49 protein-coding genes (2 of these 49 cut by a window edge) are annotated in these 57,671 nt (G+C 64.9%); 20 read left to right on the top strand and 29 right to left on the bottom strand.

The window, feature by feature from the left end; all coding sequences use genetic code 11:
- Positions 1 to 952, bottom strand: partial view of a glycerol-3-phosphate dehydrogenase gene (glpD, locus tag ACEN9F_RS00650; RefSeq protein ID WP_413416797.1) — the 5' portion only. It extends 590 nt beyond the left edge of the window; the window shows 952 of its 1,542 coding nt (coding positions 1-952); it begins with the start codon at positions 950 to 952; its stop codon lies off the left edge, out of view.
- Positions 953 to 1,056: 104 nt separating this feature from the next.
- Between glpD and ACEN9F_RS00645 the strand changes: the two genes are divergently transcribed.
- Positions 1,057 to 3,399, top strand: a complete 2,343-nt coding sequence (locus tag ACEN9F_RS00645; protein ID WP_413416795.1) for a penicillin-binding protein 1A — start codon at positions 1,057 to 1,059, stop codon at positions 3,397 to 3,399.
- Position 3,400: 1 nt separating this feature from the next.
- Here the strand turns inward: ACEN9F_RS00645 and ACEN9F_RS00640 are convergent, their stop codons facing one another.
- Entirely contained in the window at positions 3,401 to 4,081 is a 681-nt protein-coding gene (locus ACEN9F_RS00640; protein ID WP_413416793.1) for a TetR/AcrR family transcriptional regulator, read from the bottom strand.
- Positions 4,082 to 4,252: 171 nt separating this feature from the next.
- On the opposite strand from ACEN9F_RS00640, the gene ACEN9F_RS00635 reads away from it, so the two are divergent.
- Positions 4,253 to 5,167 (top strand): lipase family alpha/beta hydrolase, encoded by a 915-nt coding sequence (locus tag ACEN9F_RS00635; protein WP_413416791.1) that lies wholly within the window; start codon positions 4,253 to 4,255, stop codon positions 5,165 to 5,167.
- A 9-nt stretch (positions 5,168 to 5,176) separates the two neighbouring features.
- Positions 5,177 to 6,112 carry a lipase secretion chaperone gene (locus ACEN9F_RS00630; protein WP_413416789.1) on the top strand — a complete coding sequence of 312 codons (936 nt, stop codon included), beginning with the start codon at positions 5,177 to 5,179 and terminating at the stop codon, positions 6,110 to 6,112.
- Between the two features lie 86 nt (positions 6,113 to 6,198).
- On the opposite strand, the gene ACEN9F_RS00625 is transcribed toward ACEN9F_RS00630, so the two are convergent.
- On the bottom strand, positions 6,199 to 7,950 hold the full coding sequence (locus tag ACEN9F_RS00625; protein WP_413416787.1) for a methyl-accepting chemotaxis protein: 1,752 nt from the start codon (positions 7,948 to 7,950) through the stop codon (positions 6,199 to 6,201).
- A gap of 130 nt (positions 7,951 to 8,080) precedes the next feature.
- A complete protein-coding gene (locus tag ACEN9F_RS00620; protein WP_413416785.1) occupies positions 8,081 to 9,229 on the bottom strand; it encodes a GGDEF domain-containing protein in 1,149 nt (382 codons plus the stop codon).
- 141 nt (positions 9,230 to 9,370) lie between these two features.
- Here ACEN9F_RS00620 and ACEN9F_RS00615 point away from each other — a divergent pair, with 141 nt between their 5' ends.
- From ACEN9F_RS00615 to ACEN9F_RS00600, 4 genes are all read left to right on the top strand, one after another.
- A complete protein-coding gene (locus ACEN9F_RS00615) occupies positions 9,371 to 10,309 on the top strand; it encodes a 5'-nucleotidase (protein ID WP_413416783.1) in 939 nt (312 codons plus the stop codon).
- Between the two features lie 81 nt (positions 10,310 to 10,390).
- Positions 10,391 to 13,843 (top strand): transcription-repair coupling factor, encoded by a 3,453-nt coding sequence (gene mfd, locus ACEN9F_RS00610; RefSeq protein WP_413416781.1) that lies wholly within the window; start codon positions 10,391 to 10,393, stop codon positions 13,841 to 13,843.
- A 62-nt stretch (positions 13,844 to 13,905) separates the two neighbouring features.
- The gene (serB, locus tag ACEN9F_RS00605) at positions 13,906 to 14,748 is read left to right on the top strand and encodes a phosphoserine phosphatase SerB (RefSeq protein ID WP_413416779.1); all 843 of its coding nucleotides are present in this window, start codon (positions 13,906 to 13,908) and stop codon (positions 14,746 to 14,748) included.
- A gap of 156 nt (positions 14,749 to 14,904) precedes the next feature.
- Complete coding sequence (locus tag ACEN9F_RS00600; protein ID WP_413416777.1) at positions 14,905 to 16,533, top strand: S-layer protein; 1,629 nt, start codon at positions 14,905 to 14,907, stop codon at positions 16,531 to 16,533.
- Here ACEN9F_RS00600 and ACEN9F_RS00595 read toward each other — a convergent pair.
- The 7 genes from ACEN9F_RS00595 to ACEN9F_RS00565 form a co-directional block, all read right to left on the bottom strand.
- Positions 16,500 to 16,844, bottom strand: a complete 345-nt coding sequence (locus tag ACEN9F_RS00595; protein ID WP_413416775.1) for a hypothetical protein — start codon at positions 16,842 to 16,844, stop codon at positions 16,500 to 16,502. The genes ACEN9F_RS00600 and ACEN9F_RS00595 overlap by 34 nt on opposite strands.
- Positions 16,845 to 17,000: 156 nt before the next feature.
- Positions 17,001 to 19,142 (bottom strand): hypothetical protein, encoded by a 2,142-nt coding sequence (locus ACEN9F_RS00590; RefSeq protein ID WP_413416773.1) that lies wholly within the window; start codon positions 19,140 to 19,142, stop codon positions 17,001 to 17,003.
- A 98-nt stretch (positions 19,143 to 19,240) separates the two neighbouring features.
- Positions 19,241 to 20,563, bottom strand: a complete 1,323-nt coding sequence (locus ACEN9F_RS00585) for an MFS transporter (RefSeq protein ID WP_413416771.1) — start codon at positions 20,561 to 20,563, stop codon at positions 19,241 to 19,243.
- A 66-nt stretch (positions 20,564 to 20,629) separates the two neighbouring features.
- A complete protein-coding gene (locus ACEN9F_RS00580) occupies positions 20,630 to 21,613 on the bottom strand; it encodes a hydroxymethylglutaryl-CoA lyase (RefSeq protein WP_413416769.1) in 984 nt (327 codons plus the stop codon).
- Positions 21,610 to 22,803 (bottom strand): CaiB/BaiF CoA transferase family protein, encoded by a 1,194-nt coding sequence (locus ACEN9F_RS00575; RefSeq protein WP_413416767.1) that lies wholly within the window; start codon positions 22,801 to 22,803, stop codon positions 21,610 to 21,612. Before ACEN9F_RS00575 ends, ACEN9F_RS00580 begins: the two co-directional genes overlap by 4 nt.
- A gap of 99 nt (positions 22,804 to 22,902) precedes the next feature.
- Positions 22,903 to 23,832, bottom strand: coding sequence for a LysR family transcriptional regulator (locus ACEN9F_RS00570; RefSeq protein WP_413416765.1), 930 nt, complete (start codon positions 23,830 to 23,832; stop codon positions 22,903 to 22,905).
- Positions 23,819 to 24,310, bottom strand: coding sequence for a low molecular weight protein-tyrosine-phosphatase (locus ACEN9F_RS00565; RefSeq protein ID WP_413416763.1), 492 nt, complete (start codon positions 24,308 to 24,310; stop codon positions 23,819 to 23,821). Before ACEN9F_RS00565 ends, ACEN9F_RS00570 begins: the two co-directional genes overlap by 14 nt.
- A gap of 64 nt (positions 24,311 to 24,374) precedes the next feature.
- On the opposite strand from ACEN9F_RS00565, the gene ACEN9F_RS00560 reads away from it, so the two are divergent.
- A complete protein-coding gene (locus tag ACEN9F_RS00560; protein WP_413416761.1) occupies positions 24,375 to 25,247 on the top strand; it encodes an alpha/beta hydrolase family protein in 873 nt (290 codons plus the stop codon).
- Between the two features lie 63 nt (positions 25,248 to 25,310).
- Positions 25,311 to 25,673 carry a DUF4870 family protein gene (locus ACEN9F_RS00555; protein ID WP_413416759.1) on the top strand — a complete coding sequence of 121 codons (363 nt, stop codon included), beginning with the start codon at positions 25,311 to 25,313 and terminating at the stop codon, positions 25,671 to 25,673.
- Between the two features lie 33 nt (positions 25,674 to 25,706).
- On the opposite strand, the gene hisC is transcribed toward ACEN9F_RS00555, so the two are convergent.
- From hisC to rimO, 3 genes are all read right to left on the bottom strand, one after another.
- Complete coding sequence (gene hisC / locus ACEN9F_RS00550) at positions 25,707 to 26,762, bottom strand: histidinol-phosphate transaminase (protein WP_413416757.1); 1,056 nt, start codon at positions 26,760 to 26,762, stop codon at positions 25,707 to 25,709.
- Complete coding sequence (locus ACEN9F_RS00545; protein ID WP_413426926.1) at positions 26,759 to 27,928, bottom strand: cystathionine beta-lyase; 1,170 nt, start codon at positions 27,926 to 27,928, stop codon at positions 26,759 to 26,761. The genes hisC and ACEN9F_RS00545 overlap by 4 nt, the downstream gene beginning before the upstream one ends.
- 63 nt (positions 27,929 to 27,991) lie before the next feature.
- The gene (rimO, locus tag ACEN9F_RS00540; RefSeq protein WP_413416755.1) at positions 27,992 to 29,383 is read right to left on the bottom strand and encodes a 30S ribosomal protein S12 methylthiotransferase RimO; all 1,392 of its coding nucleotides are present in this window, start codon (positions 29,381 to 29,383) and stop codon (positions 27,992 to 27,994) included.
- 150 nt (positions 29,384 to 29,533) lie between these two features.
- On the opposite strand from rimO, the gene ACEN9F_RS00535 reads away from it, so the two are divergent.
- The 5 genes from ACEN9F_RS00535 to ACEN9F_RS00515 all read left to right on the top strand — a co-directional run bounded on the left by ACEN9F_RS00535 (position 29,534) and on the right by ACEN9F_RS00515 (position 33,610).
- Positions 29,534 to 30,538: a LacI family DNA-binding transcriptional regulator gene (locus ACEN9F_RS00535; protein WP_413416752.1), complete on the top strand. Its 1,005-nt coding sequence runs from the start codon at positions 29,534 to 29,536 to the stop codon at positions 30,536 to 30,538.
- 167 nt (positions 30,539 to 30,705) lie between these two features.
- Complete coding sequence (locus tag ACEN9F_RS00530; RefSeq protein WP_413416751.1) at positions 30,706 to 32,043, top strand: hypothetical protein; 1,338 nt, start codon at positions 30,706 to 30,708, stop codon at positions 32,041 to 32,043.
- A gap of 24 nt (positions 32,044 to 32,067) precedes the next feature.
- On the top strand, positions 32,068 to 32,223 hold the full coding sequence (locus ACEN9F_RS00525) for a hypothetical protein (protein ID WP_413416749.1): 156 nt from the start codon (positions 32,068 to 32,070) through the stop codon (positions 32,221 to 32,223).
- Between the two features lie 9 nt (positions 32,224 to 32,232).
- Positions 32,233 to 32,565 carry a hypothetical protein gene (locus tag ACEN9F_RS00520; RefSeq protein WP_413416747.1) on the top strand — a complete coding sequence of 111 codons (333 nt, stop codon included), beginning with the start codon at positions 32,233 to 32,235 and terminating at the stop codon, positions 32,563 to 32,565.
- Between the two features lie 256 nt (positions 32,566 to 32,821).
- Positions 32,822 to 33,610, top strand: a complete 789-nt coding sequence (locus ACEN9F_RS00515) for a hypothetical protein (protein ID WP_413416745.1) — start codon at positions 32,822 to 32,824, stop codon at positions 33,608 to 33,610.
- Between the two features lie 64 nt (positions 33,611 to 33,674).
- Here the strand turns inward: ACEN9F_RS00515 and ACEN9F_RS00510 are convergent, their stop codons facing one another.
- The 8 genes from ACEN9F_RS00510 to phaC form a co-directional block, all read right to left on the bottom strand.
- Positions 33,675 to 36,098: a TonB-dependent receptor gene (locus ACEN9F_RS00510; RefSeq protein WP_413416743.1), complete on the bottom strand. Its 2,424-nt coding sequence runs from the start codon at positions 36,096 to 36,098 to the stop codon at positions 33,675 to 33,677.
- 155 nt (positions 36,099 to 36,253) lie between these two features.
- Entirely contained in the window at positions 36,254 to 37,339 is a 1,086-nt protein-coding gene (locus ACEN9F_RS00505) for an ABC transporter ATP-binding protein (RefSeq protein ID WP_413416741.1), read from the bottom strand.
- Between the two features lie 2 nt (positions 37,340 to 37,341).
- Positions 37,342 to 38,316 (bottom strand): carbohydrate ABC transporter permease, encoded by a 975-nt coding sequence (locus tag ACEN9F_RS00500; protein WP_413416739.1) that lies wholly within the window; start codon positions 38,314 to 38,316, stop codon positions 37,342 to 37,344.
- Positions 38,313 to 39,197 carry a carbohydrate ABC transporter permease gene (locus ACEN9F_RS00495; RefSeq protein WP_413416737.1) on the bottom strand — a complete coding sequence of 295 codons (885 nt, stop codon included), beginning with the start codon at positions 39,195 to 39,197 and terminating at the stop codon, positions 38,313 to 38,315. Before ACEN9F_RS00495 ends, ACEN9F_RS00500 begins: the two co-directional genes overlap by 4 nt.
- A gap of 3 nt (positions 39,198 to 39,200) precedes the next feature.
- Positions 39,201 to 40,439 (bottom strand): ABC transporter substrate-binding protein, encoded by a 1,239-nt coding sequence (locus ACEN9F_RS00490; RefSeq protein WP_413416735.1) that lies wholly within the window; start codon positions 40,437 to 40,439, stop codon positions 39,201 to 39,203.
- 56 nt (positions 40,440 to 40,495) lie between these two features.
- Positions 40,496 to 41,929 carry a GH1 family beta-glucosidase gene (locus ACEN9F_RS00485; protein ID WP_413426924.1) on the bottom strand — a complete coding sequence of 478 codons (1,434 nt, stop codon included), beginning with the start codon at positions 41,927 to 41,929 and terminating at the stop codon, positions 40,496 to 40,498.
- A 188-nt stretch (positions 41,930 to 42,117) separates the two neighbouring features.
- Complete coding sequence (gene phaR, locus ACEN9F_RS00480) at positions 42,118 to 42,687, bottom strand: polyhydroxyalkanoate synthesis repressor PhaR (protein WP_413416733.1); 570 nt, start codon at positions 42,685 to 42,687, stop codon at positions 42,118 to 42,120.
- Between the two features lie 202 nt (positions 42,688 to 42,889).
- The gene (gene phaC, locus ACEN9F_RS00475; protein ID WP_413416731.1) at positions 42,890 to 44,626 is read right to left on the bottom strand and encodes a class I poly(R)-hydroxyalkanoic acid synthase; all 1,737 of its coding nucleotides are present in this window, start codon (positions 44,624 to 44,626) and stop codon (positions 42,890 to 42,892) included.
- Between the two features lie 45 nt (positions 44,627 to 44,671).
- Between phaC and ACEN9F_RS00470 the strand changes: the two genes are divergently transcribed.
- Positions 44,672 to 44,890, top strand: a complete 219-nt coding sequence (locus tag ACEN9F_RS00470; RefSeq protein ID WP_413416729.1) for a hypothetical protein — start codon at positions 44,672 to 44,674, stop codon at positions 44,888 to 44,890.
- A gap of 17 nt (positions 44,891 to 44,907) precedes the next feature.
- Here ACEN9F_RS00470 and pgeF read toward each other — a convergent pair whose 3' ends face one another.
- Positions 44,908 to 45,696, bottom strand: a complete 789-nt coding sequence (gene pgeF / locus ACEN9F_RS00465; protein WP_413416727.1) for a peptidoglycan editing factor PgeF — start codon at positions 45,694 to 45,696, stop codon at positions 44,908 to 44,910.
- Positions 45,696 to 46,742: an RluA family pseudouridine synthase gene (locus ACEN9F_RS00460; RefSeq protein WP_413416725.1), complete on the bottom strand. Its 1,047-nt coding sequence runs from the start codon at positions 46,740 to 46,742 to the stop codon at positions 45,696 to 45,698. Before ACEN9F_RS00460 ends, pgeF begins: the two co-directional genes overlap by 1 nt.
- 63 nt (positions 46,743 to 46,805) lie before the next feature.
- Here ACEN9F_RS00460 and ACEN9F_RS00455 point away from each other — a divergent pair, with 63 nt between their 5' ends.
- Positions 46,806 to 47,606 (top strand): outer membrane protein assembly factor BamD, encoded by an 801-nt coding sequence (locus tag ACEN9F_RS00455; protein ID WP_413416723.1) that lies wholly within the window; start codon positions 46,806 to 46,808, stop codon positions 47,604 to 47,606.
- 47 nt (positions 47,607 to 47,653) lie between these two features.
- On the opposite strand, the gene yaaA is transcribed toward ACEN9F_RS00455, so the two are convergent.
- Complete coding sequence (yaaA, locus tag ACEN9F_RS00450) at positions 47,654 to 48,424, bottom strand: peroxide stress protein YaaA (RefSeq protein ID WP_413416721.1); 771 nt, start codon at positions 48,422 to 48,424, stop codon at positions 47,654 to 47,656.
- A gap of 32 nt (positions 48,425 to 48,456) precedes the next feature.
- Between yaaA and ACEN9F_RS00445 the strand changes: the two genes are divergently transcribed.
- From ACEN9F_RS00445 to ACEN9F_RS00435, 3 genes are all read left to right on the top strand, one after another.
- The gene (locus tag ACEN9F_RS00445; RefSeq protein ID WP_413416719.1) at positions 48,457 to 48,909 is read left to right on the top strand and encodes a putative toxin-antitoxin system toxin component, PIN family; all 453 of its coding nucleotides are present in this window, start codon (positions 48,457 to 48,459) and stop codon (positions 48,907 to 48,909) included.
- A 67-nt stretch (positions 48,910 to 48,976) separates the two neighbouring features.
- On the top strand, positions 48,977 to 50,155 hold the full coding sequence (locus ACEN9F_RS00440; RefSeq protein WP_413416717.1) for a pyridoxal phosphate-dependent aminotransferase: 1,179 nt from the start codon (positions 48,977 to 48,979) through the stop codon (positions 50,153 to 50,155).
- 14 nt (positions 50,156 to 50,169) lie between these two features.
- Complete coding sequence (locus ACEN9F_RS00435; RefSeq protein WP_413416715.1) at positions 50,170 to 51,159, top strand: HD-GYP domain-containing protein; 990 nt, start codon at positions 50,170 to 50,172, stop codon at positions 51,157 to 51,159.
- A 10-nt stretch (positions 51,160 to 51,169) separates the two neighbouring features.
- Here ACEN9F_RS00435 and ACEN9F_RS00430 read toward each other — a convergent pair whose 3' ends face one another.
- On the bottom strand, positions 51,170 to 54,364 hold the full coding sequence (locus tag ACEN9F_RS00430; RefSeq protein WP_413416713.1) for a PEP-CTERM sorting domain-containing protein: 3,195 nt from the start codon (positions 54,362 to 54,364) through the stop codon (positions 51,170 to 51,172).
- A gap of 59 nt (positions 54,365 to 54,423) precedes the next feature.
- Positions 54,424 to 54,903: a hypothetical protein gene (locus tag ACEN9F_RS00425; RefSeq protein ID WP_413416711.1), complete on the bottom strand. Its 480-nt coding sequence runs from the start codon at positions 54,901 to 54,903 to the stop codon at positions 54,424 to 54,426.
- 118 nt (positions 54,904 to 55,021) lie between these two features.
- Between ACEN9F_RS00425 and ACEN9F_RS00420 the strand changes: the two genes are divergently transcribed.
- Positions 55,022 to 55,855, top strand: a complete 834-nt coding sequence (locus ACEN9F_RS00420) for a helix-turn-helix domain-containing protein (RefSeq protein WP_413416709.1) — start codon at positions 55,022 to 55,024, stop codon at positions 55,853 to 55,855.
- Here ACEN9F_RS00420 and ACEN9F_RS00415 read toward each other — a convergent pair.
- A complete protein-coding gene (locus ACEN9F_RS00415) occupies positions 55,852 to 56,904 on the bottom strand; it encodes a tetratricopeptide repeat protein (RefSeq protein WP_413416707.1) in 1,053 nt (350 codons plus the stop codon). The two genes, ACEN9F_RS00420 and ACEN9F_RS00415, sit on opposite strands and share 4 nt — an antisense overlap.
- On the bottom strand, positions 56,901 to 57,671 hold the 3' portion of the coding sequence (locus tag ACEN9F_RS00410; protein WP_413416705.1) for an ExeA family protein. Its footprint extends 123 nt past the window's final position; only the last 771 of its 894 coding nucleotides appear in the window; its start codon lies off the right edge, out of view; the stop codon is at positions 56,901 to 56,903. The genes ACEN9F_RS00415 and ACEN9F_RS00410 overlap by 4 nt, the downstream gene beginning before the upstream one ends.

Below are 57,671 nucleotides of genomic sequence, written 5' to 3'. Positions count from 1 at the left end.
CCACGTCGGCCGGCACGATGGGGTTGACGAAGTATTCGCTGGCCAGCTTGCACAGGTAGGCGATTTCGTCCTCGCTGATGGCGACCTGGTTGGCGTCGCCGTGATAATCGAGATCGGTGGTGCCGATCAGCGTGAAGTCGCGCTCATACGGAATCGCGAACACGATGCGGCCGTCGCGGTGCTGGAAGATGTAGGCGTTGTCGTGTTCGAAGATGCGCTTGACGATGATATGGCTGCCCTTGATCAGGCGCAGGTGGCCGCCGCCCTCCTTCGGCACCGCCTTGTGCAGGAAGTCCGCCGTCCACGGCCCGGCCGCGTTGACGACGTAGCGCGCGTTGACGCGGATATCGCCGCAGCCGGTCTTGTGCAGGTCCGCCTCCCAGCCGCCCGGCTTGCGCACCAGCGCGGTGCACAAGGTCTGGGTCAGGATGGTGGCGCCCTTTTCGCAGGCGTCGATCGCGTTCAGTACCACCAGCCGCGCATCGTCGACCCAGCCGTCCGAATAGATAAAACCGCGCTTGAACTCCGGCTTGAGCGGGCGGCCGGCCGCATGGCAGCGCAGGTTGACGCCGGCCGATGCCGGCAGCAGTTCGCGCTTGGCCAGCAGGTCGTACAGCATCAGCCCCGCGCGGATCAGCAGCGCCGGGCGCTGGCCCGGCGCGTGCGGCATCACGAAGCGCAAGGGCCACATGATGTGCGGCGCGGCGCGCAGCAGCACTTCGCGCTCGATCAGCGCCTTGCGCACCAGGTTGAATTCGTAGTATTCCAGATAACGCAGGCCGCCGTGTATCAGCTTGGTCGACGCCGACGAGGTATGCGACGCCAGGTCGTCCTTCTCGCACAACACCACCGACAGTCCCCGCCCCGCCGCGTCGCGCGCTATCCCGGCGCCGTTGATGCCGCCGCCCACGATCAGGACATCGCAATCGAGTATGTGCTGCGGTTCCGCCATTTGATCCCTTTGGAGCTGTATACCTGTACGTTACGACAAGTGACGGCAAGTAACAATAGGCATGCTCTATAATCGGCGATACTGTTGCAACCGAGAGATGCATTTTGACAACCTCAAGCTTCCCCAGCCTCGCCAAGTGGCTGACCCGCCGTAATCTCATCCGTGCCGCGATCGGCACCGGCGCCGCCGCGCTGGTGGCCGGCGGCCTGCTGCTGGCCTACCTGCTGCTGTACGTGGCGCCCAACCTGCCGGCGCTCGACACCATCACCGACTACCGGCCCAAGATCCCGCTGCGCATCTACACCGCCGACAACGCCCTGATCGGCGAGTTCGGCGAGGAGCACCGCGACTTCATCGCCATCAAGGACATGCCGGAGATGATGAAGAAGTCCGTGCTGGCGATCGAAGACAAGCGCTTTTATGAGCATAATGGCATCGACTGGGTGCGCGCCATGGGCGCCGCGCGCGCCAACCTGGGCGGCGCGATGCGCCAGGGCGGCTCGACCATCACCATGCAGGTGGCGCGCAACTTCTTCCTGACGCGCGAGAAATTCTACGGCCGCAAGATGAATGAAGTCATGCTGGCCATGAAGATCGAGGCGGCGCTGAGCAAGGACCAGATCCTTGAGCTGTACATGAATCAGATCTACCTGGGCCAGCGCTCATACGGCTTCGGCAGCGCCGCGCAGGTCTATTTCGGCAAACAGCTGAAGGACTTGAGCATCGCCGAGATGGCGATGCTGGCCGGCCTGCCGCAGAATCCGGCGCGTCACAATCCGGCGGTCAATCCCAAGCGCGCCAAGCAACGCCAGCGCGTGGTGCTGAAGTCCATGCGCGACCTCGATTACATCACCGAAGACCAGTACCAGAAGGCGCTGAAAGAGACGCTGCACGTCAGCCACAAGGGCCAGGAGTTCGACACCCACGCCGAGTACGTGGCCGAACTGGCGCGCCAGGTGGTGTTCGCGCAGTTCAAGGAAGAGTCGTACACCAAGGGCATCAGCGTCTACACCACCATCCTCAAGGCCGACCAGAACGCGGCCTATGAATCGGTGCGCCGCAATGTGCTGAACTACGATCAGCGCCACGGCTATCGCGGTCCGGAAGCCTTCATCACGCTGCCGGCCGGCGAGGAAGAGCGCGACGACGCCATCGAGGAAGCGCTGCAAAAACGTCCGGGCAGCGACCGCCTGATTCCGGCCGTGGTGCTGGAAGCGGGCCCCAAGGCCGTCAAGGTGCAGGATCCATTCGGCGAAGAGATCACCATCAGCGGCGACGGCCTGCGCCTGGCGGCCAACGCGCTGTCGGACAAGGCCAAGGACAACGTGCGCCTGCGTCCCGGCGCGGTGATCCGCATCATGCAGGGCGACAAGAAAGCCTGGGCCATTTCGCAAGTGCCGCAGGTGGCGGCGGCCTTCGTGTCGATCGACTCGCTGACCGGCGGCTATCACGCGATGGTCGGCGGCTTCGACTACAACCTGCAGAAGTTCAACCACGTCACGCAAGCCTGGCGCCAGCCCGGCTCCTCGATCAAGCCGTTCGTGTATTCGGCGGCGCTGGAAAAAGGCTTCTCGCCGCTGACCATCATCAACGACGTGCCGCTCGACCTGACCGGCGCCGAAACCGGCAACGAAGCCTGGAGCCCGAAAAACGACGACGGCAAGTTCGACGGTCCGATCACCATGCGCACCGCGCTGTCCGAATCGAAGAACGTGGCTTCGGTGCGCATCCTGCGCTCGATCACCGTGCCTTACGCGCACAACTACCTCGGCAAGTTCGGCTTCGACCTGGCCAAGCATCCGAAGAACCTGACCATGGCGCTGGGCACCGGCTCGGTCACGCCGGCGCAGCTGGCCGGCGCGTACTCGGTGTTCGCCAACGGCGGCTATACGGTGGAGCCTTACCTGATCGCCAAGATCGTCGACGGCGATGGCAAGGTCATTTCCGAGGTCAAGCCGCGCACCACGCTGCCGGACGACGCCCGCGTGCTCGATCCGCGCAACGCCTTCGTCACCGACAGCCTGCTGCGCCAGGTGACGCGCACCGGCACCGGCGCCAGCGCCGCGCGCCTGGGCCGCTCGGACATCGCCGGCAAGACCGGCACCTCCAGCGACGCCGTCGACGGCTGGTTCGCCGGCTACGGCGGCGGCATCGTCGCGGTGTCGTGGATGGGTTATGACGATTCGCGCTCGCTGGGCGGCAAGGAGTTCGGCTCCAGCGTGGCGCTGCCGATCTGGATCGACTACATGAAGGTGGCGCTGCAGAGCCGTCCGGCGCGCGATATGCAGGTGCCGGTCGGCCTGACGCAGGTGGACGGCGAATGGCTGTACGATGAATTCACCGGCGATGCCGCGCGCCACTCGCTGGATATGGAAGACACGCCGCCGGGCGCGGAGAACGTGGCGCCGGTGCCGACCGGCGCGCCGCAGCAGCCGCCGGCGCAGTAAATCAGGGCGCCAGGTAGGCGCGCATCATGCGCACGGTGCTGTCGGCGAAGCGATCGGGATCGATCGCCGCCGCGCGGTACTTCCAGCGCTTGACGTACCAGTCCTGGAACATCGCCATGATGTGCGCCGCCATCAGGTCCGGACTGCCGCGCGGGCGCTCCGGCAGTTGCACAATGATCTCCGCGAACAGCGACTGCACATACAACTCCGATTGCTTGGCCGTGTTGCGCTGCTCCGCCTGCAGCACGCGCGAGTCCATGAAGACGAAATAAAACCACGGCTGCAGAATCTCGGAGACGTAGATCGAGGCACGTATCAGCGCTTCCAGCTTGTCGAGCGGATCGCTGACGCCGGCGAACAGGCGCGGCATCTCGTGGGTGGCGTGGCGCACCACGTCCTCGATCATTTCCGCCAACTGGTCCTTGTTGCTGATGTAGCCGTACAAGCCGCCCATCGACAAACCGGTTTCGCCGCACAGGTCGCGCAGGTTCATGGCGCGGAAGCCGACCTCGTTGGCCAGCTTGAAGGTGGCGTTGAAGATCTTCTCCAAATTTTCCAGCGCCGGCTTGCGGCGCTTGACCGTGATGCGTTCGGCATTCCGGTCCAGGAGATAGGTCCAGATATTGACGCCATCGAGCGGCGTCATCTCCTGGAATTGTTGGAAGTTGAATTGCGCCAGCAAGGTCGTCCCTATAGTTAATTTTTGGTTTTGATTATAGCGCAGGACCAACACAAGGATCGCAAGTCATGCAGATTGGCTCGCCAGGTCCAGCGTGCGGACTGCGCGGCCATGGCGTCGGTGCTACATTTTGTTGACCGGGCAGACCCCGGCATCATAATAACGGAGACCACCATGAAAAAACGCTTCTGGAGCTGCCTGTCGTTCTGCCTGATACTCATCACCGCCCTGCCCGCGCCGTCGTGGGCGGCGGGCTACACCCAAACCAAATATCCCATCGTGCTGGTGCACGGCCTGTTCGGCTTCGACAGCGTCGGCCCGGTCGACTACTTCTACGGCATCGCCTCGGCCTTGCGCAGCGGCGGCGCCGACGTCTATGTGACGTCGGTATCGGCGGCCAACAGCACCGAGGTGCGCGGCGAACAGCTGCTGGTGCAGGTCAAGCAGATCCTGGCGGCGACCGGCGCGGCCAAGGTCAACCTGATCGGCCATAGCCACGGCGGCCCGACCTCGCGCTACGTGGCCTCGGTGCGGCCGGACCTGGTGGCGTCGGTCAGCAGCGTCGGCGGCGTCAACAAGGGCTCGAAGGTGGCCGACGTGCTGATCGGCGCGGTGCCGGGCGTGACCTACAGCGTGGCCAACGCGGTATCCGGCTTGATCAGCTTCCTGTCCGGCAGTCCGACCTTGCCGCAGAACGCGCGCGCGGCCGCGACCTCGCTGAGCACCGCCGGCACGCTGGCCTTCAACAGCCGCCATCCACAGGGCGTGCCGACATCCGCTTGCGGCGAAGGCGACTACCAGGTGCGCAGCGTGTACTACTTCTCGTGGAGCGGCGCGCAGCCGTACACCAATCTGCTCGACGCCAGCGACCCGGTGCTGGCGCTGACCGCGCTGGCCTTCGACGGCGCCAAGAACGATGGCCTGGTCAGCAGCTGCTCCAGCCATCTGGGCCGCGTGATCCGCGACGACTACGCGCTCAACCACCTGGACGAAGTCAATCAGCTGATCGGCATCACCAACCTGTTCGAGACCAGCCCGGTCACCATCTTCCGCCAGCAGGCCAATCGCCTGCAGGGCCTGGGCCTGTAAGGAGCACGCATGAACACAAACGCAAAACTGCTGCGGTGCGCCGCGTTGGCAGCGGTCGCCGGCGGCGTCCTGTATCTGACGCTGGCGCGGCAAAACGCGCCGGCGGCGCCGGTGCGGCGCGCCGAACCAAACTATTTTGCGTTTGTGCCGTCGATGGCCGGCACCCGGCCCGACGGCGAGGTCCGCCAAGGCGCCGGCGGCAAGCTGGAGGTCAATGCGGAACTGGCCTACCTGTTCGACTACTACCTGGCAGGCTTGGGCGAGAAGCCGCTGGAGGCGATCCGCACGGAGATCGTCCGCGAGCTGGATCGCCGCTTGAGCGGGCCGCAAGCGGCGGAAGCCAGGCGGCTGCTGGATGCCTACCTCGCCTACAAGCGCGCGCTGGTCGACGCTGAACGCGGCCTGCCGCCGCTTGCCGATCCGGCGCAGGCGGCGCGCCAGCGGCTGGCGGCGATGCAGCTGCTGCGCCGTTCGTATTTCAGCGAGGAGGAAATCGCCGGCCTGTTCAGCGCCAGCGATGCGTACGACCTGGATGCCGTCGCGCGGCTGGAGATCAATGGCGACAAGCGTCTGACGGACGAGCAGCGCAAGCAGCGGCTGGCCGCGCTGGACGCCGGGTTGCCGCAAAAGCTGCGCGATGAACGGGATGCGCCGACCAAGGTGCTGCGGCTGGAAGACGCGGTGGCCAAGGCCCGCGCGCAGGGTGCCGGCGACAACGAGATCTACCGCATGCGCGCCGCCGCGCTCTCGCCTGCAGCCGCCGCCAGGCTGGCCGATGTCGACCGCGAGGAGGCCGACTGGCAGCGCCGCATCGGCGCCTATCAGGCGCAGCGCCAGCAGCTGCTGCAAGCCACGCAGCCCGACGAAGCCGCCCTCCAGCAGTTGCGCGACGCCGGCTTCAGCACCGACGAACAAAAGCGCCTGGGCGCGTATGAGCAGCTCTAAGGCACGCTGCGCCAGATAAAAAAAGGCAGCCGCGAGGGCTGCCTTACTTTACTGCTGCGCCATATAGTGGCTTACTTTATTGTTGGTTAGAACTCTTCCCAATCGTCCGACGAGACCGTCGCCATCTTGCGTGCCGGGGCTTTGGCCGGCGCCGCCTTCAGGGCCGGACGCGGCGCGGCGGCTACCCGTGGCGCCGGCGCGGCCGGGGCGACACGCGTCTGGCGCGCCGCCATCACTGGCGGCCGCGACACCGCCTGGTCCATGCGGAACACGCTGACCACCTCCGCCAGCGTGGCCGCCTGCTCCTGCAGCGACGCCGCCGCAGCGGCGGCCTCCTCCACCAGCGCCGCATTCTGCTGCGTCACCGTATCCATCTGCCCCACCGCCATATTGATCTGGTCGATGCCGGTGCTCTGTTCCTGCGTCGCCATGCTGATCTCGCCCATGATGTCGGTCACGCGCTGCACGCTGCTGACGATCTCGCCCATCGTCGAACCGGCTTCCGCCACCAGCTTGCTGCCGGCGCCGACCTTCTCCACCGAGTCGCCGATCAACTCCTTGATCTCCTTGGCCGCCGCCGCCGAGCGCTGCGCCAGCGTGCGCACCTCGCCCGCCACCACGGCGAAGCCGCGCCCCTGCTCGCCGGCGCGCGCCGCTTCCACCGCCGCGTTCAGCGCCAGGATATTGGTCTGGAACGCGATGCCGTCGATGACCGAAATAATGTCGACGATCTTGGACGACGAGGCGTTGATCGAATCCATGGTCTCGACCACCCGCGCCACCACGTCGCCGCCACGCACCGCCACGCCGGACGCCGATGCCGCCAGCGTGTTGGCCTGGCGCGCGTTGTCCGCATTTTGCCGCACGGTCGATGTCAGTTCCTCCATCGACGACGCCGTCTCCTCCAGCGAGCTGGCCTGCTCCTCGGTACGCGACGACAGGTCCAGGTTGCCGCTGGCGATCTGCGCCGACGCCGTGGCGATGGTGTCGGTACCGCTGCGCACCTGGCCGACGATGCTGATCAAACTGGTGTTCATGTCCTTGAGCGCCTGCAGCAGCTGGCCGGTTTCCTCGGTGGTGTCGACCTCGATGCGGCTGGTCAGGTCGCCCGACGCCACGGTCTGCGCCACGCGCACCGCCTCGTTGATCGGATCGGTGATCGCCGCCGTGATGTAGGCCGCGCAACCGATGGCGATCAGCGCCGCCACCACGGCGGCGATCACCATCTGCCATTCCGCGCTGCCGATCGCCGCCGTGCCGTCCACCACGCTGGTGGCGGAAATATCCTCATTCAGATGCTCGATCTTCATCAGCGTCGCCTCGGCCTTCTGGAACAGCGGGCGCGACTGGTTGTACTGGGCATAGAACTCGACGAACAAATCCTTTTGCTTTTGCTCGTCCTTGTTGCCGGCCAGCGCAGAAATGGTGGCGCCGATCTTGTCGTCGGCCGCCTTCCAGGCCGCCCACTCGCCGGTGAACTGCTTCCACATCACCGCCTCTTCCGGCGTCTGCGGCAGCGGCTCATAGCGTTTCCAGCCGCGGTCGATGTTGGCCCAGGCCTTCTTGCGCATCTCCTGCGCCTCGGCGAATCTTTCCTGCGCCTGGTAGTCGGTGGCGTAGGTGCCGGCAAACAAGGTGCCGGCCGAGACGGCGGTCTGGCCTTCGCTCATCACCAGCAAGCCCTGGATGGACGGCAGGCGCACCACGCCGATTTCGTTGACCGCGTCGCCGACCTTGGCGATACCCTTGTAGCCGGCCGCGCCGACCACCGCCAGCGCGACCATCATGATGGCCACCAGCGTCGCGAGTTTCCACTTGATCAGCAAGTTTTTGAACATCAGATACCCCTGGAAGTGGATTGTATGAGTGAGATTTGGAGAGATTGTTCCTCACCAACTAATATGCGGCCCCATCATTGATGCCGTCAATCATATTCTTGAAGTATGTGGCGCGGCGCGCACAACAATCTCAGCCGCCGACAACGCGGTTGCGTCCGCTGCGCTTGGCCTGGTACATGGCGGCGTCGCCGGCCGAGATCAGCCGGATCAGGTCGTAGTCATGCTCGTCCGAGCACACCACGCCCAGGCTGGCGGTGTAGCGCACCGACAGCTGGTCCAGTTCCACTATTTCCGATTCGATACGGGCGCGCAGGCGTTCGGCCACGTTCAGCGCGGCCTCGCGGTTGACGCCGTCGAGCACCAGCACGAACTCCTCGCCGCCGAAGCGCGCCATCAGGTCGTGCGGGCGCAACTCCATCTTCAGCAGCCGCGCCAGATGGCGCAGCACCTCGTCGCCGACCGGATGGCCATAGGTATCGTTGATGACCTTGAAGTAATCGACGTCGATCATGATCACGGCCAGGCTGCGGCCGCCGCGCAGCGCGCGCAGGCCGACCCGCTTGCCCTGGATCTCCAGCCCGGCGCGGTTCAGCGCGCCGGTCAGCGCATCGAGCGTGGACAGGCGCCGCAGCCGCTCGGCATAGCGCCACATCACCATCAGGATCAGGCCGAAAGCGATACAGATCTGCGCCAGCGGAATCGCCAGCGTGGTCACGCCCATCACCAGCGAACTGGCGCTGTCGGCCGGATCGCCATGCAGCAGCATGTGCACGCCGCGCAGCAGCAGCGCCAGGCCCAGCAGGCTGAAGCCGGCCACGCTGATGCCGACCAGGCGCCAGTGCCCGTGGCGCGCCACCACCAGCGCGCAGATCCAGTTGAGGATGGCAAAATAAAATCCGCTGAAGCACAGCCGCGCCCGCAGGCTGGGGGCGACCAGCGTGAAATACGCCGGGATCAGCAGCGCGATGCAGGTGATGACGGCGATCGCCCGCCACGGCAGGGTTTCGGAACAGTACAGGCGCAGGCCGCGCAACACCAGCGCCAGGCCGAAGCCGATGACGCCGTAGCCCAGGATATTGTTTGCCAGCAGCGGCATGCTGTCGAGGCTGGTCAACGCCAGGCCGATGCAAATCGCCACATTGCCCAGCGCCCACCAGCGCTGCTCGGGCGGGCTGTCGGCGTAGCAGGCGGAAGCGGCCAGCAGCGCCGTGGTCAGCAGCGTGACGCACACTTGTACCAGTAAGAGAGTATCGAGATTGAGCACGCCGGAATCCGTCATCAGGATGTGTCAATGTAGCTCAGCGGCATCGCTCGTGCAAGAAAGAAACAGAAAAAAGCTGCCATGTGACCAACAAGCGGCCCGCCGCGGATGGCCCGTATCGGTTAGAGTGATGCTAATAGCATTCTTTCGACAACCCACATGGCTTACCCTATAGAGCACAAGCTGGTGATCGGCATCGCCTCCAGCGCCCTGTTTGACCTCACCGAATCGCACCGGGTCTATCTGGAAAGCGGCGCCGAGGAGTACCGCAAATACCAGGAACAGCATATCAATGCCATCCTGGACAAGGGCGTGGCCTTCCCCTTCATCCGACGTTTCCTCGGCATCAACAAGCACTACGCCCAGTCGGCGCCGGTGGAGGTGGTGCTGTTTTCCCGCAATTCGCCGGAAACCGGCCTGCGCGTGATGAATTCCATCGCCCACTACGGGCTGGACATCTCGCGCGCCTGCTTCATGACCGGCCAGTCGCCGTACACATACTTGCCCGCATTCAACACATCGCTGTTCCTGAGCGCCAATGAGGAAGATGTGCGCAACGCGCTGGAAGCCAACTACCCGGCCGGCCTGGTGCTGCCGTCGCGCACCGAGGACGACGACGACGACGCCGAGCTGCGGGTGGCCTTCGACTTCGACGGCGTGATCGCCGACGACGAGTCCGAAACCGTCTTCAAGCGCAACAACGACGTGCACGAATTCCACGCCCACGAACGCGAACGGGTCGCCATCCCGCACCAACCCGGCCCGCTGGCCGACCTGTTCCAGAAGCTGTCGCTGATGCAGCGGCTGGAGGAACGGGCCCAGCGCCGCGATCCGGACTACAAGAAGATCTTGCGCATCGCCATCATCACGGCCCGCAGCGCGCCGTCGCATGAGCGGGTGGTGACCACGCTGAAAAGCTGGGGCGTCTCGCCCAACGAGACATTTTTCCTGGGCGGCATGGAGAAAGCCCGCGTGCTGGGCATCTTCCGGCCGCACATCTTCTTCGACGACCAGCTCAGCCACCTCAAATCGGCCGGCGGCAACATCCCGATGGTGCATATCCCCTTCGGCATCGCCAACCGTCCCGCCGCCGTCTAGGACAAGCGACGGCGACGGCGGGCTTCGTCTATAATGTCGGGCAGCGGCGTTGCCACTCTGGCGGTGCCTTGATAACCGTGAATGTGTGTTGTGTCCTCAGCCTTAACTAAATCCATTCCCAAACCCGGCACCCGCTACGCCCTGCCCACGCTGCACGGCTCGTCGGACGCTTATGCGCTGGCGCTGACCGCGCTCGAACTCAAATCCCAGGGCCGCATGCTGGCCGTCATCGTGGCCAATGCCAGCGACGCCCAGCGCCTGCTCGACGAGATCCCATGGTTCGGCGGCGACCAGCTGCGCTGCCACCTGCTGCCGGACTGGGAAACCCTGCCTTACGACGCCTTCTCGCCGCACCAGGACCTGGTGTCCGAGCGCCTGGCCACGCTGCACGAAATCTCCAGCGGCCAGTGCGACGTCATGCTGGTGCCGGCCACCACCGCGCTGGTGCGCATGGCGCCGCCGTCGTTCCTGGCGGCCTACACCTTCTTCTTCAAGAAGAATGAATCGCTGGACGAAGCGCGCCTGAAGTCGCAGCTGACGCTGGCCGGCTACACCCACGTCACGCAAGTGATGTCGCCCGGCGAATACTCGGTGCGCGGCGGCCTGATCGACCTGTTCCCGATGGGATCGGCCCTGCCCTACCGTCTTGACCTGTTCGGCGACACCATCGAAACCATCCGCACCTTCGACGCCGACACCCAGCGCTCGCTGTACCCGGTCAACGAGGTGCGCCTGCTGCCGGGCCGCGAATTCCCGATGGACGAAGTCGCGCGCACCACCTTCCGCAGCCGCTGGCGCGAGCAGTTCGAAGGCGATCCTTCGCGCTCGGTGGTGTACAAGGACATCAGCAGCGGCATCGCCTCGGCCGGTATCGAATACTATCTGCCGCTGTTCTTCGAAGAGACGGCCACGCTGTTCGACTACCTGCCCGACGGCGCCGCGCTGGCCCTGCTGGGCGACATCGACGGCGCCATCAAGCGCTTCTGGACCGACACCGGCTCGCGCTACCGCTTCCTGAAGGCCGACCGCGAGCGCCCTATCCTGGCGCCGGAAGCGCTGTTCCTGTCGGACGAGCAGTTCTTCACGCTGGCCAAGCCCTACGGCCGCCTGACGATTTCAAAGGACACCGACAGCGGCGCCTCCGAGCTGTCGGCGCCGGTGCCCAACATCGCCGTCAACCGCCACACCGACGACCCGCTGACCAACCTGCGCGCCTACCTGCTGCAGGCCGGCCGCCGCGTGATGATCTGCGCCGAATCCAACGGCCGCCGGGAAACGCTGCAGCAGTACTTCAACGAATACGACCTGGCGCTGACGCCGGTCGAAGGTTTTGAAGGCTTCGCAGGTTCCGACGCCAAGCTGATGCTGGGCGTGGCGCCGCTGCACGCCGGCTTCGAACTCTCCGACGGCAAGCAGAACCTGATCTTCATCACCGAGACCGAGCTGTATGCGGGCTCCGGCCGCCGCGTCGGCAAGAAGAAGCAGGAAGCCGTCACGCAGGTCGAATCGATGGTGCGCGACCTGTCGGAGCTGAAGATCGGCGATCCGGTGGTGCACATCAACCACGGCATCGGGCGCTACATGGGCCTGACCAGCATGGACCTGGGCGAAGGCGAAACCGAGTTCCTGCACCTGGAATACGCCAAGGACACCAAGCTGTATGTGCCGGTGTCGCAGCTGCACGTGATCTCGCGCTACTCCGGCGCCTCGCCGGACGACGCGCCGCTGCACACGCTGGGTTCCGGCCAGTGGGAAAAAGCCAAGCGCCGTGCCGCCGAGCAGGTGCGCGACACCGCCGCCGAGCTGTTGAACCTGTACGCCCGCCGCGCGCTGCGCCAGGGCCACTCGTTCGAATATTCGGCGCACGACTACGAACGTTTCGCCGACAGCTTCGGCTTCGACGAAACGCCGGACCAGCAGGAAGCGATCAACAACGTCATCAAGGATATGACCTCGGGCAAGCCGATGGACCGGCTGGTCTGCGGCGACGTCGGCTTCGGCAAGACCGAAGTGGCGCTGCGCGCGGCCTTCATCGCCGTCATGGGCGGCAAGCAGGTCGCGATTCTGGCGCCGACCACGCTGCTGGCCGAACAGCATGCACAAACCTTCGCCGACCGCTTCGCCGACTGGCCGGTGCGCATCGCCGAGATGTCGCGCTTCCGCACCGGGAAGGAGATCGCGCAGGCGATCAAGGGCATGGCCGACGGCACGCTGGACATCATCATCGGCACCCACAAGCTGCTGTCGGACGACGTCAAGTTCACGCGACTGGGCCTGGTCATCATCGACGAGGAACACCGTTTCGGCGTGCGCCAGAAGGAAACCCTGAAATCGCTGCGCGCCGAAGTCGACGTGCTGACGCTGACCGCCACGCCGATCCCGCGCACGCTGGGCATGGCGCTGGAAGGCCTGCGCGACTTTTCCGTCATCGCCACCGCGCCGCAAAAGCGCCTGGCGATCAAGACCTTCGTGCGCGGCGAAAGCGAATCGATCATCCGCGAAGCCTGCCTGCGCGAATTGAAGCGCGGCGGCCAGGTCTACTTCCTGCACAACGAGGTGGAGACCATCCAGAACCGCATGGCGATGCTGACCGAGCTGCTGCCGGAGGCGCGCATCGCCGTCGCCCACGGCCAGATGCACGAGCGCGACCTGGAAAAAGTCATGCGCGATTTCGTCGCGCAGCGCTTCAACATCCTGCTGTGCACCACGATTATCGAAACCGGCATCGACGTGCCGACCGCGAACACCATCATCATGCACCGCGCCGACAAGTTCGGCCTGGCGCAGCTGCACCAGCTGCGCGGGCGCGTCGGCCGTTCGCACCACCAGGCCTACGCCTACCTGCTGGTGCACGACGTGCAGTCGCTGACCAAGCAGGCGCAGCGCCGCCTGGACGCGATCCAGCAGATGGAAGAACTGGGCAGCGGCTTCTATCTGGCGATGCACGACCTGGAAATCCGCGGCGCCGGCGAAGTCCTCGGCGACAGCCAGTCCGGCGAGATGACCGAGATCGGCTTCCAGCTGTACTCCGACATGCTGAACGAGGCGGTGCGCTCGCTCAAGGCCGGCAAGGAGCCGGACCTGGCGGCGCCGCTGGCCACCACCACCGAGATCAACCTGCACGTGCCGGCGCTGCTGCCGGCCGATTTCTGCGGCGATGTGCATGAACGGCTATCGATCTACAAGCGCATGGCCAACTGCAACGTCCAGGACAAGATCGACGACATGCAGGAAGAGATGATCGACCGTTTCGGCAAGCTGCCGGACCCGGTCAAGGCGCTGATCGAAACCCACCGCCTGCGCATCGCCGCCAAGACGGTCGGCATCGTCAAGATCGACGCCCATGGCGAAGCGGCCACGCTGCAGTTCATGGCCAAGCCGCCGATCGACCCGATGCGCATCATCGACCTGATACAAAAAAACCGCCAGATCAAGCTCAATGGCCAGGACAAACTGAAGATCACCGCCGCCATGCCGGACCTGGCAGCGCGCGTGGCGCAGATCAAGGCCGCCATCAAACAGTTGACCGCTTGAGCCATAACACGTAAGTTAAACACTTAGCCCAAAAAACGCTATCCGCATTTATGAAAAACACCATGAATTTAGTTCTACAGGGCCTGGACGATTGCAAGGCCCGACTGGAGCGCATCGCCGCGCTCACCGCCCCCCAGGGCATCACGTGGCTGGGCGACCGCGCCCTGCGCTGCGACGGCATCACCTTCTCGCCGGCGCTGCGCCAGACCATCGAAGTGGCCGCGCAGGCCGCGCAGCTGGACGCCACCTATTCCATCGGCATCCACAAGATGAGCGAATTCAAGCTGGTCGCGATGGACATGGATTCGACCCTGATCACCATCGAGTGCATCGATGAAATCGCCGACATGCAGGGTTTGAAAAAGGAAGTCTCCGAGATCACCGAAGCGGCCATGCGCGGCGAACTGGATTTCTCCGAGAGCCTGAAGCGCCGCGTGGCGCTGCTGGAAGGCCTGGACGCCTCGGCGCTGGAGCGCGTGTATGAAGAGCGCCTGCGCCTGTCGCCAGGCGCCGAAGAGATGCTGAAGGCGGTGCAGCAGGCCGGCCTGAAAACGCTGCTGGTGTCGGGCGGCTTCACCTACTTCACCGCGCGCCTGAAGCAGCGCCTGGGACTGGACTACACCCACGCCAACGAGCTGGAAATCGTCGACGGCCGCCTGACCGGCAAGGTCGTCGGCGGCATCGTCGACGCCGAGGAAAAGAAGCGCACCGTGGAGCGTGTGTGTGCGGAGTTGGGCATCCAGCCGTCGCAGGCCATCGTCATGGGCGACGGCGCCAACGACCTGAAAATGATGAGCATCTCGGGCATGTCGGTGGCGTTCCGCGCCAAGCCGGTGGTGCGCGAGCAGGCCAACGTCGCGCTCAACTTCGTCGGCCTGGATGGCATCCTGCCGCTGCTGACCTGAGATCGGCGCCCGCGCGGCGGCTGTGCGTCAATCCGCATCATGTCAATGCGGTTCCGCACAGCGCCGTCTTTTTCCGCGCACGATAGGCCGTTGTCACCGGGACGTCATTTTCGGTTGATACCTTGCGGACTCTTTTGAGCCACCACAGGGTAAATCATGCAGCACACAACATTCTTGGGCCAGCGCCGCCTGCACATCCTCGCCGCGGCGGTCATCGCCGCATTGGCCGTCGCCTGCGGCGGCGACCAGGCGCCAACGCCAACCGCGCCGCCGGTGCCAAGCGGCCGCTGGATCGCAGGTGACCTGCACACGCATACCACGCAGTCGCCCGACACCGATGTCAGCCAGACGCTGGACAAGGTACTGGCCAAGGCCTTCACCACCTACGGCCTGGACTGGATGGCCATCAGCGACCACCTGCGCTTGTCCGCGCGCGACGAAAAAGGCGCGGCGCTGGCGGCGGCCATCCCGCTGTCGGTCGGCGTGCAGCGCTACCAGATCCCGCACGTCCAGGCCCTGCAGGCCGCAGGCACCTACAGCGACAAGCTGATTTTCTCGGGCTTCGAGTGGGACATGCCGACCCACGACCACATCGGCATCGGCCTGTTCGAAGGCAGCGACAAACTGGCCTCCAGCACCAAGGGCATGAAGGAATTCGAATACCTGTTCACCACCCGCGACGCGGCGCTGTTCGACGCCGCCGACGTCGCCGCGTGGAAGGCCAGGTACGGCGACACGCGCTACAACGCCACGGCCGACGATGCGCTCAAGGCGATCAGCTGGCTCAAGGACAACTACCCGGACACCAGCTACGCCGTGGTCAATCACCCTTCGCGCAACAAGGGCAGCTATACCGTCGATGACTTCCGCCGCTTCAACGACATCGCGCCCAACATCGTGTTCGGCATCGAAGGCATGGTCGGCAACCAGATGGAACCCGACCGCGGCGGCTATACCGCCGCCTACACGGCCGACAACGCGCCACTGCGCGTCTATGGCGGCGTCGACTACGTGGTCGCCAAGGTCGGCGGCGTGTGGGACGCGCTGCTCGGCGAAGGCCGCCGCATCTGGAACCTCACCGATTCCGACACCCACTTCAAGATCGTCGGCAGCAACAGCAGCGGCTATTTCCCGGGCGAGTACGCGAAGAACTACGTCTTCACCGGCGCCCAGGGCACGCCCGGCATCCAGACGCTGCTGCAAGGCCTGCGCTCCGGCAAAATGTTTTCGGTGTATGGCGACTTGATCAACGCGCTGGACTTCAACCTTGCCGCCAAGGACAGCCGCAAGGAGATGGGCGGCGAACTGAAGGTTGCCAGCGGCGACAAGGTGACGATCACGATACGCTTCAAGAGCCCGGCCAAAAACAACTACGAAAAGCCGGTCGACAGCGGCACGGCGGCCAACCTCAAGCCGGTGGTCGATCACGTCGACCTGATCGTCGGCGATGTCGGCGCCAGGGCGGCGCCGGGCACCGCGGCCTATGGCGTCGCGACCAACGCCAGTACCAGGGTGCTGAAGCGCTTCACCAGCGCCGACTGGAAGGTCGACGCCGATGGCTACTACAGCGTCAGCTACGAGGTCACCGCCAGCAAGAACCAGTACTACCGCCTGCGCGGCACCAACCTCGGCACCGACGTCGCCGGCCTGACCCAGGGCGGCGAACCGCTGGCCGACCAGCGCACCGGCACTGCGGATGCGACGGCGCGCTTCAACGACATCAACGACCGCAACTATGGCAGCCTGTGGTTCTACTCCAACCCGGTATTCGTTACGCTGAACTGAGCCGGACGCAGCTCCACCCGCACGCCGACCACGACGCCGTTCGGGTACTGCTCGAACTCAAGCCGCATCCGGCCCGACGGCGCCTCGAACGCGAGGTCGCCGACGGGTGTCACCGCCACCTCCGGCTGTTTGTCCAGCTGGACGTACAGCTGGCGGCTGCGCTGGCTGACGGTCAGCAAGCGGCCGTCGGATAAATCGTATTCGCCGCTGATCGCCTTCAGGTCGTCGTATGAAAAGAAGCGCCTTTCAGCGGCGCCCGCCGTGCCGGCAATGCAGCAGCCCAGCATGACTGCCAAGATATAAGTTCGCATGATATTTTCCCCATCGAGTAAGTATCGCCATCGCTCACAATGTGGATGGCAATGAACTCACTCTAGACAAAAGCGCCATCATTTGCGCGCCCGATCCGACCAACGCGGGCCGGATGGCGATGAACGGCGCTTTCCCGGGGGCGAACGGGAACGGCCTCAGAGGTCGCTCAAACGCATGACGCGGCTGTTCACGCCATGAAAAGTGAGTGCGATCAACCGCCCCCGGTCGATCACCAGGCGCTCAATGCGACGCTCGTCCAGGTGAATAAAGTCCCGGATGTAGCGCCTGAGCCGATGCTGCGCGAGGTCGTATATCAGCAGGTCCCTGCCGTAACCGACATAGAGGGTCTGCTCATGCAGGAGGGGCACGGGCGCGCCCAACGGTGTCACAGGCAAACCGAACAGCGTTTGCATGTCGCCCGCTGGGCTGACGAGCTTGATCAGTTGCCGATCCACCCCTTGCGTCCCGTCGACGGTCACCGTGGTTGCATTGCCCTTGTCCTTTTCCGCGCACGTCTCGTCGGATTTGGTCCGCTCGCGCCTGATGACTTCGAGCGTCTGACGATCGACGACGAAAAAATTCGGGCGTCCTTGCTGTTGCCCTTGCTGTTCGTAGCGGTACCTCACGCATGCGTAGATGCGGCGGTCATCGGCGCTGATCGATGCAATGGCGTCCTGGTATTCCTGGTTGTCGGGCGCGATCTGTACGGACGCGAGCTCGTCGAGTGTATCGCGGTCGAAAACGCCCAGGCTTGCGCCGCCATCGCAACGCCCGTTCCCGCATCCGTAGCGTCCGACATACAGCCTGTCGCCAGAGAACAGGAAAAGATCCGAAAAGGCGCCGAACTCGATGCGCTTGACGGTCGTCCTTGCCGGCGGCGCCCCGATCTCGAACACTTTCCCGAAGCCGGTTTGCCGCTCCTCCCGGGTGAGTTCCCCGGCCCCCTCGCGGCCGACCACCCTCGCCTTGAGGCGGGATTCAGCCAGCGCAAGCGCCACCTCCGGATCCGGTTGCGCAGCCTGCACCTTTTCCAGCACCCTCACCGCCTCGGCCCCCTGGTCCAGGGTCTGGCTCAGCCAGATTCCATACCGCCTGAGCGCCGGCAGCACGGCCGCAGGAATGGCCGCGCCCTGCGCATATCCGTCCACGCCGGCTTGCTTGCACAAGGCGATTGCGCGATACAGGTCCCTGGTATCCGCCAGTTGCGCCCCGGTTTGCCGGCACTGCTGCGCGACCCTCGCCTCCCGCCACACACCCTTGCGCATCGCGCCGGTGTTGAGCCGATAGGTTTCCATTTGCCATTTGGCGTCCGTGCCGGTGGAATCCGGCGCGGCCGCAGCCAGCAGGATATTGCCCTTGATGGCGATGGTCGCGGCGGGTATCGGCAACCGCGCGGTTTCGCTCCCCGTTTCCATGTCGAAGACGACGACGCCGTCATTCACGCCAACGGGCTGGTCGATTGCGCGGGTAAATATCAAGCCGTCATGCAGCGCCATGGAATAAAAGAACGCGTACCGGCGGATGCTGTGCTCGACCGAGAACGACTTCAGGTTCAGGACATGCATCTCACCGCAATTCGCAATCAGCACGGCCCGGTCGTTTTCGCTTTGCTCGATAGCGGGTTGGCAGCTGGCGTTGATCTGGTCCATCGGCGGCGGAATCTGGATACGCCCCAGCGCCCTGAACTGGCGGTCGAAGACCATCAGCTCGTCTTTTCCACTTGCCGGGAATGCCGTATAGATGCGGCCATCGCGGATCCCGACCAGGCGGGCGCCGGGCAGCGTGGTTTCCTGGATGAGCTTGAGCGACGGAAGCTCGAAGATGGCAAGCGCTTGCTGAAAACCGTAGGCGCTCGCCGGCCCCTGGAACAGCACCAGCCTGTCGCCCTCGATGAAGGCATCCGCAACGGGATTGGAGAGACGCAGCCGCGCCCGCACCGTACCGGTTTTCCGGTCGATCACCTCGACCGGAAAGGATGCCGAATGCGGCGTGTGATACACGATGTAGCGGGCATCCTGGGCAATCAATTCCGGGTCGGTCTTCCCGGATATCAGCTTGGCCCAGCGTCCGTTGGCGAAATCGAACTGGACGATGCTTTTGGTGTTGCCGTTGTCGTCGTAGTGCGAATAGACCAGGTCGCCATCGATCGATGGAAGTATCGTTGGAAAACCCTTGCCTACCGGCGCTGGATGGGCGGCCAGGATGCCGGTACGGACGAACGGCGCATCGTCGGCATGCGCGGCGGCGGAACCCGCCGCCATGAACAACAGCAACAGCAATTTACGAACATCGAACATGGGATTTTCCTGTTGAAGACCGCGCAAAAATTAACCATAGGCAACATGATGCTGCCAGAGGATTGATTTTTAAGCAAGCGCTTACAGGATACCGCGCTCTAGCCTTTCTGCCTGAGCTGCTGCGGCAAGCCGTACATGACGATCAGGGCGCACAGCAGCGTGGCGCCGCCGATCACGTACAGCGCCGGCGTGGTGCTGCCGGTCAGGTCGCGCACCCGGCCCACCATCACCGGGCTGACGATGCCGCCCAGCTGGCCCAGCGTGTTGATCAGCGCGATGCCGCCGGCCGCGCCGGCGCCCGTCACCAGCTTGGGCGGCAGCGCCCAGAAGGCGGGAATCGACGCCACCACGCCGGCGCCCAGCACGCCCAGCGACACGATCAGCAGGCCGGTCTGCTTGTCGAAGACGCCGGCGCTGAAGAAGCCCAGCGACGCCAGTATCAGCAGGCCGGTGACGTACTTGCGGCGCTCGCCGCTGGCGTCGGACAAACGGCCCACCACCACCATGCTGATCGCGCCGCAGATGTAGGGCACGGCCGTCAGCAGGCCGATGATGGTCGGGTTCTGCGTGCCGGCGCTGCGGATCAGGTGCGGCGCCCAGAAATTCAGTCCGTACGAGGCCACCTGGATCAGGAAGTAGACCAGGCCCAGCGTGAGGAAACCCGGCGTCTTGATGGCGCCCAGCAGCGAATGGCCACCGGTTTTCGGCGCGCCGTCGGCGATGCGGCTGCGCAGCAGCGCCTTCTCTTCCGCCGACAGCCAGCCCGCATCCTCGACGCGGTCCTTCAACTGCTTCAGTACCACCAGTCCCAGCGCCACGCACGGCAGGCCGCCCAGCACAAACAGCCAGTGCCAGCCGCGTACGCCCATCACGCCGTCCATCTGGCCGAGTATCAGCCCCGACACCGGCGCGCCGAACAGGCCGGCGAAGGCCGACGCCAGGAACAGCATCGAGGTGACGCGGCCGCGGAAGGTGGCCGGGAACCACAGCGTCAGGTAATACAGCACGCCGGGCGCGAAGCCCGCCTCCATCGCGCCGATCAGGAAGCGCAGGCCGTAGAACTGCCACTCGCTGGAGACGAACACCATCGCCGTCGTCGCCAGCCCCCACGAAATCATGATGCGGGCGATCCAGCGCCGCGCGCCGACCTTGTACAGGAACATATTGCTGGGTACTTCAAACAGCACGTAGCCGACCACGAACAGGCTGGCGCCCAGGCCGTAGGCGGTGTCGCTCAGGCCCAGGTCGCCCTGCAGCTGGAATTTGGCGAAGCTGATGTTGATGCGGTCGAAGAAGGCGAACAGGTAGCAGATCATAATCAGCGGCATGATGCGCCATGCGACTTTGCGGACTACGGCGGCTTCGTCGCTGATTGCGGTAGCCGCGACGGAACCGGCGGCCAGTGTGGTGTGGTTTTGCATGGTAAGTCTCCTTGCCCGGCGCTGCGTGGCGCCGGCTATTTGTATTGAGGATGAGGGTACTACGGTTCAGACGGGGGCCGCCTCCCTGGGGCGCGGCGCCGGATGCAGATCGCTGTTGCGGCCCGCCTTGGCGACCTGCCCCGCCGTGTCATGGCCCAGCAGCTGCGGCAGGCGGCGCGACATGGCGATCAGCAGCGGCAGGTCGATGCCGGTCGGGATGTCCATCTCTTCGCACATATTCACCAGATCCTCGGTGCAGATATTACCCGAAGCGCCGGGCGCGAATGGACAACCGCCCAAGCCGCCGAGCGCGGCGTCGAAGCGGCGCGCGCCGGCATCGTAGGCCGCCAGCACGTTGGCCAGTCCCAGCCCGCGCGTATTGTGGAAGTGCAGCGTCAAGCCCTGGGCCGGCACGCGGGCCAGCACGCGCCGCACCAGCCGCGCGACCTGGCGCGGATTGGCCATGCCGGTGGTGTCGGCCAGCGTGATGCCGCCCATGCCCAGTTCAAGATAGCGGTCGACCAGCGCCACCACGCGGTCCTCGGCGATCGGGCCTTCAAACGGACAGCCGAAGGCGGTGGCCACGGTACCGTTCAGCCTCACGGCGGCGCGGAAGCCGTTGACGCTGTATGCGCGCGCGGCATCCCCGTTCACGGCCCGCACCAGTGCCACGACGTCGGCAAACGCGGCCATCGATGCATCGCTGCTCATGCCCATGTTGGCGCGGTTGTGCGTCTGGCTGGCGGACAGCACCAGGTTCAATTCATCGGCGCCGGCTTCCAGCGCGCGCTGCGCTCCCTTCAGGTTCGGGATCAGCGCGACATAGATCACACCGGGCTGCCGGCGGATGCGGCCGAACACCTCGGCGCCGTCGCGCAGCGCCGGTATGGCCTTGGGCGATACAAACGATCCGGCCTCGATGCGCGAGAAGCCGGCGCCGGACAAACGGTTGATCAGGTCGATCTTGTCCTCGGTCGCCACCCAGACAGGCTCTATCTGCAGGCCGTCGCGTGGCGCCACTTCCTGGACGATCAGGCGGTCGGCGCTCATTGCACGACTCCTTCCTGCCGCAGGCGCGCGATCTGCTGCGCGCTCAAGCCAAGCTCTCCGAGCACCGCCGAGGTATGCTGCCCCAGCGAGGGGCCCTGCCAATGGATTTCGCCCGGCGTCTCCGACAGCTTGGGCACGATGCCCGGCATCTTGACCTGCACGCCGCCCGGCAATTCAGCCTGCAGCACCATGTCGCGCGCCAGGTAGTGCGGATCGGCGACGATGTCGGCCGCCGAATAGATGCGGCCCGCCGGCACGCCGGCCTGCTCCAGCTGCGCCAGCGCCTCGGCGATCGGCAGCGAGGAGGTCCAGCCGGCGATGGCCGCATCGAGCAGCGCGACACGCGCCACGCGGCCGTCGTTGTGCGCGAACTCCGGATCGTCGGCCAGGTCGGCGCGGCCGATGGCCTGCATCAGGCGGCGGAAGATCGGATTGCTGTTGCCGGCGATGACGATGTAGGCGCCGTCGCGCGTCGGATAGGTATTCGACGGCGCGATGCCGGGCAAGGCGCCGCCGCTGCGCTCGCGCACATGGCCCAGCAGGTCGTACTCTGGCACCAGGCTCTCCATCAGGTTGAAGACGCTTTCGACCAGCGACACATCCACCACCTGGCCCTCGCCCTGTCCGCTCTTGACGCGCAACAGCGACATCAGCGCGCCCATCACCGCATGCAGCGAGGCCAGCGAATCGCCCAGGCTGATGCCGGCGCGGGCCGGCGCGCCATCCGGTTCGCCGGTGGTGTAGCGGATGCCGCCCATCGCTTCGCCGATGGCGCCGAAGCCCGGCCGCTCCTTGTACGGGCCGGTCTGGCCGTAGCCGGAAATGCGCACCATGGTCAGCTTGGGATTGAGCTGGTGCAGCACGTCCCAGCCCAGGCCCAGCTTTTCCATCGCGCCCGGCTTCAGGTTCTCGATCAGCACATCGGCGTTGCAGGCCAGCTGGCGGATGATGTCGATGCCCGCTTCCGACTTGAGGTTGACGGCGATCGATTTCTTGTTGCGCGACTGCAGATACCACCACAGCGAGGTGCCCTCGTGCAGCTTGCGCCATTTGCGTATCGGGTCGCCATCGCCCGGCGCTTCGATCTTGATGACTTCAGCGCCGAATTCGGCCATCAGCCGCGCGGCGAACGGCGCGGCGATCAGGGTGCCGATTTCAATGACGCGAATTCCTGTGAGCGGTCCACTCATGACTGTCTCCTGTCGTTATCGTATGAGCGACAGGATAAGAAAGCGGCGGCCGGACGTCCAACCGCAAATCCGCAAGCAGCGTTCGCGAAACGCGAACGCTCAGGATCCGGCGGCGGCGCGGGCCTCGGCGCCGCGCAGGTGCTGGAACAAGGCCTGCGTCGCCGGCGACAGGCCGGCCGGGTCGCGCACCACGATTTTCAGCTCGCGGTTGGCCCACTCGTCGCTCAGCGGCACGGCCGCCAGGCCAAGAGGCCGGCCGATGGCGGTGAACACGTCATGCGGTATCAGTCCCAGCCCCATGCCCACCTGCGCCATGCGGCAGACGGCGTCGAAGCCCGGCACGTGGATGCGCATCTTCAGCGCCTTGCCGGCGGCGCGCGAGGCCAGATGGGTGCGCGCGTTGATCGAGCTGTCGGTATGCAGGCCGACGTGGTCGAAGTCCAGGGTGTCGGCGAAGGACGCCGTGCCGCGCGCGGCCAGCGGATGATCGCCGCGCATCACCAGCACCAGTCGGTCGCGGCGATACAGCGCGGTGTGCAGGTCGCGGGTGTCGACGTCGCCGGAGCAGATGCCGATATCGGCCCAGCTGTCCTCCACGCCCTTGACGACGTTGCCGCTGGGCCGCTCCTCCAGATCGAGCTTGACCTGATCATGCAGATGCAGGAAGGCGCGCAAGTCTTCCGGCAGGAATTCGACGATGGCCGACAGGTTGGCCACCATGCGCACGTAGCCGCGCACGCCCTGCGCATGCTCGGCCAGCTCCAGGCCGATTTTTTCAACGCTGAGCAGCATGCGGCGCGCGTGCGTCAGCAGGGTTTCGCCGGCCGGGGTCAAGTCCATGCCGCGCGCCTTGCGCACGAACAGCGCCACGCCGATGGCCTGTTCCAGCTCCAGCAGCCGCTTGCTGGCGGCCGAGACGGCGATCGCCTCGCGCTCGGCGGCCTTGGTCAGCGTACCCTCCTCGTGGATCGCGAGGAACAGCTGCAAGGTCGTCAGGTCCAGCCGCCGCAGCAGGTTATTCAGCGCCATGCCGCTTCGCCTTCAATGCCGCGATCAGGCCGTCGGAGGCGTCCTCGATATAGTCGAGCACCAGGTCGAAGCCCTTGCCGCCGCCGTAGTACGGATCGGGCACCACGTCCGATCCGCTGTTGCCGGCGTGCGCCATGAACAACCCCAGCTTGTGCCGGTGCTGCGGCGGACAGGCCGATTCCAGCAGGCGGAAATTATCGTGATCCATCGCCAGCACATGGTCGAATTTTTCAAAATCGCTGGCCGCGACCTTGCGCGAACGCTGTGCCGACAAATCGTAGCCGCGCTTGGCCGCATACTCCATCGAGCGCGCATCGGGCGGCTCGCCGACGTGGTAGCCGTGCGTGCCCGCCGAGTCGATCAGCACCGCGTCGCCCAGGCCCGCCGCCGCCGCGCGATGACGAAATACGCCCTCCGCCGTCGGCGAGCGGCAGATGTTCCCCATGCAGACGAACAGTACCGAAACTTGCTTACCCATGGTCGATGCTCCTTCGCCGGTGCTTATATATAATCTGCGTGATTGTATCTTAGAGGTTAAATCCATGAATCCAAGTTGCGGCTGCCGCCTGCTGGAAGTCCACGACGCCGTCCAGGGCGCGATCATTCCGCTGGCCCTGCTCTATCCCGCGCTGGGCACGGAAAGCACGGCGCATTTCGGGCCGTACTCGCTGGACGTGGCGAAGGACGCGCCGCCTGCCGGGGGCACATGGCCGCTGGTCGTCATCTCGCACGGTAACTCCGGCACGCCGTGGGCCTACCGGGACATGGCCAGGCACCTGGTGCAAGCCGGCTTCGTGGTCGCGCTGCCCGCGCACACCGGCAACACGCGGCACGACAACAGCCTGGCCGGCACGACGGCCAACCTGGCCAACCGCCCGCGCCACATCTCCTTGAGCATAGACGCCGCACTTGCCGATCCGGTGCTGGGCGCGCACGTCGCGACAAGCGGCGTGGCGGTCATCGGCCACTCCATCGGCGGCTACACGGCGCTGGCGGCGGCGGGCGGCCAGCCATGGTCCGGTCCGCGCGAAAAGCCCGCCGGGCCGCCACGGCCGGTAGCGGTGCAGGCCGACGCGCGGGTACGCGCGCTGGTGCTGCTCAATCCCGCCACGTTCTGGTTTATTCCGGAATCGCTGCGCGCGGTCCGCGTCCCCATATTGATGCGCACCGGCGAAAAAGACGAGCTCACGCCGGCCGAACATGCGCGCGCCGTCATCGCCGGCGTGGCCGACACGGCGCTGGTGGAGCACAAGGAAATCGCCGGTGCCGGCCATTTCGCCTTCATGAGCAAATTCCCGCCCGAGCTGGCACGGCCGAACTTTCCGCCGTCGCAAGACCCGCCGGGCTTCGACCGCCTGGAGGTCCAGCCTGCCCTGTTTGCTGACCTGGCGGAATTCTTACAGCGCACCATATAGTGCGCCCCGGCACGCGCCGCATTGCTATAATCTGATCAAATCCACAACAATCGAGGAAACGCCATGTCTCAGGAACTGGTTTTGGACGCCCGCCTGGAATCGGGCAAGACCACCGCGTGGTGGCTCTACATCATCCATGCCGTGAGCTTTGTCTTCTCGCTCGGCCTGTTTTCGGTCATCCCGCTGGTGCTCAACTACGTGCAGCGCCCGACCACCGAGGGCACCTTCGTCCACAGCCACCACACGTGGATGATCCGCTCGTTCTGGTGGTACGTGGTGTGGGTCGTGGTCGGCGCGGTGCTGTTCGCAACCTTCATCCTGATTCCGGTCGCGTGGCTGGTCTGGCTGGGCGCGTGGCTGTGGAAAGCCTACCGCCTGATCACCGGCATCGTGCGCCTGAACCGCAACGAGGCCGCGGCGATCTAGCCGTCCGGCGGATCCAGCGCCTGCCGCCGGCCGTCAGAGAATTTCGCGCAGCGCTTCCACGAGACGCGCGCATTCGTCGTCGGTGCCGATGGAGATGCGCAGGAACTGGTCGATGCGCGCCGCCTTGAAGTGGCGCACGAGGATGGAACGCTCGCGCAGCCCCGCCGCCAGCGCCGCGCCGTCGTGCCGCGGGTGGCGCGTGAAGATGAAGTTGGCGTGCGACGGCAGCACCTCGAAGCCCAGCGCCTGCATCTGCGCCGTCAGCCACGCGCGCGTGGCGATGATGGCCTGCGAAGTCTGCTCCATGTAGGCCACGTCGTCGATCGCGGCGACCGCGCCGGCCTGGGCGACCTGTCCCAGCGGGTAGCAGTTGAAGCTGTTCTTGACCCGTTCCAGCCCCGCGATCAGGTCCGGATGGCCGACCGCGAAGCCGACCCGCAATCCCGCCAGCGAGCGCGATTTGGACAGCGTCTGGATCACCAGCAGATTGTCATGGCGGCCCAGCAGCGCGATGGCGCTGTCGGCGCCGAAATCCACGTAGGCCTCGTCGACCACCACCACCTGGTCAGGATGCGCGGCCAGCAGCGCCTCGATATCGCTGAGCGGCAGCGCGATGCCGGTCGGCGCGTTCGGGTTGGCGATGATGATGGCGCCGCACGGCTGGCTATAATCCTTGACGTCGATCTCGAAGCGCGCATTCAGCGGCACCTGCACCGCCTCGATGCCGTACAGGCTGCAATAGGTCGGATAGAAGCTGTAGCTGATGTCCGGGGTGAGCAGCGGCAGCGCGTGCTTGAGCAGCGCGTGGAAGGTATGCGCCAGCACTTCGTCCGAGCTGTTGCCGACAAAGACCTGCTCGCGCGCCAGGCCGAAGCGGCGCGCGACGGCGTCCTTGACGACCGTGCCGTTCGGGTCCGAGTACTTGCGCAGCGAATCGCCCACCGCCTCCCGCATGGCCGCCAGCGCTTTCGGCGACGGGCCGTAGGGATTCTCGTTGGTGTTCAGCTTGACCAGGTTAGGCATCTGCACCTGCTCGCCCGGCGTATAAGGCGTCAGGCCGTGCACCACATCGCTCCAGAACTTACTCACTGCATTTCTCCCATCGCGCGCTCGATGTCGGCGATCAAATCGTTGACGTCTTCCAGGCCGACGTTGAAGCGCACCAGGATGCCCTTGTCCTTCCAATCCTTGCGCATGTGCTGTATCCGGTACGGCATGACCAGGCTGTTGGCGCCGCCCCAGCTGTAGCCGATCTTGAAGAACTTGAGCGAATCGACAAAGCGGTCGGTCTGCGCTTCGGTAAAGCGCTCGTCGAACAGCACGGAGAACAAGCCCCCTGCGCCGCTGAAGTCGCGCTTCCAGATCTCATGGCCGGGGCAATCGGTAAACGCCGGATGCAGCACCTTGGTGATCTCGGGCCGCGCCTGCAGCCAGGCGGCCAGCTTGCGCGCCGCCGCGTCGTGCGCGTCGAAGCGCAAACGCATGGTCGGCAGGCCGCGCGACACCAGGTAGGCGTCGTCCGCGCCGACGCCCATGCCCAGCCGCATATGCGACAGGCTGATACGGTCGTGCAGTTCGCGGTCGCGCGTGATGACGGCGCCCATCAGCACATCCGAGCCGCCAGACTGGTACTTGGTCAGCGCCTGCATGATGATGTCGACGCCGAGGTCGAAGGCGCGCAGCGCCAGGCCGGCCGACCAGGTATTGTCCAGCGCGACCAGCACGCCGCGCTCGTGCGCCGCCTTGCAGATGGCCGGCAGGTCCGGCACTTCCATCGACACCGAACCCGGCGCCTCGGTCCAGATCAACTTGGTGTTCGGCTGGATCAGCTCAGCGATGCCGGCGCCGACCAGCGGATCGTAGTAGCGCGCGGTGATGCCGAAGTCGGCCGACAGCCAGCGTCCCAGCTCGCGGTTGGGGTTGTAAACGTTATCGGGCAGCAGCACATCGTCGCCGCTTTTCAGCAGCGCGAAATCGACCATCGCGATCGCCGCCAGGCCGCTCGGCGCCAGCAGGCAGTACTTGCCGTCTTCGATTTCCGCCAGGCGCGCTTCCAGCGTGAAGGTGGTCGGCGTGCCGTGCAGGCCGTAGGTATAGGCGTTCTTCTCTTTCCACTCGCCCGAGCGCATGGCCGCGACGTTCTTGAACAGCACCGTGGACGCATGATGGATCGCGCTCGGGAAGGCGGCGAAGCCTTCCGGCGCTTGATAGTCGGTGTGTATCAGTGCGGTCTGCGGGGTTTTTTTGATGGTCATCATGGTTTGCTTCGGACGAAAATTCAGGCGAAAAAAAAGGCGGACATGCAGTCCGCCTTCATTTTACAGTGCCTCGCCCCACAAGTCATGGGCGTCGGACGTCGTGATCTTGACGTCGAAGAACTGGCCGACCGCCAGCTTCTTGTGCGGCTCGTACGGCGGCTTGACGTAGACCACGCCGTCGATTTCCGGCGCGTCCGCGCTGGAGCGGCCGACGCCGCCGCTGCGGTTGACTTCATCGATCAGCACGCGCACGGTCTTGCCGACCTTGGCTTTCAGGCGCGCCTTCGAAATCTCTTCCTGCAGCAGCATCACGCGGCCGCGACGCTCTTCGCGCACCTCTTCCGGTACCGGATTGGCGATCTCGTTGGCGGTCGCGCCCTCCACCGGCGAGTAGGCGAAGCAGCCCAGGCGGTCGATCTGCGCTTCCTTCAGGAAGTCCAGCAGGTATTCGAATTCGGCCTCGGTCTCGCCAGGGAAGCCGGCGATGAAGGTCGAACGGATCGTCAGGTCCGGATTCATCTTGCGCCAGGCCTGGATGCGGTCCAGGTTTTTCTCGCCGCTGGCCGGACGCTTCATGCGCTTCAGCACGTCGGGGTGCGCGTGCTGCATCGGGATGTCCAGGTAAGGCAGGATGTGCTCGCCCATCATCGGAATCACCTGGTCGACGTGCGGGTAGGGATACACGTAGTGCATGCGCACCCAGGCGCCATAGGACTTGGCCAGCTCGCCCAACGCTTCCATCAACTGGGTCATATGGGTCTTGATCGGACGGCCGTTCCAGAAACCGGTGCGGAACTTGACGTCGACGCCGTAGGCCGAGGTGTCCTGCGAGATCACCAGCAGTTCCTTGACGCCGGACTTGAACAGGTTTTCCGCTTCCAGCATCAGCTCACCGATCGGGCGCGAGACCAGGTCGCCGCGCATCGACGGGATGATGCAGAACGAGCAGCGGTGGTTGCAGCCTTCGGAGATCTTCAGGTAGGCGTAGTGCTTGGGTGTCAGCTTGACGCCCTGCGCCGGGATCAGGTCCAGGAACGGCTCGTGCGGTTTCGGCAGGTGCAGGTGGACCGAGTCCATCACCTCGGCCAGCGCGTGCGGGCCGGTCACGGCCAGCACCTTCGGGTGCACCTTCATGATGATGTCGTCGCCGGCGGCGTCTTTTTTCGCGCCCAGGCAGCCGGTCACGATCACCCTGCCGTTTTCGGCCAGCGCTTCGCCGATGGCGTCCAGCGATTCCTGCACGGCGGCGTCGATGAAGCCGCAGGTATTGACGATCACCAGATCGGCGCCATCGTAGGACTTGGCGGTCTCGTAACCTTCAGCGCGCAGCTGGGTCAGGATCTGTTCGGAGTCGACCAGCGCTTTGGGGCAGCCGAGCGAGACGAAGCCCACTTTGGGTGCTGGCGCGCCTGCGGCTGGCTTGGGGAGTCGTGAGAGTGGTTGCGATTGCATGATTGGTTGCTTAATACGCCATGAAAATTACGAGCAATCGAGCATTATACCCCATTCTCCATAGGGAGAACATGATAGGATAGAGGTCAACCCAGTGGCACGCCGCAGATGCTTGTTGCGCCGGCCATCCCATTCAGTTCAGGAGATTTTGTGGCAACACTGAAAGACGTCGCAATGCTAGCCGGTGTAGGCATGTCGACAGCATCGCGCGCCATTTCAGGCGCCGGCCCGGTATCGGCCGAAGCGATGAAAAAGGTCCAGGCCGCAATCGAACAACTCAACTTCCGCCCCTCCTCCATCGGCCGCTCGCTGTCGGCGCAGTCGCTGGGGATGATCGGCATCTTCGCGCCGTCGTTCTTCGGCGCCTACTACGGCACCATCCTCAAGCAGACCGACATCGAGCTGCGCGCCATGCGCCGCCACGTGGTGGTGGCCACCGGCTGCGGCGACGGCACGCCGCGCGACGAGGCGATCGAAGCGGTCAAGTTCTTGATCGGCCGCGATTGCGACGGCATCGTCGTGCTGGGGCACGATCTGTATGACGAAGACTTGATCATGCTGCAGAAGATGCATCCGAAGATGGCCTTCCTGAACCGCCGCAGCGCGCAACTGGAGCTGGCCTCGTTCTGCCCCGACCACTATCACGGCGGCGAGCTGGCGGCGCAGACCTTGCTGGAAGCGGGCCATCGCGAGCTGGCGGTGATCTCGGGGCCGTCCGGCACCTCGGACAACAAGGAGCGCGTGGACGGTTTCTTCGACGAACTGGCCAGGCATGGCATCGCGCGCGAATCGGTCAAGCTGATTGAATCGGACTTCTCGCGCGAAGGCGGCTTCGGCGCGGCGCAGCGGCTGGTCAATGAGGGCCGCGGCTTCACCGGCTTGTTCTGCGCGAACGATGAAATGGCGATCGGCGCGATGTCGTGCTTCCACCGCGCCGGCATCCGCGTGCCGGACGACGTCTCCATCGTTGGCTACGACGACGACTACTCGGCCGAATTCTCGTCGCCGGGACTGACCTCGGTGCACATCCCGATGCAGCAGCTGACGCAGAACGCCGTGCGCTGGCTGCTCAACCTGTGCTACGGCACCCAGCACGAAATCATGCGCGAGTTCCCGGTCACCGTCACCAAACGCGGCTCCGTCGCCCTGCGCTGAGCCCCGCCCCCCTTCCACCCGCACGGCTGCCTGAGGCAGCCGTTGTTGTATCCGGCGCCGAAAAACGCGCGCTGTGACAATCCGCGTACATTCGCGACCATTTCCTATTGTAAATTTCTTATCTGAAAATATTATTTCGACAACCAAACTTCTGACGGGGAATTCCCATGCAAGCGCATCGCCTGGTTTTGTTGTGCACCCTCCTGCTCTGCGCCTGCAGCACCTTGCCGGACACGGACGTCCGGCGCCGCTTGGCGCCGGCCGAAAAGACGCTGGATACCGACGGCGCGATCACCAGCCTGTTTCATTCCGTCCTCTACTATCCCGAGGAACTCAGCCTGCAATACGACGGCTACATCGTCGGCGTGGAGAAAAGCCCGCGCGAGCGCATCACCCGCGTCGGCGACGTGCAGTTCAAGGACACGCCGGAAGCGGGATTGAGCATCGCCAAGGCGCGCGACAAATTCAACGACGGCAAGCTGCTGTACGTCACCCATATCGTCCAAAGCAGCCCGGCGGCGCGCAGCAACTGCACGCTCTACAACCTGTACACGATCCTGGACACGCCGCAGCTGGCCCACGGCTGCGCCGACGCCGCGCCAGCCACGGCGGACACCAGCACCGCTTTCAGCGACAGCTGGCGCGCGCTCGACAAACTCAAGGAGGCGCTGGCGAAAAAGGTCGACAGCAAGAAATACACCGACCTGGTGATCATCACGATGGGCTGGAACACCGCCCAGGAAGAGGCGGTGCGCAACTTCAACGGCATCGTCAACAGCATGAAACAGGCGGCGGGATCGCGCCGCTTCGAGCCGCTGGTGATCGGCGTGACCTGGCCCAGCATGTGGGCCAGCGCCTGGATCGATCCCGTGTTCAAAGGGGTCAGCTTCCCGTACAAGGCGCACGACGCCGACGAACTTGGCCTGAGCTGGCTGGCGGTGCTCCTGCACGATACGGTCGAACCGGCGCGCGGCAAGCTGCCCATCATCGCCATCGGCCACAGTTTCGGCAGCCGCGCAGTCAGCGCCGCGGCCTGCGTCGGCCCGATCATCATCGACAGCCGGCATCCACCGGTGCGCGCGCCGGTCGACCATGTGATCAACCTGCAGGGAGCCTTCCTGTCCGAGCGGCTGTTTGGCAAGGACGACGACGGCATCCATTATCCGGAAGGCTGCACCAACGTCCACAACATGGTGCTGACTTCTTCGGTCAACGACACCGCGATGAACAAACCCTTCTGGGGCCTGTACGCCGGCGACGACCGCAGCTACGACCAGCAGTGCGAGCGCCAGGACCGCCATCTGCGATGCGCGAAGGCGGCCCCGGACGGCGCGTACGCGTGGGATGGTCTTAATCCTGAAAGCAACATCATCTACGTCAACGCCAACGCCTTGATCCGGGAAAACGCTTATCGCACCGGCGGCGGCGCCCACAGCGACATCTATCGGCACGAGATGGGGAAGCTGATCTACGACCTGACCCGCGCCCGCGCGACGCAACCCTGACAACCCGCGAACATGGAACTATTCATGAAAATACTGGAGATGGTCCCCGTGACGATACTGGCGCTGCTGCTGGCCGGCGCGGTCTGGGGCAAGCTGGCCTCGCGCGACGATCGCGAACCGGAGTTGCCGAAGGTCGACGTCCAGCGCGACGCCGGCACGGGCAGCAACATCGACACCTGATACCTGCTGGTGCCGGGACCCGATTCGCAGGCCGCGGCGCAGCAGGAATCGCTGCGGCGGGTGCGCACGCTGCGGCGCCAGTCCGGCGACGTCGCCACCATCGGCTATCCGTCGCACTACCTGTCCAATGCCAATCCGATCGCCATCGCGGACCTCATCAGCAAGCACGCGCAGGCCGAATGGGACAGGAAGAAGTACGCCCGCCTGGTCGTCGTCTGCAACAGCATGGGGGCGCTGCTGGCGCGCAAGGCGATGCTGCTGTCGGCCGGCCGGGGCGCCGGAGACGACCACTACACGCCCGCCCCGGCGCAGGCGGAAGCGCCATGGCACAAGCAGGTCTAGCGCATGATACTGCTCGCGGGGATGAACCGCGGCTGGGACGTATCAGGCCAGAAGCCGGCGGACATGCGCTGGTACACCTATGCCACGCTGGGCGGCCTGGCATGGTTCGGCAATCTCACGCACAACGGGCAGCTGGTGCTCGGGGTGCAAAGCGGCTCGCCCTTTGTCGCCGATCTGCGCCTGGGGTGGATGCGCTGGATGCTGGACCGGGAGAAGAACAATCCCGGCTATAGCGGCGTGGAGACCGTAAGGGCAGATGGCAAAAAGAGCGGCGCCCGGGGACAAGCTCGCCATCGCGTCGGTCCGCTACGGCTACTTCGGCATGGGGCAGTTCCTGCTGCGGCGCGACCGCCAGAAATACGTGAACTGGTTCATGGATCAGTACACCGAAACGCTGGCCCGCTACCCTCAAGTCCAGGAGATCCACTTCATCGGCCATAGCAACGGCACCTATCTGCTTGCCGGCGCGTTGGAGAAGTACCGCTCGATGAAGATAAAACGGCTGGTGCTCGGCGGCAGCGTGGTCCCGCAAGACTATCAATGGAAGAAGATTTTTGATCGCGGCCAGGTGGAGCAGGTCGACAACTACGTGGCGGAGGACGACTGGGTGGTGGCGCTGTTGCCGCACTTCTTTGAGATGCGGCCCATCGTCCTGTTGGGGAACGATATCGGCAGCGCCGGCTTCAACGGCTTCACCGCCGGCGATCCGGGCCCCGACCGGCAGCCGGTCAGGAATATCAAGTACATCACCGGCGGCCATGACGCCTTCCTGGAAAAAACCGCGGATATCGTGGAGTTCCTGATACCGGCGGCGCAGGCCGGCCAGCAATCGCCACCGGTGCCACAGGCCGAAGTCCCCGTGCCGGACCGCAAATGGTGGCCGCTGAAGTTCTTCTCCGACTACCTGACCTGGACGGTGTGGGCGGCGCTGGTATTTATCGTGGTCTGGCTGGGCTCCCGCACCTCCGGCGCTGCGGGAAACTTCGGCGGCATCGCGCTGGTCCTCTACTTCATCGTCGTGCTGCAGGTGCTGCGCTGGGTGTAGCGCCGGCGCATAAAAAAAGGCTGGCATTGCTGCCAGCCCAAGGACCACTACCCCTCTACGACAATCAGAACTTCATCGACACGCGCGCGCCGAAGGTGCGCGGGTTGTTGTAGTACGCCGCCCAGATCTGCTGCGTCGGCTGGCATGGCGCACCGACCTGCGTGCAGACTTCGATCGCGTCGTACTTCACTTCCTTGTCGGTGGCGTTGTTGACGAACAGCTCGGCCGTGTAGGCCTTGCCGCGCGGCTCGTAGCGCACGCTCAGGTCCAGCGTGGTGTAGGCCTGCTGCTGCTTGACGCCGGCATGGCCCGGCACATCGGTGTTGAACGCGCCCGAACCGACGAACGATTCGGTCTCGTAGTGCGCCGATATCCGTGGCGTGAAGCGGCCCTTGCCGGTGTCGAAATCATGCTCGTACATCAGCGTGGTGGCGAACGTCGGCGCGTGCTTCAGCGTGCTGCCGCCCACGTTGACGGTCGGCGCGGTGGTGCCGCAGGACTGGCCGTTGGCGCGCGCGGCGTCGACGTCGCACGACAGGAAGTCGTCGTAGCGCGCTTTCAGCCAAGTGGCGTTGCCGGTGAAGCGGTCGGCACTGGTAGGACGATAGCTCCATTCGGCTTCGATACCCTTGACCGAGGCGCCGGCGGCGTTGAAGTTCTGCAGCGTGTTGTTGACCACTTGCGACTCCAGCTTGTCCTTGTACTTCATCCAGAACGCATCCAGGTTCAGGGACAGCGTGCGGTCGAACAGGTCCGACTTGAAGCCGATCTCGTAGCTGGTCAGCTTTTCAGGCTTGGTGGTGGCGCCGCCGTCGCCGATGGCCGGCGAGTGGAAGCCGGTCGTCACCGAGGCGAAAGTCAGGATGTCCTTGGTCGGCTTGTACTCGACGCGGCCCAGCCAGGTCGCCTGGCCGTAGGCCAGATCGGCCGTGTTGTCGCCGTAGGTATTGCCGCAGGTGGACTGGTTCACGACGCCGCCAGGTCCGATGTTGTGCGTGTTGATGGTGCCGGTGCCCGGCGTGACCAGCTGGGCGATCTGGTTGGGCGTCAGCGTGGCGCCGCGCGGCGCGTTGTCGGGCCAGTTCGGGCAGGCCCAGTTCTGGCCGCCGATGTCGAACTTGTGGTCCTTGGTGTAGCGCGCGCCGGCGGTGAGCTTCCACACCGGGTCGATCTCGTAGCTGGCTTGGGCAAAGGCGGCTTTCGAATGCAGCTCGCGGTCGCCCTGGATGAAGGACATGGCCGAGGCATACTGGCCCACGGTCGGCTGCACGAAGATCACGCTGCCGCTGGCGATATCCTGCGCCAGCATCGCTTCCGAAATCTGGCTGCGGTCGATGTCGAAGCGGATCTTGTTTTTCTCGCGGAAGAAGAACAGGCCGCCCACCCATTGCAGCGCCGCTTCCGAGTCCGAGCGCAATTGCAGCTCGTTGGAGACGCTGTCGAACTGGCCCCATTCGGTGCGGTTCTCGGCCTTGAAGCCAGGGTAGAAACCGGCGTCCGCGTCGCTGGCGTTGCTGCGTTTCAGGCGGCTCCAGGACCCCAGGTACTGCGCTTCGATGCCGTCGACCGGACGCCATTGCACCTTGGATTTGGCGGTGATGATCGATTGATCCAGCGTGCCCGGCGTGTCGATCAGCGCCGAACGCAGGTCCTGCCCGGCCTTCGGTTCGGCCGACAGGTAGATATTCCCCGCGCCGGTATCGCTGTAGTAGTCGGCGATGAAGGTCGCCTTCAGGTCCGGCGTGAACTTCCACAGCAGCGAGGCGCGCGCGCCCTGCTGGTTGCCGGCGCCGTATTTCTGCGCGCCCGACGGCACGTTGGAGCCCTTGAGGAAGTTGACGTAGCCGTCGTGCTGGTCCTTGATCGCGGCGATGCGCAGCGCGATGTCGTCGCTCAGCGGGATGTTCATCATCGCCTGCGTCTGGATGTGGTGGTAGTCGCCGATGGTGACGCTGGCCGAGCCGAAGACCTTGGCGGTGCTTGGCGCGCCGGACACCAGGTTGACCGCGCCGGCGGTCGAATTGCGGCCGTTCAAGGTGCCCTGCGGACCGCGCGCCACCTCGACGTGGTTGAGGTCATACATCAGCGCGGTCGCGCCCTGCGGACGCGCCACGTAGACGCCGTCCACATAGAACGCCACCGCCGGATCGCCCAGCTCCGTGTGGTTGGCCGAGCCGACGCCGCGCATGTAGACGTGCACGCCGCCCGAATCGCTGTGCGGCTCGACCACCAGGCTAGGCACCATCGCCGTCATCGTCGCCAGGTCCTTGACCTGGTTGTTGGCCAGCGTGTCCTGGGTGTAGGCGGTGATCGCCAGCGGCGTGTCCTGCACCAGGGTGTCGCGGCGGGTCGCCGTGACGATGATCTTCTCGATGTTGTCGTTGGCCGCGGGGGCCTCGGGCGCGGCCTGCTGCGCATACGCCGCGCCGGCGGTGAACGCACACTGCACAATCTGCGCAATGCTGAGAGCTAAAATCGTTTTCTTCATTTGTCTATCCTCGCTTCTTCCATCAGTTAAGTTTGCGTGCATCGCTCTATGGCGAGATGCGCACGAGTGGAACCGGTTCCACCACAGGACGCACCGGTCCTGCGGGCCATACCGTGGCGGGCCCGGATACTACTAACTACAACAGGCTTGCAATGTCAAAGCCGCTGTTCGCTGGCTCCGTCAAACAGGGAAATACGCTTGGTACGGATCGAGAAGCTGATGTCTTTCTCGGTTTCGATCTGCTGCTGGTCCTGCACGATGCCCGCTACCTGGGTACCGTGGAAGTCCAGCCACAACACACGGTGCGCACCCATCGCCTCGACCAGCGAGACCGATGCGCACACCACGTTATCGGCGCCGTCGCAATTGCCGACGTCGATGTCCTCCGGCCGCACGCCCAGCACGCATGCGTGCCCGCCGGTGTGCGGCTGCTTGAACGGATAGCCGGTCACGTCGACCGACATATGCCCGTTGCTGAAAATAGTACGGCCGCCCTGCTGCTCCAGCGTGCCCTTGAACAGGTTCATGCCCGGCGAGCCGAGGAAGGTGGCGACGAACAGGTTTGCCGGTTCGTTGTAGATATTGGCCGGCGTGTCGAACTGCTGCACCACGCCGCCCTTCATCACGGCCATGCGCTGCGCCAGCGTCATCGCCTCGACCTGGTCGTGGGTCACATAGATCATGGTCGCCCCCAGCTGCTTGTGCAGCTGCTTCAGCTCGCGGCGCAGCTCGGTGCGCAGCTTGGCGTCCAGGTTGGACAAGGGCTCATCGAACAGCATCACGTCGGCCTCGCGCACGATGGCGCGGCCGATCGCCACGCGCTGGCGCTGTCCGCCCGACAGGTTGGCCGGCTTGCGCTTCAACAGCGGCCCCAGTTGCAGCATGTCCGAGGCGCGCGAGACGCGGCGGGCGATTTCCGCCTTCGGCGTGCCGTTGATGCGCAGGCCGAAGGACATATTCGCCTCCACGTTCATGGTCGGGTACAGCGCATACGACTGGAACACCAGCGCGATGCCGCGGTCCTTGGGGTCGGCCCAGGTCATGTCCTTGCCGCCGATTTCAATCTGGCCGGAGGTGGTGTCGATTAGGCCCGCGATACTGTGCAGCAGCGTCGATTTGCCGCAGCCCGATGGGCCGAGCAGCACCACGAACTCCCCCGCCTTGACGTCGAGGTTCAGCGACTCGATGACCTTGTTGCCGCCCAGCTGGATCTGCAGATTACGAATAGCTACGTTAGACATGTTTAACCCTTCACAGCGCCAGAGGCGATGCCGCGCACGAACCAGCGGCCGGAGATGAAATAGAGAGCCAGCGGCACCAGCGACGTCAGGATGGTCGCAGCCATGTTGACGTTGTACAGGCGTTCGCCGGTGGTGGTGTTGATGATGTTGTTCAGCTGGACCGTCATCGGCAGATGCTCGGAGCCGGCGAACACCAGGCCAAGCAGGAAGTCGTTCCAGATGCCCGTCACCTGCATGATGACCGCGACCACGATCACCGGCGTCGACATCGGCAGCATCAGCTGCAGGAAGATGCGCCAGAAACCGCCGCCGTCGATGCGCGCCGCCTTGAACAGCTCCATCGGCAGCGCCGCGTAGTAGTTGCGGAACAGGAGCGTCATCACCGGCATGCCGAAGATGGTGTGGATCAGCACAATGCCGGGCAAGGAGCTGAACAGGTTGACCGAGGCCAGCACGCGCACCAGCGGATAGACCATCACCTGCACCGGAATGAAGGCGCCCATCATCAGGATCGCGAACAGCACGCCGGCGCCGCGCGGACGCCAGAACGACAGCGCATAGCCGTTGACGGCGCCGATGGCGATCGACAGGATGGTGCTCGGCACGACAATGTAGACCGAGTTCCAGAAGCCGCCCCGGATGCCGTTGCATTCCAGGCCGGTACAGGCCGACGACCAGGCTTGCAGCCATGGCTCCAGCGTCGCCTTGACCGGCAGCGCGAACAGCGTGCCGAGGCGGATCTCTTCCATCGGCTTGACGGAGGTAATCAGCATCACGTACAGCGGCAGCAGGAAGAACAGCGCGGCGATGACCAGGAAACCGTAGACGCCGATGCGGGCCGGCGTCCACGCCAGCTTGCGGCGCCGCGCCGGCGTTGCGATGGTGCTGTCGTTGGCGGCCGCGATATGCGCCGCCGCTTGGTCCAATGCTGCCTTGTCCATTCCTGCCTTATCGAGTTTGACGACTTGTCCCATCATGCCCCCTTGGCCACGCGGCGGTTGCGCACGAAGTACAGCGGCGCGACGATGGCCAGCACGGTGGACAGCAGCACGATCGATGCGGCGGAAGCCAGGCCGATATTCGCGCGGCCGAACAGGTAGTCCATGATGAACTTGGCCGGCACTTCGCTGGCCGTGCCGGGGCCGCCCTGGGTCATCGCCACCACCGAGTCGAACACCTTGACCACCATCACGAACAGCAGCACGAAGGCGGTCGACACCGATGCGCCCAGCATGGGCAGCACGATGCTCAGGTAGACCCGCCAGCGCGGGATGCCGTCGATGCGGGCGGCCTTCCAGATTTCCTCGTCCACGCCGCGCAGGCCGGACAGCATCAGCGCCATCACCAGGCCGGAAGCCTGCCACACGGTGGCGATGACGATGGTGTAGATGGCCATGTCCTGGTCGACGATCCAGTCGAACTTGGCCTCGGTGAATCCCATCTGGTGCAGCACTTCCTGGATACCCAGCTCCGGGTTCAGGATCCATTGCCAGATCAGGCCAGTGGCCACGAACGACATCGCATACGGATACAGGAAGATGGTGCGCAGCGCGCCTTCGGCCATCACCTTCTGGTCGATGAAGACCGCCAGCAGGAAGCCGATGATCAGGCAGGCGGCGATGAACAGCACGCCGTAGACGGCGACGTTTTGCAGCGACAGCAGCCAGCGGTCGTTGTTAAACAGCCGGATGTACTGCGACGCGCCGACAAAATCGCTGGCCGGGAAAGTGCGCGAGCTGCTGACCGACACGCGGGCCGTCCACAGCATCGTGCCCAGGTAGGCCAGCAGCACCGTCAGCGCCATCGGGATGATGGCGATGTAGGCGGCGATGGAAACGCTTTGACGCTTCTTGGTCATCGCTTATTCACCTTTCAGCGCGCGGGCAAAGGCTTTCTGCGCATCGTCCGGCGACTGGTTCTTGTTCCAGTAGCTGGTCAGCACGTCCTGCAGCGCGCCGGTGGTGTCCGGCGACGCCAGCATCTCGGTGTTCGGCAGCTGGCGCGACTTGTCCTTCATGATGGCCAGGCCCTGGCGCGCGCAAATGTCCAGCTGCGATTCATCGACGTCGCCACGGATCGGGATCGCGCCCTTGCGCGCGGCGAAGGCCACTTGCGCGGCCGGCGAAGTCACGGTGGTGGCCAGCAGCTTCTGCGCCTTGATGGTGGTGGCGTTGGTGGTCTTCGGGAAGACGAAGGCGTCGCCCGCCACGATGTACGGCGACTTGGGACCGAAGCCCGGGAAGCAGCCGAAGTCCTTGCCGGCGACCTGCCTGGCCGCCGCGAACTCGCCCTTGGCCCAGTCGCCCATGATCTGCACGCCGGCCTTGCCGCTGACGACCATCGCGGTCGCGTCGTTCCAGTTGCGGCCCGGCGAACCGGCGTCGACGAAGCCTTTCAGCTTTTTAAAATCGACCAGCACCTGCTTGAAGGCCGGCGACATCACGGCCTTCTGGTCGCGGTCGCGGTAGACCTTCAGATACAGGTCGGCGCCGCCGACCATCGCGAAGATGGCGTCGAAAGTGATCTTCTCCTGCCAGACCTGGCCGCCGAAGGCCAGCGGCACCACGCCTGCGGCCTTCAGCTTGGCCAGCTGCGCCAGGAATTCGTCCCAGGTCTGCGGCTCGTTGGCGATGCCGGCCTTTTTATACGCGGCCTTCGAATAGAAGAACCAGGCCGGCATATGGATGTTCACCGGCGCGGCGTAGAAATGGCCGTCGATCTTGATCGCCTGCAGGATGGAAGGCGGCATGATCTGGTCCCACTTGCCGGCGATGGCCACGTCGTCGACGTTGTTCAGCAAGCCCTGGTCGACGAAGTCGCGGAACTGCTTGGAGGTGTTGAACTGCGCGGCGGTCGGCGCATTGCCGCCGACGATGCGGTTGATGGTGGTGGCGCGCGATTGGTCGGCGCCCGCCACGGCCTGGTCGATCCACTGGCCGCCGGCCTTGTTATATGCCTCCGCAAACTGCTTGACCGCCTGCGACTCGCCGCCCGATGTCCACCAGTGGATCACGGTCGCTTTCAGCGGCGCCTGCGCATGGGCTGCGCAGGCTGCCAGGGCCAGCGCGACGGCGCTGCCCAGTTTTGTGGCCTTGTACATTCTGTCTCCCTGTGGGCGTCGAGCGCCCATTTTATTCGGATAACTTTGCCGGATGTTTAACTTTTTGCGGATCTTTCGGCCAAAAATTGCGTCACCAGTTTGGCGCTGCGTTTCAGCGTACGCTTCTGCGTGGCGTAGTCGACATGGATGATACCGAAACGGCGTTCATAACCAAAGGCCCACTCGAAATTGTCCATCAGCGACCAGATAAAGTAGCCGCGCACATCGACGCCGGCCTTCACCGCCTGGTCCACCGCCGCCAGGTGGCGGTTCAGGAACGAGATGCGCTGGCGGTCGTAGACGTCGTTGTCGACCACTTCATCATCGGTGGCCATGCCGTTCTCGGTGATGTAGATCGGCGGCAGGTTCGGATAATCGCGATGGAAGCCGACCAGCAGGTGGCGCAGGCCGTCCGGATACACTTCCCAGCCCATTTGCGTGCGCTCCACGCCTTCCAGGTCGACTTCGAGGTAGCCATGCTTGCCGTCGCTGACGACATTGGTGCGGAAGTAGTAGTTAATTCCCAGGAAATCGAGCGGCGCGCCGATGATGTCCATGTCGCCCTTGAGGATGGTCGGCTCGGCGCCCGGCCACAGTTCCCACAGCGCCGACGGATAGGACTTCTTCAGCAGCGGATCGAGGATCCAGTTATTGTGCTGCAGCTCGAACAGCCATGCGGCGCGCTGGCCGGCATCGCTGCCATCGGTGCTGGTGCCGCGGCCGACGTTGGCGACGATGCCCACCTGCGCCGCGGGATCGTTGGCGCGCAGGTGCCGGACCGCCAGGCCGTGGCCCAGCAGCAGGTGGTGCATGGCCTGCGTGGCGTAGACCACGTCCTGCTTGCCCGGCGCGTGGTGGCCGGTGCCGTAGCCGTGCATCGCCGAGCACCAGGGCTCGTTCAGCGTGGCCCAGGAATCGACCAGGCCGGCCAGCTGCTTGCTGATCATGTCGGCGTAGTCGGCGAAGCGGTAGGCGGTGTCGCGGTTGACCCAGCCGCCCTTGTCTTCCAGGTGCTGCGGCAGGTCCCAGTGGTACAGCGTGACGAAGGTCTTCAGTCCCTTGGCGCGCAGCGCCTTCAGCAGGTTGCGGTAGAAGGCGATGCCCTTTTCATTCGGCTTGCCGTCCTGCGTCATCACGCGCGGCCAGGAGATCGACAGGCGGTAGGCGCCGACGTTCAGGCTGGCCAGCAGCTCGACGTCGCCCTGCCAGCGGTGATAGTGGTCGCAGGCCACGGCACCGGTGTCGCCGGCCAGGGTCTTGCCGGGCGTCGCCGAGAAGGTATCCCAGATCGACGGGATACGGCCGTCTTCGGCGATCGCGCCTTCGATTTGATATGCCGCGGTCGCGGCGCCCATCAGGAAATCCTTGTGCCACAGGACCGAATCGGCCGGTGGCGAGAACGTCTCTTCCAGTGCAACTGATGCCTCTAGTACCACAACAACTCCTTCGCTTTCGATCACATTCGATTGGCTGTGGAAGCGCTTCCACATCATGTTGTCGATAGTACTACTGAAGAAATTCAAGTGTCAACGGAAATGTCGGTTTTTTGTAGCTTCACTACAAAAACTCCGGGGTCAGGTCCAGAATCCGGACACGACCTCAACCGTATTGCAGGACTACGGTTGAGGTCGTGTCCGCGTTCTGGACCTGACCCCGGAGTTAAGCGAGCGTAGCGAAATTACTTTTTGTCCGTCGGCGGAACGCCTGGGACGAAGGGGAAGGTGCCGAAGATGTTCTTGCTCTGGTTTTGCATCTGCTCTTGCATCTGCACGAACAGGCTCTTGCTCTGGTCGATGTAGTTGTTCATCATGCCCTGCATCATCGGGCCCTGCACGTTCATGAACTGGGTCCACATTTCGGGACTGAACGGCTTGCCTTCGAGGCCGCCGCCGCCCACGGCGGTGCCGGTGAACTTGCGCTGGATGTCGGTGAACGCCTGGACGTTCTTTTCCAGGTAGGAGCCCATCATGCCCTGCATCGCGTGGCCGTAGAAGCGGATGATCTGCGCCAGCACGTCGCTGGAGAACATCGGCGCGCCGCTGGCTTCCTCTTCCAGGATGATCTGCAGCAGGATGCTGCGGCTCAGGTCTTCATTGGTCTTGGCGTCGACAACGGTGAACTCCTCGTTGTCCAGCACCAACTGCTTGACGTCCGTCAGCGTGATATAGGAACTGGTCTGCGTGTCATACAGACGGCGATTCGGGTATTTTTTGATCAGGCGGTCAGCATTTTTTTTCGCACTACTCATCACAAGTCCGTTTATTGCGCCGCAGCGCGTGCTCTAACAATTCGAAAAAAAAGCGAACTTCGGTCCGCTTTCCCACGTGCCTACTCTACCTATTATAGAGGGGAAAAAGCATATCTTGCACAATCTGATATAACTTTTGGGATTTATTGCAACGCAACCAATTTTACAGTTGGACAATGATCCTTTTTCCCCACGGCATTAATTAATCAGCCCTCACCTTAACATAGCGGCCCGGCGCCGGCTCAATCGCTTTGTAACGTGCGTTGCCCGGCTTGGCTTTCGGCTTGACCTCCTTGCCGCCGTGCTCGGCCAGGAAGCTGGCCCACTCCGGCCACCAGCTGCCCGGATTCTCGGTCGCGCCGGCGAACCAGGCATCGGCGTCGGCCGGCTTGGCCGTGCCCCGCCCCGCCGGCTTGTCGTTGGTCCAGTAGCTGCGCTTGTTCTTGACCGGCGAGTTGATCACGCCGGCGATGTGGCCCGACGCGCCCAGCACGAAGCGGTTGGCCTTGGGCTTGCCCGGATTGAGGATGTTCAGCGAGTCGAACGCCGACGGCCACGGCACGATGTGGTCTTCGCGCGAGCCGTAGATGAAGGCCGGCGCGTCGATGCTGGTGAGGTCGATGCGCTCGCCCGCCACCTTCAACTGGCCGGTCTTGAGCTTGTTTTCCAGGTAGGTGTTGCGCAGGTACCAGCAGAACATCGGCCCCGGCAGGTTGGTGCTGTCCGAGTTCCAATACAGCAGGTCGAACGGCGGCGGTTCGTTACCCTTGAGATAGTTGGACTGCACATAGTTCCACACCAGGTCGTTCGGGCGCAGGCTGGAAAAGGTGCTGGCCAGGTCGCGGCCCGGCATCAGGCCGCCGCCCTTGAGTTGCTGCTCGCGCATCGAGACCTGCGCCTCGTCGACAAACACGTCCAGCACGCCGGTGTCGCTGAAGTCGAGGAAGGTGGTCAGCAAGGTCAGGCTGGAGGCCGGGTGCTCGCCGCGCGCCGCCAGCGCCGCCAGCGCGGTCGAGACGATGGTGCCGCCGACGCAGAAGCCGAACATATTCATCTTGTCCTGGCCGCTGATGTCCTGCACCACGCGGATGGCGTTGATGACGCCCTTTTCCACGTAATCGTCCCAGGTGGTGCCGGCCAGCGATTTATCCGGATTGCTCCACGAGATCATGAACACGGTGTTGCCCTGCTCCACCGCGTAGCGCACCAGCGAGTTTTCCGGCTGCAGGTCGAGGATGTAGAACTTGTTGATGCACGGCGGCACCATCAGCAGCGGGCGCTGGTGCACGGTGGCCGTCACCGGCGTGTACTGGATCAGCTGGAACAGCGGGCATTCGTACACCACCGTGCCGGGGGTCGTGGCCAGGTTGCGGCCGACCTCGAACGCCGATTCGTCCGACAGCGAGATATGGCCCTTGTTCATGTCGGCCAGCATATTCGCCAGGCCCTTGGTCAAGCTCTCGCCCTTGGTCTCGATCAGCTTTTGCTGGGCTTCCGGGTTGGTGGCGAGGAAGTTGGCGGGCGACATGGCATCGATGATCTGCTGCACGGCGAAGCGGATTTTCTGCTTTTGCTGCGGCGTGGTTTCGACGGTATCGACCATCGCGCTCAGGAATTTGGCGTTCAGCAGGTATGATGCGGCGTTGAAAGACGACATGGGATTGCCCAGCCAGGCCGACGAGCTGAACCGGCGGTCGCCGAGCTCCGGCGTTTTGCCGGCCAAGAAGTCTTGCCACAGATCGCCGAAATCCTGCAGATACTGGTTCTTCAGCTTTTCCATCGCCTCCGGCTTCACGGCGGTGCCGACATCCTGCATCATGGCGGCCAAGGGGTTGGCGTCCACGGAGGGCGCCTTGCTGAACCAGGATTGCCACTGTCCAGGGTCGCTCATCTGCGACATCCAGGCGTTGGCAATGGCTTGAGGATCGGGCAAATTCATGTGTGATTCCCTAAAAATAGTTAAATATCTTTACCTGGGCTGCTGATGCTGATTGTTGCTATTGCTTGGATCTACGTGGTCGGCCTGATGGCGCTGACGGAACCAACCATCGTTGCGGGAATTGTAACGTTTTTGTTCTATTGCGTGCTGCCGCTTGGCACATTGATTTACATCGCGGGGACAGGCAAACGCAAAGCCCGGCGCCGCGCCGCCGAACTGGCGGCCCACGACGCCCGGAAAGCCGCGGCCGAAGGCGAAGACTAAGCCCGCCCCGCGCCACCTCATTTGATCCAGATCAAGCTGGCTTGGCGTCCGGTGACGCCGTCGCGGCGGTACGAGTAGAAACGGCCGGAATTGGACACCGTGCAGAACTCGCCGCCATGCACCTGGGCCACGCCGGCGCGGTGCAGCAGGTAGCGCGCCAGGCCGTAGATATCGCACAGATACTTGCCCGGCTTGCCCTCGATGGGCGAAAACGCCGCCGTCACGTGGCGCACGCCGGAGTCGTCGATCGCGCCGCCGAGGAAGACCTGCATGACATCGGGCCCGACCTCGAACTGGTACTGGCCGATGGCCGGCCCCATCCACGCCATCAGCTCGCCCGCGCCCGCCGCCCGCATCGATTCCACGGTATTTTCCAGCACGCCGGAGGCCAGCCCGCGCCAGCCCGCATGGGCCGCCGCCACGGTCTTGCCTTCGCGGTCGCAGAACAGCACCGGCAGGCAGTCGGCCGTCATGATGGTGCACACCTTGCCGGCGACGGTGCTGACGCTGGCGTCCGCTTCCGGCACCTGCTGCGGCGTCACTTTGCCCAGGTCCACCACCGCCGTGCCGTGCACCTGCGACAGCCAGGCCGGCTCGCCCGGCAGCTGCGCGCTCAGGATGGCGCGGTTGTGGGCGACGTTGTGCGGCTGGTCGCCGACGTGGGTGCCCAGGTTCAGGCCGCCACTCCCCATGCCGTCGCCGTACGGCGCCGGACTGACGCCGCCGCGCCGCGTGGTCGACAGCGCGCCGATGTTGTCTGGCAAGCCCGGCCAGTGCGGTATCAGCCATTGCTGCTGGATAGACATCAAATTTGTTCCGGTTCCTCGATGCCGGCCTTGGCGATCAGCTCGGCGAAATCGTCGGCCAACGGCACCAGCCATTCACATTGCTCGCCGGTGGCCGGGTGCACCAGCCCCAGGCGGCGCGCCTGCAGCGCCTGGCGCGGGAAGACGCTGGCCAGGTGCTGCTTGCCGTACATGGTGTCGCCGACCAGCGAGAAGCCGATCGACATCATGTGCACGCGGATCTGGTGGGTGCGGCCCGTTTCCAGGCGGCACTGCACCAGGCTGACCGGACGGCGATCCAGTTCGCCGCTCGACAGCAGCTGGTAGTGCGTGATCGCCGGCTTGGCCGAGAAATTGGTCGAGATCGCCATCTTGATGCGGTCCTTCGGATGGCGGCCCATCGACGCATCGATGGTGCCGCTGACGCGCGGCGTGCCCCACACCAGCGCGAAATACTCGCGCTTGACGGTGCGCGCGGCCAGCTGGCGCACCAGGTCGGTCTGCGCCGGCAGGTTCTTGCCGACCACCATCAGGCCGCTGGTGTCCTTGTCCAGCCGGTGCACGATGCCGGCGCGCGGCACGCCGGCCAGCGGCGGATAGTGGTGCAGCAGGCCGTTGAGCAGCGTGCCGGACCAGTTGCCGGCGCCCGGATGGACCACCAGGCCGGCCGGTTTGTTAATCACGATCAGGTGCTCGTCTTCGTAAACGATGTTAAGTTCCATCGCTTCCGGTTTAAAAGCCTCGTCTTCCGGCGCCGGTTGGGGCAGAATGACGATCTTCTCGTCGCCGTACACGGTATCCTTGGTGCTTTTGGCCACCTTGCCGTCGACGGTCACGAAGCCGTCGGTGATCCACATTTGCAGGCGGCCGCGCGAGAATTGCGGTACCAGGCCGGAGATGATCTTATCGAGGCGCTGGCCACAGGCTTCGGGGGTCAGTTCCAGTTCGATCGGAGCCAGGCCGTCATCGTCGTCGCCAAAATCGCCGTCCTGTGCGACCAGCAGGTCGACATCGGTGTCATGATCGGAGGAAGATTCGGCCGAATTCGGCTTTGCAGTTAATATCACGGTAATCCTATCGGCTATAATAGCCTCGTAAAACTTTGGTTAAACAGCTTCTTGCAAAACAATATGCAAAAAAAATTATCGGTAGTCGCAGCAACGTTCGTTCTGCTTAGTTTGTCCGCTTGCGGCATTTTCTCGGAGAAAGCCGACGAGACGAAAGGTTGGACCGCTACGAAATTATACTCGGAGGCGACCGAAGAACTGGAAGGTCAGCACTACGAGCGCGCAATTCAGTTGTATGAAAAGCTGGAATCGAGCTATCCGTTCGGCACCTACGCCCAGCAGGCGCAGATGCAAATCGCCTACGCCTACTACAAATCGCAGGACCAGGCCCAGGCGCTGGCCGCCGTGGAGCGCTTCATCAAGCTGCACCCGAACCACGCCAATGTCGATTATATGTACTACCTGCGCGGCCTGATCAACTTCAACGACCAGATCGGCTTCCTGAACTTCATCTACGAGCAGGATGCCACCGAGCGCGACCCGAAAGCCACGCGCGAAGCGTATGCGGCCTTCAAACAGCTGGTGGACAAGTTCCCAAACAGCAAGTATACGCCGGATTCGCTGGACCGTATGCGTTATCTGGTCAACGCGATGGCCTCGTATGAAGTGCACGTGGCGCGCTACTACTACCGCCGCGGCGCCTACCTGGCGGCGGCCAACCGCGCCATGGGCATCATGAACGATTACCGCGACTCGCCGGCCATCGAAGAGGCGCTGTTCATCATGATCCGCAGCTACGACAAGCTGGGCATGACCGAACTGCGCGACGATACGATGCGCGTGTTCAAGCTGAACTACCCGACCAGCAAGTTCCTGGACGAAGGCAAAAAAGCCGAACGCCACTGGTGGAAACTCTGGAATTAAGCTGAAAAAACCGGGATCCGTCCCGGTTTTTTATTATTTACACGGTTTTACCCGGCGACTTGGCGACGGAAAATCCAGGTCTTGTCGTCCGAATCCTTCTTGTCGAAGGCATAGCCGTCGACGTTGAATTTCTTCAGCTTCTGCGGATCGGTGATGCCCTTGACCGCCGCGTAGCGCGCCATCAGGCCGCGCGCGCGCTTGGCGTAGAACGAGATGATTTTGTACTTGCCGTTTTTCCAGTCCTCGAACTGCGGCGTGATCACCGGCACGTCGAGCTGCTTGGGCTTGACCGATTTGAAGTATTCCTCGGACGCCAGGTTGACCAGCGTTTCGGCGCCCTGCTCGCTGGCGGCCTGGTTCAGCGCCTTGGTGATGGTGTCGCCCCAGAAGGCGTACAGGTCCTTGCCGCGCGGGTTGCTCAGGCGGGTGCCCATTTCCAGCCGGTGCGGGTGGATCAGGTCCAGCGGACGCAGCATGCCGTACAGCCCGGACAGGATGCGGATGCGCGATTGCGCGTAATCGAGCTGCGCCGGTTTCAGGCTGCGCGCGTCGAGGCCGCCGTAGACGTCGCCGTTGAAGGCCATCACGGCCTGGCGGCCGTCGGCGGTATCCTTGGTCCACGATGCGTAGCGGGCAACGTTGAGCGCCGATAAATTATCGGACAGGTCCATCAGCTCGCCGATCTGCACCGGCGAAAACTCGCGCAGGCGGCCGATCAACTGTTCCGAATGATCGAGAAACGACGGTTGGGTGTGCAGCTTGGTGGTAGGAGGCGTGTCGAGGTCGAGACTTTTTGCAGGCGAAAGCACTATCAGCATAAGATTCCAAAAACATTTACAAGATTTCCCACATGATACCTGTTCCACCGAATTCCACACGATCGCGCATCGTCATCGACACCAATGTCTGCCTCGACCTGTTCGTCTTCAAGGACCCGCGCTGGGGCGCCTTGCTGGGCGCCATCGAAAGCGGCGCGGTCGAAGCGATCACCCGCGCCGATTGCCGCGACGAATACAACATCGTGCTGCACTACAAGCACCTGCCGCTGGACGACGACAGCCGGCCGCTGGCCGCCGCCCGCTTCGACCAGCTGATCAAGGTGGTGGCGCCGCCGGCATCGGGCGTGCGCCTGCCGGTCTGCACCGACAAGGACGACCAGAAATTCCTCGAACTGGCGCGCGACGCCAACGCCGACGTGCTGATCACCAAGGACAAGGCGCTGCTGAAACTGGCGCGCCGGCTGGCCAAGGCCGGCATGTTCAAGGTCATGGTGCCGGAGGCGTGGTCGCTCGAAGGAGAATGACTATCAAGGCAACACTAAAGCCCCTGCGCTGAGCTAGAATAGGCTATCTGTCCACTACATAGCCGCCATGAACAGCCGCAACAATCTGCCGATCACGCCAGCCCTGACCAGCCGCCTGCCGGCCGTCGGGACCACGGTCTTTACCCGCATGTCCACCCTCGCCGCGCAGGCCGGCGCCGTCAACCTGGGCCAGGGCTTCCCCGACTTCGGCTGCGAGCGCAGCCTGCTGCAGGCCGTCAACGACGCCATGCAGGCCGACTTCAACCAGTACCCGATGATGCACGGCGCGCCGGTGCTGCGCCAGGCCATCGTCGCCAAGGTCGCGGCCATCTACGGCCACCAGTACGACGTCAACACCGAGATCACCGTCACCGCCGGCGCCACGCAGGCGCTGACCACGGCCATCCTGTGCTGCGTGCACCCGGGCGACGAGGTCGTCATCATCGAGCCGGTGTACGACAGCTACGTGCCGGCGGTAACGCTGGCCGGCGGCGTGCCGGTATCGGTGGAAATGGAAGTCGGCGCCGATGGCTACACCGTGCCCTGGACCAAGGTCGCGGCGGCGGTCAACGGCAAGACCCGCCTGATCGTCGTCAACACCCCGCACAACCCGACCGGCAGCGTGCTGCGCGCCGCCGACATGCAGGCGCTGGCCGACATCGTGCGCGGCACCGACGTGCTGATCCTGTCGGACGAGGTCTACGAACACATGGTCTACGACGGCCAGCAACACGAATCGGTGTGCCGCCACCCGGAACTGGCGGCGCGCGCCTTCGTCGTCTCCAGCTTCGGCAAGACCTACCACGTCACCGGCTGGAAGATCGGCTATGTCGCCGCGCCAGCCGGCCTGACGGCGGAATTCCGCAAGGTCCATCAGTACAACGTCTTCAGCGTCAACACCCCCATGCAGCACGGCATCGCCAGCTACATGGCCGATCCGGCACCGTACCTGGAACTGCCGGCGTTCTACCAGCGCAAGCGCGACCTGTTCCGCGACGGCCTGAAGAACACGCGCTTCGAACTGCTGCCGGCCGACGGCACCTATTTCCAGTGCGTGCGCTACGACCAAATATCATCGCAGACGGAAGCCGGATTCGCCGAATGGCTGACCACCGAGATCAAGGTCGCGGCCATTCCGGTATCGGCGTTTTACCAGCAAGGCAAGGAGTCCGGCATCGTGCGCTTCTGCTTTGCCAAAAAAGATGAGACCCTGGCACTCGCATTGGAGCGGCTGGGTAAAGTTTAAATCGGGATCGCACAATGTCCGACACGAATCAACTGAACCCGCCGCTGGAAGCGGCCACGTTCGCGGAGCAGGAACCGCCGCCGTCGGTGCTGCATCAGCTCAACCTGAGCAATCGCCGGCTGGAACACATGCTGCAAAACCTGCGCAACGAGCACAACGCCGAAGGCGAGTTGCGCGAGATCGCACAGGAGGTGATCCAGGCCGTCGAGCTCAATCCGGACATCGCGCTGGCCACCATCTTCCTCAGCCAGATCGCCGGCACCTACGCGGTGCGGCACTGCATCGAGACCGCCGTGGTGACGGTGGTGATGGCGCGCTGCATGGGCAAGAGCGCGGCCGACACGCTGACCGTGACCGCCGCCGCGCTGACCATGAACGTCGGCATGCTGCGCCACAACGAGACCTTCCAGAACAAGAGCACGCCGCTGAGCAGCGAGGAAATGTCGATCGTGCGCCGCCATCCGGAGGAAAGCGCCGACCTGCTCAAGTGTGCCGGCGTGCAGGACCAGGAATGGATCTCGTGCGTGCTGCTGCACCACGAGAACGACGAAGGCAGCGGCTACCCGGCCGGCATCGCCAGCCCGGAAGTGACGCTGAACGCCAAGCTGCTGAGCCTGGCGGACCGCTATTGCGCGCAAGTCTCGGCGCGCAACTACCGCAAATCCATCCTGCCGGACCAGGCGCTGCGCAACCTGATCGAGGACAAGGTGGCGCCGGTCGATCCGCTGCTGGTCGAGCATTTCCAGCGCGAGCTGGGCGACTTCCCGCCGGGCTGCCTGGTGCGGCTGGCCAGCGGCGAGATCGGCGTGGTCAGCCGGCGCCTGGCCGGCGGCGACGTGCTGCATGTGCATTGCCTGCGCGATCCGAACGGCGCCGTGCTGGCGCCTGCCGCGCTGCGCCGCACCGGCGACGCCAGCTGCGCCATCGCCGAAGCCTTGAGCGAGGACCAGGCCGCGATCCGCTTCAGCATGAAGCAGATCTGGGGCCTGCAGGCCAGCCTCTAGCCGCCCCTGCTCAGGCCGCGCGGCGGCGGCGCGCGACCACCAGCACCGCCGTCAAACCCACCATCAGCAACAGCCAGCCCGATGGTTCAGGCACCGCCGTCACCGCGCTGCCGAGCGCGTAGCTGAAGGCGTAGCCATTGGCACTGCTGGCCGTCAGCGACGAGGTGATGATCACGTCCTGCATGCCGGCGCCGAACAGGCCCAGGTCCAGCACCCTATCGCTGAAGAACAGATTGGCTTCTGCCAATGAACTGAAGGTATGCGAGAACAGCGACACGCCGTGATTGCTGATCGACAGGTCCAGCAAATCGAAGCCGGTGTTGAGCGCGTTAGCGCCGAGGAAACCAATCAACAGATTGCGGCCAGCTACCATCTCGAACTGGAATTCGCCGGTCATCACATAGGTCAAGGCCTGGCCCGCGCCATCGATCGCATACGAAGCCGCCTGTACGCCGCTGCCGATCAGCGGACCGGCCAGTGCGGCCGCCACGTTCGGGCTGGCGCTCAGCAAGGCGGCGCCGCCTGCTGCGCCCGGCGCGCCGTTGACGTTCGACACCGCCTGGAAGCTGCCGTCGAGCGCCGGCAAGCCATACGCCGCGCCGCCGTAGTTGGCCGAGCTGTAACTGGCGGCGCTGGAGAAACCGACACCGTCGCCGAAGCTGGCCACGGCCGTGCCGTGTACCTGGCTGGCGCCGCTGGCGGCGTGGGCGACGCTGTCGGCCAGGACCGCGCCGGCACTGCCCTGGCCGCCGGCAATGCCGACGATGCTGGCGTTGCCCACACCCGAGGCGAACGCATACGCGCGGGCGTTGTCGCCGACCGCGCTGGCCGTGGCATGGCTGGCGCCGCCCGCCTGCAGCGTCTGGGCCGCAGCGACCGCTTCCGCATAGCCGTTGCCGTTGCGCTCGGTGGCGACCGCGTTGGCGGTCGAGGTGGCGGACAGGTTCGAGGTCGCGCCGGCCCAGGACACCGCATTCCCTTGGGCGGTGGCCCGGCTGGTGCTCAGCGCGGCGCCCAGCGCGATGGCCTGCGCGTTGCCTTTGGCGCCGCCAAAATTGCCGCCGCCATAGGCGGAGGCGTCGGCGCTGACGGCGGCGCCGGCGACCCGCGACCTCAGCACCGTGACGCTGCTGGCGTAGCCGCCCGCGCCGCCTGCGCCGTCGCCGCCGCGCGCCACGGTCACCCCGGTCAGCCGGGACGCCGTGGCATTGTCGAGGTTGAGCTCCGAGGAAGCGGCCCCTCCTTGGGCATATTCATCATGGGGGTTGTAAATACCGATGCTTCCACCCTGGGCGGTCTGGCTCAAGCTCAAAGCGCCGCTGGTCAAGCCGGACACGGCGTTGTACAGGTCCACGCCGCCACCGACATACACATCGCTGCCAGCCGTCACCGAGCCGCTCAAGGTGACGGCGCCGGTGCCGGACTGGCCATACACACTGAGGCTGGCCTGGCCATGGTCGCTGTAGGGCCAGCTACTGCCGGCGATCGCGGTGGCCGACAGGTTGACGTCGTAGTTGCCGCCGGTGACACCGCTGACGGTAACGACTGCATTGCCGGCCCCGCCGCCGCCATAATAGGCATCGCCCAAGCCGCTGCCGGCCTCGGCATAGGCGCTGCCGCTGATCGCGCCGCTGCCGGCCAAGGTCAGCGTCGCCGTGGCGTCGCCGCCCGATCTGAACTGGCCGCCACCACCATAGGCATAGGCGGTGCCGCTGACGCTGGCGTGGGCATCGGCGGAGCCGCCGCCGGACAGCACCTTGGTCGTGGCGGTGGCCGAGCCGCTGGGCGCCGAGGCGACATTGGTCAGGTTGACGCTCAGCGCGCCGCTGGTCCGGGCCTCCACGATGCTCATGGCGTCCGGTAGCGAGCTGTAAGCGGTGGTACTGCCGGCGCGCGCCGAGCTGCCGCCCGTGGCGCCGGCGCCGTTCAGACTTAGCAGCGAGATGGCGCTGCCGCCGTCGCCGCCGAAACCCGGCCAGGGGGAGTTGCCTCCGTTGCCGCCGTCGGCGGACGCCGTGCCGTCGACCGCACCGGCGCCCGTCAGCGTCAGCGAAGCCGAGGCCCCGCCGCCGTTGGACGGCCTGCCCGTGTATCCCACCGAGAACCCGGCGCCGCCGCTGGCCACGGCGCTGCCTTTGACCGCGCCCAGGCCGGTGAGCGCCACCGTGACGTCGGCACCGGCGCTGGAACCGGCGTAGGCGGCGCCATCGCCGGACACCATGGCGCCGGCGCGCGTCGAATTCAAGAACAGGATGCTGCTGGCGGAACCGCCGGTGGCGACCCCGACCCCTTCCCAGTAATCGCTCAGGGTGATGCCGCCGTTGCCGGCCCGGGCCACGACCGTGGCGCTCAAACTGCTGGCGCTGGCGTCGCTGAGCCTCAGGCTGGAACTGGCGCTGCCGCCGTAGCCTCCGACGGCCGAGTCATTGTAGGGAACCAGGCTGTCGCCGCCGCTGCCGGCCTGCGCGATTTGCGTCAGCGACAATGCGCCCCGGGTCTGGCCGCTGACAGCCTGGTCCAGCGCGACGCTGGCGCCGTTGCCGCCCACGCCGCCGTAGCCCCTGCCGCCATTGCCGCCCCTGGCCGTGGCCGACACCACGACGTTGCCGCTGTCCGAACGCCCGGAGGCGCTGGCCGTGGCGCCGCCGCCATGGCCAGCGGCCACGCCCACACCGTTGCTGCCGGCACCCGCCCCGCCGGCGGCATCGGCCAGCGACAGCACGTTGCCGCCGCCATTGGCCACCGCCACGCTGCCGCCCGCAGCGCCGCCACCGTTGCCGCCGCCACCGCCGCTGGCCTGGCAGGCCGGCATCCATTCGTAACAATACGGCATGGCGTAATCGCCCGGCACGCCGCCCAGCCCGCCCGCACCGCCGCTCACCCACGATTGCGCCGACGCGCCGCCCGTGACCGGTGCGGCCGAGACCGTACCGGTCGCACTGCCGCCATTGCCACCGTTGCCGCCATTGGTGGGCGCGAGATTCGGCGATCCGGCCGCGCCGGCGCCGCCCGCACCGCCGCTGCCGCCGGTCAAGGTCAGCTTGATGCCGGCATCGTTGTTCGGCCCCAGGCTCTGCTGCAACGGCGCGGCGTCGCCGCCGGCGTCGCCAGCCTGGCCTGGCAGGCCGGCCGCGCCGGCGCTGCCGCCGGGCCCGGTCAAGACCAACTCGGCGCCGTAGGCCTGGCTGACGGCCAGCGCAATCAATAGAGGAGCCAACCGTACGGCCCGACGCGGCGTGTGACAGGTAAGGGACTGGGAGTGAATCATGGCTGACCTTCAGGGAGAGTGCTGCGGTGGGAGGCGGCGGCCTTGTCCTGCGCGATCAGCACGGCCAGCTGCGACTTCTCGCCCACCGCCTCCATCTGCAGGATGCGCTCGACCGGTATCAGCTGCCATTCGGGACCGTGCCAGTCATTCTTCTTGCGGCTGACCACGCGGTTGCCCGGCTGGCCGTTCGGCTGGGTGAATGGCTGCGTGTAGTAGACGTCGCCGAGCTTGACCGCGCCGGCGCGCGATTCCAGCAGCGTGCCGTAGAACATCTGGCCGTTCACCAGCTGCACGCTGTACAGGCCGCCCGGCGCCCCCAGGTCCAGCGCACGCGTGTTCAGGGTCTGCCAGGCCAGCAAGGCTTGCGCCGCCAGCGCCAGCGCGGCGACCACGCCGGCCAGGATGGCCAGCCAGGTGCGGACCGGCGTCCAGCCGCTGCGGACGGACCATGGTGCTTCGATGGTTTCTATTTGCATGTTATATAAATGATGATTGTAACTATCCAGTAATTAAAATTATAATAATTCAATTATTTGATAGGCAATGTACTGAAAGTCTCACATTATTGACTTGCTGTCTCCCAAGGTGGTCCCAATGCAGTTAAACGGAAGTAACCGGCGCACCATCGGCACAATCGACGTGATTTGGCTGGCATCTCCCATTCAGGAGAATGCCCCCATCACGCCGCCGGGGCGGGACGAGTCGTTTTTGTTGGGAATACAGCGCAGCGGGCGGGGGACGGTGCAACAACATGGCCGCGCCGCGCATCTGGCGCCGGGCGATATCGCGATGTATTCGAACGCCGCCCCCTACCAGCTGGACTTGCACGGCGGGAGCGAACAAATCGTGCTGGTGCTGCCGGCCGCACCGATGCGCAGCGCCTGTCCCGGCATCGATGGCTTGACGGCGACCGCGCTGAAAAGCACGCAGCCGCTGGTGGCACTGCTGGGTTTGATGGCCGACAGTTATTTCGCCCCCTCCTATACATCCTTGCCCCCGCAGGCGGCCACCCACGCGGCCCACGCGCTGATCGACACCGCCGCCGGCTGCATCCTGACCTTCCAGGGCCTTGCCGATGCGCGCCGCTCCAACCTGTCGCAGTACCACCTGGACCGCATCCGCCAATATGCGCTGGCGCATCTCGACGACACGGAGTTATCGGTGGCCAAGGTGGGGACGGCGCTCGGGCTGTCGGCGGCGCATATCCACCGCATCTTTGCGGACGAGGTGCAAACCTTCAGTGCATGGTTGTGGGAGTCGCGGCTGCAGGCATGCCGCCAGGCCTTGCGCGAGCCGGGGATGGCACGGCAATCGATCGGTATGATCGCGTCGCGGTTTGGCTTTACCCATGCCACGCATTTTTCGCGTGCTTACCGCAGCCGCTTCGGCATGACGGCCAGCACTTGGCGTGCCGGCGCGGAGGACTAGCGCGACAGCTGTTCCAGCTTGCGGTCGACGAAGGCTTGCAGTTCCGGCGTCAGGCCGCTGGCGGCCCGGGCGCGGGCGTAGGCTTCGCGCGCTTCCGGCAGATGCTGCTCGGCCTGCAGCGAGATGCCCAAGCCCATCCACCACACGCCGCTTTGCGGCGATAATTTCAAGGCTTCGCGATAGTGCTGCGCGGCTTCGGCATGGCGCTGCTCACGCTGCAGCACGCCGGCCACGAAGCCCCGGTAATCGGCGCTGTTGCCGGCATACGGCAGCGTATTCATCAACGTTTGCAGCGCCGGGCCGCCCTTCTCCAGCTGCAGCCGGGCCAGCACCATCGCCAGGCCGGGCTGGCGCGGATCGATGCCCAGCGCCAGGCGCAACTGGCGGATGGCGTCATCGGTACGCTTGTTTTCCAGCAGCAGGCTGATATAGGTCTGGCGCGCGGCGTCGTTGCGCGGGTCGATTTCCACGGCCCGGTCCAGGTCAGCCATCGCGGTGCTGACGCGGCCTTCCTGCAGCGAGGACAAGGCGCGGCGATAGGTGTTCTCCGCCACTTGCTTGGGCGTCAGTTCGGTGACGGCGCCGCTGGCCGAGGCGGCCGGCGCGGCGGCGGCCGTGCTCGCAGGCTTGCGCGGCAGGACCGGCGCAGGCTCGGCGTGCTCGGCGGCGGGCACGCGGTGCCCCTGCTTGGCAGGCGCGGCGACCGCAACGCTCTCCGGCTCGGCCTTGGTGGCGGCGGGCGCAGGCGATGACGCGGACAGATCTGCCGCAGCGGCTGGCGGCTCCTGCAGGCGCGGACGGTCGGGAATACGGTTGTCGATCACCTTGGGCACCGGCGCCGGCGGCGCACTGCGGCCTTGCCAGTACTGCCAGCCATACCAGCCACCCGCCGCCAGTGCGATCAGCGCCGCACCGGCGCCGGCCAGCATCAGCGGACGGCGGTCGCGCTCGGCGGACGGCACGGCTTTCAATTCCTGCTGTTCGAGCGCGGCGTCGCTGCCGCCGCCGCGCGCGTCCAGGTCTTGCAGCATTTTATTAATCAGGCTCATTTGGTCAGCGCCCAGGTCAAGCCGCACGCGGCGATCAGCAAGCTCAATCCGGCCGCCAGCCACGGCCAGCGCAGGCCCGAGCGCGGCGTCACGGTATCGCGCGCGGCCAGCTTGACGTGTCGGCGCGCGACCTGCTGCTTGCCTTCGCCGAAGCATAGCATCAAGGCTTTGTTGGCCATGATGTTGACCAGCCGCGGAATGCCGCCGCTGGCCTTGTACAGCCCGGCGATCGCGCCGCGGCTGAACAGCCGGCCGCCCGCATAGCCGGCCACACGCAGGCGGTGCGCCAGGTAGTATTCGATGTCGTCGCGGGTCAGCGGGCCGAGGTGGTAGTGGAAGGTGATCCGCTGCGCCAGCTGGCGTATCGCCGGATCCTGCAAATGCTGGTTCAGCTCTGGCTGGCCGAACAGGATGATCTGCAGCAGCTTGCGCTTCTCGGTCTCCAGGTTGGTCAGCAGGCGCAGCGCTTCCAGGCTTTCGGTCGGGATCGCCTGCGCCTCGTCCAGGCACAGCAGCACCTGCTTGCCGTCGCGCGCCAGCTCCATCAGGCGGCTGGTGATCGACTTCAGCAACTGGTGCTGGTCGACGTCGCGCTCCAGCGGCACTTCCAGCTCATCGGCCAGCGCCAGCATCAGCGTGCGCGGCTCCAGGTAAGGATTCGGAATGTAGGCCGTGACAAAGTTCGGTCCTACCGTGGCGATGAACTTGCGGCACAGCAGCGTCTTGCCCGTGCCCACTTCGCCGGTGATCTTGATGAAGCCTTCGCC

Origin of the sequence: Duganella sp. CT11-25, assembly GCF_047302815.1 — a bacterium.
GTDB lineage: Bacteria > Pseudomonadota > Gammaproteobacteria > Burkholderiales > Burkholderiaceae_D > Rugamonas.
This window is presented reverse-complemented; position numbering and strand designations above follow the sequence as displayed.

Bases quoted from the DNA above. Each gene is read 5' to 3' on its own strand.
- ACEN9F_RS00635 (WP_413416791.1), top strand. From the start codon at position 4,253: ATGAAAAAACGCTTCTGGAGCTGCCTGTCGTTCTGCCTGATACTCATC.
- ACEN9F_RS00630 (WP_413416789.1), top strand. From the start codon at position 5,177: ATGAACACAAACGCAAAACTGCTGCGGTGCGCCGCGTTGGCAGCGGTC.
- ACEN9F_RS00625 (WP_413416787.1), bottom strand. From the start codon at position 7,950: ATGTTCAAAAACTTGCTGATCAAGTGGAAACTCGCGACGCTGGTGGCC.
- ACEN9F_RS00620 (WP_413416785.1), bottom strand. From the start codon at position 9,229: ATGACGGATTCCGGCGTGCTCAATCTCGATACTCTCTTACTGGTACAA.
- ACEN9F_RS00615 (WP_413416783.1), top strand. From the start codon at position 9,371: ATGGCTTACCCTATAGAGCACAAGCTGGTGATCGGCATCGCCTCCAGC.
- mfd (WP_413416781.1), top strand. From the start codon at position 10,391: ATGTGTGTTGTGTCCTCAGCCTTAACTAAATCCATTCCCAAACCCGGC.
- serB (WP_413416779.1), top strand. From the start codon at position 13,906: ATGAATTTAGTTCTACAGGGCCTGGACGATTGCAAGGCCCGACTGGAG.
- ACEN9F_RS00600 (WP_413416777.1), top strand. From the start codon at position 14,905: ATGCAGCACACAACATTCTTGGGCCAGCGCCGCCTGCACATCCTCGCC.
- ACEN9F_RS00595 (WP_413416775.1), bottom strand. From the start codon at position 16,844: ATGCGAACTTATATCTTGGCAGTCATGCTGGGCTGCTGCATTGCCGGC.
- ACEN9F_RS00590 (WP_413416773.1), bottom strand. From the start codon at position 19,142: ATGTTCGATGTTCGTAAATTGCTGTTGCTGTTGTTCATGGCGGCGGGT.
- ACEN9F_RS00585 (WP_413416771.1), bottom strand. From the start codon at position 20,563: ATGCAAAACCACACCACACTGGCCGCCGGTTCCGTCGCGGCTACCGCA.
- ACEN9F_RS00580 (WP_413416769.1), bottom strand. From the start codon at position 21,613: ATGAGCGCCGACCGCCTGATCGTCCAGGAAGTGGCGCCACGCGACGGC.
- ACEN9F_RS00575 (WP_413416767.1), bottom strand. From the start codon at position 22,803: ATGAGTGGACCGCTCACAGGAATTCGCGTCATTGAAATCGGCACCCTG.
- ACEN9F_RS00570 (WP_413416765.1), bottom strand. From the start codon at position 23,832: ATGGCGCTGAATAACCTGCTGCGGCGGCTGGACCTGACGACCTTGCAG.
- ACEN9F_RS00565 (WP_413416763.1), bottom strand. From the start codon at position 24,310: ATGGGTAAGCAAGTTTCGGTACTGTTCGTCTGCATGGGGAACATCTGC.
- ACEN9F_RS00560 (WP_413416761.1), top strand. From the start codon at position 24,375: ATGAATCCAAGTTGCGGCTGCCGCCTGCTGGAAGTCCACGACGCCGTC.
- ACEN9F_RS00555 (WP_413416759.1), top strand. From the start codon at position 25,311: ATGTCTCAGGAACTGGTTTTGGACGCCCGCCTGGAATCGGGCAAGACC.
- ACEN9F_RS00545 (WP_413426926.1), bottom strand. From the start codon at position 27,928: ATGACCATCAAAAAAACCCCGCAGACCGCACTGATACACACCGACTAT.
- rimO (WP_413416755.1), bottom strand. From the start codon at position 29,383: ATGCAATCGCAACCACTCTCACGACTCCCCAAGCCAGCCGCAGGCGCG.
- ACEN9F_RS00530 (WP_413416751.1), top strand. From the start codon at position 30,706: ATGCAAGCGCATCGCCTGGTTTTGTTGTGCACCCTCCTGCTCTGCGCC.
- ACEN9F_RS00525 (WP_413416749.1), top strand. From the start codon at position 32,068: ATGAAAATACTGGAGATGGTCCCCGTGACGATACTGGCGCTGCTGCTG.
- ACEN9F_RS00515 (WP_413416745.1), top strand. From the start codon at position 32,822: ATGGCAAAAAGAGCGGCGCCCGGGGACAAGCTCGCCATCGCGTCGGTC.
- ACEN9F_RS00510 (WP_413416743.1), bottom strand. From the start codon at position 36,098: ATGAAGAAAACGATTTTAGCTCTCAGCATTGCGCAGATTGTGCAGTGT.
- ACEN9F_RS00505 (WP_413416741.1), bottom strand. From the start codon at position 37,339: ATGTCTAACGTAGCTATTCGTAATCTGCAGATCCAGCTGGGCGGCAAC.
- ACEN9F_RS00500 (WP_413416739.1), bottom strand. From the start codon at position 38,316: ATGATGGGACAAGTCGTCAAACTCGATAAGGCAGGAATGGACAAGGCA.
- ACEN9F_RS00495 (WP_413416737.1), bottom strand. From the start codon at position 39,197: ATGACCAAGAAGCGTCAAAGCGTTTCCATCGCCGCCTACATCGCCATC.
- ACEN9F_RS00490 (WP_413416735.1), bottom strand. From the start codon at position 40,439: ATGTACAAGGCCACAAAACTGGGCAGCGCCGTCGCGCTGGCCCTGGCA.
- ACEN9F_RS00485 (WP_413426924.1), bottom strand. From the start codon at position 41,929: ATGTGGAAGCGCTTCCACAGCCAATCGAATGTGATCGAAAGCGAAGGA.
- phaR (WP_413416733.1), bottom strand. From the start codon at position 42,687: ATGAGTAGTGCGAAAAAAAATGCTGACCGCCTGATCAAAAAATACCCG.
- phaC (WP_413416731.1), bottom strand. From the start codon at position 44,626: ATGAATTTGCCCGATCCTCAAGCCATTGCCAACGCCTGGATGTCGCAG.
- ACEN9F_RS00470 (WP_413416729.1), top strand. From the start codon at position 44,672: ATGCTGATTGTTGCTATTGCTTGGATCTACGTGGTCGGCCTGATGGCG.
- pgeF (WP_413416727.1), bottom strand. From the start codon at position 45,696: ATGTCTATCCAGCAGCAATGGCTGATACCGCACTGGCCGGGCTTGCCA.
- ACEN9F_RS00455 (WP_413416723.1), top strand. From the start codon at position 46,806: ATGCAAAAAAAATTATCGGTAGTCGCAGCAACGTTCGTTCTGCTTAGT.
- yaaA (WP_413416721.1), bottom strand. From the start codon at position 48,424: ATGCTGATAGTGCTTTCGCCTGCAAAAAGTCTCGACCTCGACACGCCT.
- ACEN9F_RS00445 (WP_413416719.1), top strand. From the start codon at position 48,457: ATGATACCTGTTCCACCGAATTCCACACGATCGCGCATCGTCATCGAC.
- ACEN9F_RS00440 (WP_413416717.1), top strand. From the start codon at position 48,977: ATGAACAGCCGCAACAATCTGCCGATCACGCCAGCCCTGACCAGCCGC.
- ACEN9F_RS00435 (WP_413416715.1), top strand. From the start codon at position 50,170: ATGTCCGACACGAATCAACTGAACCCGCCGCTGGAAGCGGCCACGTTC.
- ACEN9F_RS00425 (WP_413416711.1), bottom strand. From the start codon at position 54,903: ATGCAAATAGAAACCATCGAAGCACCATGGTCCGTCCGCAGCGGCTGG.
- ACEN9F_RS00420 (WP_413416709.1), top strand. From the start codon at position 55,022: ATGCAGTTAAACGGAAGTAACCGGCGCACCATCGGCACAATCGACGTG.
- ACEN9F_RS00415 (WP_413416707.1), bottom strand. From the start codon at position 56,904: ATGAGCCTGATTAATAAAATGCTGCAAGACCTGGACGCGCGCGGCGGC.